Annotated in this window: 50 protein-coding genes, 2 tRNA genes and 6 pseudogenes (1 of these 58 only partly in view); 31 read left to right on the top strand and 27 right to left on the bottom strand. The window is 66.4% G+C overall.

Annotated elements, in window-relative coordinates; genetic code table 11:
• Positions 1-43 precede the first annotated feature (43 nt).
• Positions 44-117: transfer RNA gene (locus ROSELON_RS00595), tRNA-Cys, on the bottom strand.
• Between the two features lie 203 nt (positions 118-320).
• Here ROSELON_RS00595 and ROSELON_RS00590 point away from each other — a divergent pair.
• From ROSELON_RS00590 to ROSELON_RS00570, 5 genes are all read left to right on the top strand, one after another.
• Positions 321-977 carry a protein-L-isoaspartate O-methyltransferase family protein gene (locus ROSELON_RS00590; RefSeq protein WP_025310526.1) on the top strand — a complete coding sequence of 219 codons (657 nt, stop codon included), beginning with the start codon at positions 321-323 and terminating at the stop codon, positions 975-977.
• A gap of 110 nt (positions 978-1,087) precedes the next feature.
• The gene (locus ROSELON_RS00585; protein WP_038650008.1) at positions 1,088-2,506 is read left to right on the top strand and encodes a TolC family outer membrane protein; all 1,419 of its coding nucleotides are present in this window, start codon (positions 1,088-1,090) and stop codon (positions 2,504-2,506) included.
• A gap of 187 nt (positions 2,507-2,693) precedes the next feature.
• Positions 2,694-3,086, top strand: coding sequence for a hypothetical protein (locus ROSELON_RS00580; protein WP_025310524.1), 393 nt, complete (start codon positions 2,694-2,696; stop codon positions 3,084-3,086).
• Positions 3,058-3,888: a hypothetical protein gene (locus ROSELON_RS00575; RefSeq protein ID WP_025310523.1), complete on the top strand. Its 831-nt coding sequence runs from the start codon at positions 3,058-3,060 to the stop codon at positions 3,886-3,888. Before ROSELON_RS00580 ends, ROSELON_RS00575 begins: the two co-directional genes overlap by 29 nt.
• 63 nt (positions 3,889-3,951) lie before the next feature.
• Positions 3,952-4,809 carry a rhomboid family intramembrane serine protease gene (locus ROSELON_RS00570; protein ID WP_025310522.1) on the top strand — a complete coding sequence of 286 codons (858 nt, stop codon included), beginning with the start codon at positions 3,952-3,954 and terminating at the stop codon, positions 4,807-4,809.
• A 62-nt stretch (positions 4,810-4,871) separates the two neighbouring features.
• On the opposite strand, the gene efp is transcribed toward ROSELON_RS00570, so the two are convergent.
• Entirely contained in the window at positions 4,872-5,435 is a 564-nt protein-coding gene (gene efp, locus ROSELON_RS00565) for an elongation factor P (protein WP_025310521.1), read from the bottom strand.
• 216 nt (positions 5,436-5,651) lie between these two features.
• Between efp and ROSELON_RS00560 the strand changes: the two genes are divergently transcribed.
• Both ROSELON_RS00560 and ROSELON_RS17670 read left to right on the top strand, forming a co-directional pair.
• Complete coding sequence (locus tag ROSELON_RS00560; RefSeq protein WP_025310520.1) at positions 5,652-5,963, top strand: DUF6280 family protein; 312 nt, start codon at positions 5,652-5,654, stop codon at positions 5,961-5,963.
• Between the two features lie 157 nt (positions 5,964-6,120).
• A pseudogene (locus ROSELON_RS17670) lies at positions 6,121-6,747 on the top strand (MipA/OmpV family protein); the annotation flags it as partial.
• Positions 6,748-6,923: 176 nt separating this feature from the next.
• Here the strand turns inward: ROSELON_RS17670 and ROSELON_RS00550 are convergent.
• Positions 6,924-7,010 (bottom strand) — tRNA-Leu (locus tag ROSELON_RS00550).
• Positions 7,011-7,313: 303 nt separating this feature from the next.
• On the opposite strand from ROSELON_RS00550, the gene ROSELON_RS17990 reads away from it, so the two are divergent.
• Together ROSELON_RS17990 and ROSELON_RS17985 are read left to right on the top strand one after the other, a co-directional pair.
• Positions 7,314-7,820, top strand: coding sequence for a hypothetical protein (locus ROSELON_RS17990; protein ID WP_025310518.1), 507 nt, complete (start codon positions 7,314-7,316; stop codon positions 7,818-7,820).
• A 14-nt stretch (positions 7,821-7,834) separates the two neighbouring features.
• A complete protein-coding gene (locus tag ROSELON_RS17985; RefSeq protein WP_156945645.1) occupies positions 7,835-8,071 on the top strand; it encodes a hypothetical protein in 237 nt (78 codons plus the stop codon).
• Here ROSELON_RS17985 and ROSELON_RS00535 read toward each other — a convergent pair.
• From ROSELON_RS00535 to ROSELON_RS00520, 4 genes are all read right to left on the bottom strand, one after another.
• Complete coding sequence (locus tag ROSELON_RS00535) at positions 8,068-8,607, bottom strand: adenine phosphoribosyltransferase (RefSeq protein ID WP_025310516.1); 540 nt, start codon at positions 8,605-8,607, stop codon at positions 8,068-8,070. The genes ROSELON_RS17985 and ROSELON_RS00535 overlap by 4 nt on opposite strands.
• A gap of 26 nt (positions 8,608-8,633) precedes the next feature.
• A complete protein-coding gene (locus ROSELON_RS00530; RefSeq protein ID WP_025310515.1) occupies positions 8,634-9,305 on the bottom strand; it encodes a DUF2927 domain-containing protein in 672 nt (223 codons plus the stop codon).
• 89 nt (positions 9,306-9,394) lie between these two features.
• Entirely contained in the window at positions 9,395-10,018 is a 624-nt protein-coding gene (locus ROSELON_RS00525) for a LysE family translocator (protein WP_025310514.1), read from the bottom strand.
• A 9-nt stretch (positions 10,019-10,027) separates the two neighbouring features.
• Positions 10,028-10,900 carry an S-methyl-5'-thioadenosine phosphorylase gene (locus ROSELON_RS00520; RefSeq protein WP_025310513.1) on the bottom strand — a complete coding sequence of 291 codons (873 nt, stop codon included), beginning with the start codon at positions 10,898-10,900 and terminating at the stop codon, positions 10,028-10,030.
• A 158-nt stretch (positions 10,901-11,058) separates the two neighbouring features.
• Between ROSELON_RS00520 and ROSELON_RS17190 the strand changes: the two genes are divergently transcribed.
• From ROSELON_RS17190 to ROSELON_RS19140, 3 genes and pseudogenes are all read left to right on the top strand, one after another.
• A complete protein-coding gene (locus ROSELON_RS17190; protein ID WP_025310512.1) occupies positions 11,059-11,589 on the top strand; it encodes a flavodoxin family protein in 531 nt (176 codons plus the stop codon).
• 33 nt (positions 11,590-11,622) lie between these two features.
• Positions 11,623-12,518 (top strand): annotated as a pseudogene (locus ROSELON_RS19145) (GMC family oxidoreductase); the annotation flags it as partial.
• A 123-nt stretch (positions 12,519-12,641) separates the two neighbouring features.
• Positions 12,642-13,298, top strand: a complete 657-nt coding sequence (locus ROSELON_RS19140) for a GMC family oxidoreductase (RefSeq protein WP_407059676.1) — start codon at positions 12,642-12,644, stop codon at positions 13,296-13,298.
• A gap of 6 nt (positions 13,299-13,304) precedes the next feature.
• Here the strand turns inward: ROSELON_RS19140 and ROSELON_RS00505 are convergent, their stop codons facing one another.
• Complete coding sequence (locus ROSELON_RS00505; RefSeq protein WP_025310511.1) at positions 13,305-13,793, bottom strand: GNAT family N-acetyltransferase; 489 nt, start codon at positions 13,791-13,793, stop codon at positions 13,305-13,307.
• Positions 13,794-13,879: 86 nt separating this feature from the next.
• Here ROSELON_RS00505 and ROSELON_RS00500 point away from each other — a divergent pair, with 86 nt between their 5' ends.
• Complete coding sequence (locus tag ROSELON_RS00500) at positions 13,880-14,485, top strand: flavin reductase family protein (protein ID WP_025310510.1); 606 nt, start codon at positions 13,880-13,882, stop codon at positions 14,483-14,485.
• 129 nt (positions 14,486-14,614) lie between these two features.
• On the opposite strand, the gene ptsP is transcribed toward ROSELON_RS00500, so the two are convergent.
• From ptsP to ROSELON_RS00480, 4 genes are all read right to left on the bottom strand, one after another.
• A complete protein-coding gene (gene ptsP / locus ROSELON_RS00495; protein WP_025310509.1) occupies positions 14,615-16,855 on the bottom strand; it encodes a phosphoenolpyruvate--protein phosphotransferase in 2,241 nt (746 codons plus the stop codon).
• 108 nt (positions 16,856-16,963) lie between these two features.
• Entirely contained in the window at positions 16,964-18,124 is a 1,161-nt protein-coding gene (locus ROSELON_RS00490; RefSeq protein ID WP_025310508.1) for a mandelate racemase/muconate lactonizing enzyme family protein, read from the bottom strand.
• Positions 18,125-18,235: 111 nt separating this feature from the next.
• The gene (locus ROSELON_RS00485) at positions 18,236-19,474 is read right to left on the bottom strand and encodes an aspartate kinase (protein ID WP_025310507.1); all 1,239 of its coding nucleotides are present in this window, start codon (positions 19,472-19,474) and stop codon (positions 18,236-18,238) included.
• Positions 19,475-19,644: 170 nt separating this feature from the next.
• On the bottom strand, positions 19,645-20,289 hold the full coding sequence (locus ROSELON_RS00480) for an SDR family oxidoreductase (RefSeq protein ID WP_025310506.1): 645 nt from the start codon (positions 20,287-20,289) through the stop codon (positions 19,645-19,647).
• 113 nt (positions 20,290-20,402) lie between these two features.
• On the opposite strand from ROSELON_RS00480, the gene ROSELON_RS00475 reads away from it, so the two are divergent.
• Positions 20,403-21,374, top strand: coding sequence for a threonine dehydratase (locus ROSELON_RS00475; protein WP_025310505.1), 972 nt, complete (start codon positions 20,403-20,405; stop codon positions 21,372-21,374).
• 54 nt (positions 21,375-21,428) lie between these two features.
• Here the strand turns inward: ROSELON_RS00475 and ROSELON_RS18975 are convergent, their stop codons facing one another.
• The 5 genes and pseudogenes from ROSELON_RS18975 to glmU form a co-directional block, all read right to left on the bottom strand.
• Positions 21,429-21,815, bottom strand: coding sequence for a DNA alkylation repair protein (locus ROSELON_RS18975; protein ID WP_342665310.1), 387 nt, complete (start codon positions 21,813-21,815; stop codon positions 21,429-21,431).
• Positions 21,816-21,846: 31 nt separating this feature from the next.
• A complete protein-coding gene (locus ROSELON_RS18970; protein ID WP_342665309.1) occupies positions 21,847-22,131 on the bottom strand; it encodes a DNA alkylation repair protein in 285 nt (94 codons plus the stop codon).
• The gene (locus tag ROSELON_RS00465; protein WP_025310504.1) at positions 22,107-22,703 is read right to left on the bottom strand and encodes a GNAT family N-acetyltransferase; all 597 of its coding nucleotides are present in this window, start codon (positions 22,701-22,703) and stop codon (positions 22,107-22,109) included. The genes ROSELON_RS18970 and ROSELON_RS00465 overlap by 25 nt, the downstream gene beginning before the upstream one ends.
• Positions 22,700-24,512 (bottom strand): annotated as a pseudogene (glmS, locus tag ROSELON_RS00460) (glutamine--fructose-6-phosphate transaminase (isomerizing)). The gene ROSELON_RS00465 and the pseudogene glmS overlap by 4 nt, the downstream one beginning before the upstream one ends.
• Positions 24,513-24,541: 29 nt before the next feature.
• Positions 24,542-25,909: a bifunctional UDP-N-acetylglucosamine diphosphorylase/glucosamine-1-phosphate N-acetyltransferase GlmU gene (glmU, locus tag ROSELON_RS00455; protein WP_038650002.1), complete on the bottom strand. Its 1,368-nt coding sequence runs from the start codon at positions 25,907-25,909 to the stop codon at positions 24,542-24,544.
• A gap of 97 nt (positions 25,910-26,006) precedes the next feature.
• Here glmU and ROSELON_RS00450 point away from each other — a divergent pair, with 97 nt between their 5' ends.
• Together ROSELON_RS00450 and ROSELON_RS00445 are read left to right on the top strand one after the other, a co-directional pair.
• Entirely contained in the window at positions 26,007-26,714 is a 708-nt protein-coding gene (locus ROSELON_RS00450; RefSeq protein WP_245605385.1) for an HAD-IA family hydrolase, read from the top strand.
• 48 nt (positions 26,715-26,762) lie between these two features.
• Positions 26,763-27,971: a DegT/DnrJ/EryC1/StrS family aminotransferase gene (locus ROSELON_RS00445; RefSeq protein ID WP_025310501.1), complete on the top strand. Its 1,209-nt coding sequence runs from the start codon at positions 26,763-26,765 to the stop codon at positions 27,969-27,971.
• 102 nt (positions 27,972-28,073) lie between these two features.
• Here the strand turns inward: ROSELON_RS00445 and ROSELON_RS00440 are convergent, their stop codons facing one another.
• Both ROSELON_RS00440 and secG read right to left on the bottom strand, forming a co-directional pair.
• Complete coding sequence (locus ROSELON_RS00440; RefSeq protein WP_025310500.1) at positions 28,074-29,717, bottom strand: CTP synthase; 1,644 nt, start codon at positions 29,715-29,717, stop codon at positions 28,074-28,076.
• Between the two features lie 184 nt (positions 29,718-29,901).
• Complete coding sequence (gene secG, locus ROSELON_RS00435) at positions 29,902-30,270, bottom strand: preprotein translocase subunit SecG (RefSeq protein WP_025310499.1); 369 nt, start codon at positions 30,268-30,270, stop codon at positions 29,902-29,904.
• A gap of 304 nt (positions 30,271-30,574) precedes the next feature.
• On the opposite strand from secG, the pseudogene ROSELON_RS00430 reads away from it, so the two are divergent.
• Together ROSELON_RS00430 and ROSELON_RS00425 are read left to right on the top strand one after the other, a co-directional pair.
• Positions 30,575-31,872, top strand: a pseudogene (locus ROSELON_RS00430) (adenylosuccinate synthase).
• A 51-nt stretch (positions 31,873-31,923) separates the two neighbouring features.
• A complete protein-coding gene (locus ROSELON_RS00425; protein ID WP_025310498.1) occupies positions 31,924-32,181 on the top strand; it encodes a DUF2842 domain-containing protein in 258 nt (85 codons plus the stop codon).
• 50 nt (positions 32,182-32,231) lie between these two features.
• Here the strand turns inward: ROSELON_RS00425 and ROSELON_RS00420 are convergent, their stop codons facing one another.
• Positions 32,232-34,901, bottom strand: coding sequence for a hypothetical protein (locus ROSELON_RS00420; protein ID WP_156945642.1), 2,670 nt, complete (start codon positions 34,899-34,901; stop codon positions 32,232-32,234).
• Positions 34,902-35,005: 104 nt separating this feature from the next.
• On the opposite strand from ROSELON_RS00420, the gene ROSELON_RS00415 reads away from it, so the two are divergent.
• The 7 genes and pseudogenes from ROSELON_RS00415 (at position 35,006) to ROSELON_RS00385 (ending at position 42,267) form a co-directional block, all read left to right on the top strand.
• Positions 35,006-35,707, top strand: coding sequence for a thiamine diphosphokinase (locus tag ROSELON_RS00415; protein ID WP_025310496.1), 702 nt, complete (start codon positions 35,006-35,008; stop codon positions 35,705-35,707).
• A gap of 73 nt (positions 35,708-35,780) precedes the next feature.
• Entirely contained in the window at positions 35,781-36,569 is a 789-nt protein-coding gene (gene rpiA, locus ROSELON_RS00410) for a ribose-5-phosphate isomerase RpiA (RefSeq protein WP_025310495.1), read from the top strand.
• Between the two features lie 91 nt (positions 36,570-36,660).
• Positions 36,661-38,127, top strand: a complete 1,467-nt coding sequence (locus ROSELON_RS00405; RefSeq protein WP_025310494.1) for an FAD-dependent oxidoreductase — start codon at positions 36,661-36,663, stop codon at positions 38,125-38,127.
• A 106-nt stretch (positions 38,128-38,233) separates the two neighbouring features.
• Positions 38,234-39,399 (top strand): annotated as a pseudogene (gene hflK, locus ROSELON_RS00400) (FtsH protease activity modulator HflK).
• Positions 39,399-40,289, top strand: coding sequence for a protease modulator HflC (gene hflC, locus ROSELON_RS00395; protein ID WP_025310493.1), 891 nt, complete (start codon positions 39,399-39,401; stop codon positions 40,287-40,289). Before hflK ends, hflC begins: the two are co-directional and overlap by 1 nt.
• Before the next feature lie 60 nt (positions 40,290-40,349).
• Positions 40,350-40,553, top strand: a complete 204-nt coding sequence (locus tag ROSELON_RS00390) for a DUF2065 domain-containing protein (RefSeq protein ID WP_038649998.1) — start codon at positions 40,350-40,352, stop codon at positions 40,551-40,553.
• Between the two features lie 244 nt (positions 40,554-40,797).
• On the top strand, positions 40,798-42,267 hold the full coding sequence (locus tag ROSELON_RS00385) for a Do family serine endopeptidase (protein ID WP_051508440.1): 1,470 nt from the start codon (positions 40,798-40,800) through the stop codon (positions 42,265-42,267).
• 68 nt (positions 42,268-42,335) lie between these two features.
• Here the strand turns inward: ROSELON_RS00385 and ROSELON_RS00380 are convergent, their stop codons facing one another.
• Positions 42,336-42,896 carry a peptidoglycan-binding domain-containing protein gene (locus ROSELON_RS00380; RefSeq protein ID WP_025310490.1) on the bottom strand — a complete coding sequence of 187 codons (561 nt, stop codon included), beginning with the start codon at positions 42,894-42,896 and terminating at the stop codon, positions 42,336-42,338.
• A gap of 77 nt (positions 42,897-42,973) precedes the next feature.
• The gene (locus tag ROSELON_RS00375; protein ID WP_051508326.1) at positions 42,974-43,354 is read right to left on the bottom strand and encodes an OB-fold nucleic acid binding domain-containing protein; all 381 of its coding nucleotides are present in this window, start codon (positions 43,352-43,354) and stop codon (positions 42,974-42,976) included.
• A 120-nt stretch (positions 43,355-43,474) separates the two neighbouring features.
• Here ROSELON_RS00375 and ROSELON_RS00370 point away from each other — a divergent pair, with 120 nt between their 5' ends.
• The 3 genes from ROSELON_RS00370 (at position 43,475) to aspS (ending at position 46,536) form a co-directional block, all read left to right on the top strand.
• Positions 43,475-43,798, top strand: coding sequence for a 2Fe-2S iron-sulfur cluster-binding protein (locus ROSELON_RS00370; protein WP_025310488.1), 324 nt, complete (start codon positions 43,475-43,477; stop codon positions 43,796-43,798).
• Positions 43,799-43,869: 71 nt separating this feature from the next.
• A complete protein-coding gene (locus tag ROSELON_RS00365; RefSeq protein ID WP_245605384.1) occupies positions 43,870-44,655 on the top strand; it encodes a VCBS repeat-containing protein in 786 nt (261 codons plus the stop codon).
• Positions 44,656-44,757: 102 nt separating this feature from the next.
• Positions 44,758-46,536, top strand: a complete 1,779-nt coding sequence (aspS, locus tag ROSELON_RS00360; RefSeq protein ID WP_025310486.1) for an aspartate--tRNA ligase — start codon at positions 44,758-44,760, stop codon at positions 46,534-46,536.
• Positions 46,537-46,637: 101 nt separating this feature from the next.
• Here aspS and ROSELON_RS00355 read toward each other — a convergent pair whose 3' ends face one another.
• On the bottom strand, positions 46,638-47,354 hold the full coding sequence (locus ROSELON_RS00355; protein WP_025310485.1) for a response regulator: 717 nt from the start codon (positions 47,352-47,354) through the stop codon (positions 46,638-46,640).
• Positions 47,355-47,539: 185 nt separating this feature from the next.
• Between ROSELON_RS00355 and mce the strand changes: the two genes are divergently transcribed.
• Positions 47,540-47,944, top strand: a complete 405-nt coding sequence (gene mce / locus ROSELON_RS00350; RefSeq protein WP_025310484.1) for a methylmalonyl-CoA epimerase — start codon at positions 47,540-47,542, stop codon at positions 47,942-47,944.
• The gene (locus ROSELON_RS00345) at positions 47,944-48,228 is read left to right on the top strand and encodes a DUF1467 family protein (RefSeq protein WP_025310483.1); all 285 of its coding nucleotides are present in this window, start codon (positions 47,944-47,946) and stop codon (positions 48,226-48,228) included. The genes mce and ROSELON_RS00345 overlap by 1 nt, the downstream gene beginning before the upstream one ends.
• On the opposite strand, the gene ROSELON_RS00340 is transcribed toward ROSELON_RS00345, so the two are convergent.
• Together ROSELON_RS00340 and ROSELON_RS00335 are read right to left on the bottom strand one after the other, a co-directional pair.
• Positions 48,194-48,904: an EI24 domain-containing protein gene (locus ROSELON_RS00340; RefSeq protein WP_025310482.1), complete on the bottom strand. Its 711-nt coding sequence runs from the start codon at positions 48,902-48,904 to the stop codon at positions 48,194-48,196. The genes ROSELON_RS00345 and ROSELON_RS00340 overlap by 35 nt on opposite strands.
• A complete protein-coding gene (locus ROSELON_RS00335) occupies positions 48,901-49,503 on the bottom strand; it encodes a nitroreductase family protein (RefSeq protein WP_025310481.1) in 603 nt (200 codons plus the stop codon). The genes ROSELON_RS00340 and ROSELON_RS00335 overlap by 4 nt, the downstream gene beginning before the upstream one ends.
• A 206-nt stretch (positions 49,504-49,709) precedes the next feature.
• Here ROSELON_RS00335 and ROSELON_RS00330 point away from each other — a divergent pair, with 206 nt between their 5' ends.
• Positions 49,710-51,455: a phospholipase D-like domain-containing protein gene (locus tag ROSELON_RS00330; RefSeq protein WP_025310480.1), complete on the top strand. Its 1,746-nt coding sequence runs from the start codon at positions 49,710-49,712 to the stop codon at positions 51,453-51,455.
• A gap of 10 nt (positions 51,456-51,465) precedes the next feature.
• On the opposite strand, the gene topA is transcribed toward ROSELON_RS00330, so the two are convergent.
• A complete protein-coding gene (topA, locus tag ROSELON_RS00325; protein ID WP_038649991.1) occupies positions 51,466-54,129 on the bottom strand; it encodes a type I DNA topoisomerase in 2,664 nt (887 codons plus the stop codon).
• Between the two features lie 160 nt (positions 54,130-54,289).
• Positions 54,290-54,958, bottom strand: a pseudogene (dprA, locus tag ROSELON_RS18915) (DNA-processing protein DprA) (it continues 532 nt past the right edge of the window).

Raw genomic sequence — 54,958 nt, 5'->3', positions numbered from 1 at the left:
CGGGACCTGAAAAGACACTGCGTCAGGCCTGTCTGCGTGAGATTGGAGGCGAGTACCGGAATCGAACCGGTGTACACGGATTTGCAATCCGCTGCGTCACCACTCCGCCAACTCGCCCCGGTGGTGTAGAGACGGAGGTATCCGATCGTTTCGCCCTGTGCAAGGTGGCTTGGTTGGCTCCATGCCGTGCATTGGGCACGGTGTCGGTGCTCTGTGGCACAGGTGCGTCAAACCCGACCCAACGGGCATCGGCACAGTTGCGCGCATCGGCGCACTGTGCGAGAAACCATCAACGCAACTAGACGACCTGGTTCAGTTACATGGCGGATTTCGCTTCCCGTCGCGTCACGATGGTGGACACGCAGGTGCGCCCCTCGGACGTGACCAAGTTCACCATCATCGACGCGATGCTCTCCATCCCGCGAGAAGAGTTCGTGCCCGACGCCAAGCGCGATCTGGCCTATGTCGGCGGGCCGATCGAACTGGCGCCGCACCGGCAATTGCTGGATGCGCGCACGACGGCCAAGATGCTCGATGCGCTCGATCTCGACCCGACCGATGTCGTGCTCGAGATCGGTTCGGGGCTGGGCTACATCACGGCGCTGCTGTCGCGCATGGTCGAGGCCGTCGTCGCCGTCGAGGAAGATGGCGAACTGGCCGAGGAGGCCGAGGCCAACCTCGCGACACAGGGCGTCTTGAACGCCGCGGTGGTCACCGGCCCCCTGGCCGAAGGCGCGGCCAAACATGGCCCCTTCGATGCGATCGTGATTTCGGGCGGGATCGAGGAAATGCCGGCCGGGATTATCGAGCAGTTGAAACCGGGCGGCCAGATCATCGCGATCTTCATGAAAGGCGCCTTGGGCGAGGTGTGCATCGGGTTCAAATCGCCCGAGGGGCGCGTCAGCTGGCGCATGGAATTCAACGCAACGGCCGAGGTTCTGCCCGGCTTTGCCAAGGCGCAGAGCTTCGTGTTCTGATCCGCGTGCGGGCGACGGATCGGCGCGCCTGCCGCGTGCAAGGGTAAACGGAAATCGGGCGCGGGCCCTTCGTGGGGTCGGCACCGCGCGACACAGGGTGGGACGATCGGATGCAATACCGGGCAGGGCTCAGCTTTGGGCGACTCAAGCAGGGTTTGCGGATGACGCTGGCCGCGGGGGCCGTGGCCCTGGCCGCAGTGCCGACCCCGGCGGCCGCGGATTCGTTGCGGCAGGCGATGGCCGACGCCTATGCCAATTCCTTCCTGCTGGAACAGAACCGCTATCTGCTGCGGATCGATGACGAGAACGTTGCACAGGCCATGGCGGCGCTGCGGCCCGTGTTGAACTTCGTCGCCTCGGCCGAGCGCGATCTGGTGAACGAGACCACCACCGCAACGGCGGCGCTTGTCGCCGAATGGGTGATCTATCAGGGCGGCGGCCGGCGCGCCGCGATCCAGGGGGCGCGGGAAACGCTCCAGGCCACACGGTACGAGCTGATCGCGCTTGAACAGCAGGTCCTGCGCGACGCGGTAACGGCATATATGAATGTCTGGCGCGACATCCAGGTCGTGAATGTCCGGCAGGGCAACGTGCGTGTCATCACCCAGCAACTGCGCGCCGCGCGCGATCGGTTCGAGGTGGGCGAGGATACCCGCACCGACGTCGCACAGGCCGAGGCCGCGCTGGCCGAGGCGCGTTCGCAACTGGCTGCCGCGCAGGGCACGCTCGAGATCAGCCGCGAACTCTTCAACCTTGCCATTGGGCGCTATCCCAACGGCTTGTCCGGCCCGGGCCACATTCCCGGCCTGCCGCGCAGCGAGGCCGAGGCCGAAGCACTGGCCCGCCAGAGCCATCCGTCCATCCTGGCGTTGCAGCACGAGGTGACGGCCGCCGAACTGGCCGTGGCCGAGGCGCGCAGTGCCTACTTGCCGAGTGTGACTCTGGACGGTCGCTATTCCTACACCGAGGTCGATCCAGAACCGTTTACCGGAAACCCGGGCGAGGGGGCATCGATCGGCATTACCCTGACCCAGCCGATCTATCGGGGAGGGCAACTGGCCTCGTTCGAACGCCAGGCCCTGGCCCAGGCCGCCGTTGTGCGGGCGGGGTTGAACCAGCAGGTTCTGGTCAATGTGCAGGCTGTCGGGAATGCCTGGGCGCAGATGCGCATCGCCAATGCGCAGATCCAGGCCGCCGATCAGCAGATCGCCGCCTCGGAACTGGCCTTTGAGGGCGTGCGCGAAGAGGCGTCGCTGGGCGCGCGCACGACACTCGACGTGCTGGATGCGGAACAGGATGTGCTCAACGCGCGGATCGCGCGCATTCAGGCGCAGACGGATCTTTATATCGCGTCCTATGCCTTGCTGGCGGCCTCCGGTCTCTTGACGGTCGAGCATCTGGATCTGCCGGTGCCCGAATATGACCCCGAGGCCTATGCCGACCTGTTCGGGCGCGCACCGGCGCGGTTTGCCTCGCCGCAGGGCGCGCAACTGGACAGCGTGCTGCAGCGCGTCGGCCGCAGCGAGTGATCCGGCAACTTGAAGGGTGGCGCGCAAGCCACTCAATAGGTTGTGTTTTAGCAATGCGTTGTGTGAACGGCGCCTTGCCTGTATCCTCACGACCCAAGGCCCGCTGAAACGGCCCCCGGGACGAGGGGTCGACCGCGCGGGATGGGCGCTGCGCCGGTCGGCGTCCGATCATTGAGGAGAGAGCGTGATGTCCGATACCGCAAAAAGCTCGGAAGAGATCGAGGACGTTTTGTCCTCCATCCGCCGGTTGGTGTCCGATCACCACGCGCCGGAGCGGTCCGTGGATCAACCCGATACACCCCCGCCGCCCTCGGAAGGCGCCGACAAGTTGGTCCTGACGCCCGCGCTGCGCGTCACCGATCCCGATGATCCCTGGGCGCCGGTCCCGTTGAAATCGGATGCCGACGACAGCCCCGAGCCTGACGACGCCTGGCAGCCAGACGATCGTCTGGCCGTATTCGATGTGGTGGGGGCGGCATCCGAGGATGCCCCCTCGATGCCCGCGACAGAGGCACCAGATGCCGCGCTGGGCGAGGCCCCCGAGGACGCGCATGGTCGCCGGACGCGTGGGGGGCGATGACATGGCCGCGCCTGTGCCGGCTGAGCACCATGACCAGGACGACGCGCCAATCGACCGTGACGTCATCGCCGCAGAAGAGGCTGTGGCCGACATCCTGGGCGAGCAATCGGCCGCAGCGCCCGACGATTTCGAGCCCGAGACCGGCGATGTGGATTGGCCCGGCAGCAATGCCGAGCGCGCCCTGCGCGATCTTGCCGCCGCGCGGGGGGCGGGACAGCCCGATATGCCCGTCGATTTGGAACCCCAGCCCCCCGAGGCCACGGACACGGCAGCCGAAGAAGACAAGCCCGAATTCACCCCGATCTTTTCGCGCCGCCGGTCGGATGAGTTGGCGCGACCGAAGCAGGACATGCAGGTGTCCGAGCCCGAGGGTGAGCCCCAGAGTGAGACCGAGACAGTCGCCGACCAGGATACCGCGCCTGTCACGGCACCGCCGCACGCGCAGGAGCCGACCCCCGAGGATGCAAAGCCTGAGACGGCCCTGCCGGATCACGAAGCGGAGGCGCGCGTCGCCGCATCGGGCCCGACGCTGCAAGAGGTGCCGCGGCCCGAGCGCGACCCGTCCCCTGTCGAGGACGACACGGGCCATGACGCGATCGAGGACCTGGGCGACGAAGCCTCTCCCTTCACCTTCCCCGAAGACGAAGCCGGAATCCTCGACGAAGAGACGCTGCGTGAGATCGTGGCCGAGGTCGTCCGCGAAGAGCTGCAAGGCCCATTGGGGCAACGCATTACGCGGAATGTGCGCAAGATGGTGCGACGCGAGATTCGGCTGATGCTGGCCGCCGACGAGTTGGACTGAATGCGGTTCCGGGCACAGGCCCCGCTTGACCTCGGCCCTTGGCCACCCAACTGTTGACGGGTCATGTTTCCGATCCGCGATCACAACCCGTCAAACCGGACGCCCTTTGTCACCTGGGCCCTGATCGCGATGAATGTGGTCGTGTTTCTGGCTTATTTCCCGTCGCTTTCGGGAAGCGAGGCGATGCTGTCGGCCTTTTTCGATCAATGGGCGCTGGTGCCGCGCGAGGTGCTGGCCGGGACCGATCAGCATACGATTGTGACCTCGATGTTTCTGCATGGCGGCTGGATGCACCTGATCGGCAACATGCTGTTTCTGTACATCTTTGGCGACAACCTCGAGGATCTGCTGGGGCATGTCGGGTTCTTGCTGTTCTACCTCGCCTCGGGGGTTGCGGCGGCCGGGGGGCAGATCCTGGCAGACCCCTATTCCCCCATTCCCATGGTCGGGGCCTCTGGCGCTATTGCCGGGGTCATGGGCGGATATCTGTTGCTGTTTCCGCGTGCGCGGATCGACGTGCTGGTCATCATCTTCTTTCTGATCAAGGTGTTCACCATTCCCGCATGGCTGATGCTGGGGATCTGGTTTGCCTTGCAGTTGTTCAACGGCCTGTCGATGGATGTGGCCGGTGGCGGCGTCGCCTACTGGGCGCATGCGGGCGGTTTTGCGGCAGGTCTGATCCTCATCCTGCCGGCCTGGCTCAGGCGTGGCGGGCCGGCTTGGTGGGGGCGCACCCATGGCAAGCCGCCCCATGACGAGGTCAATTACGTCGTCGAGCGCGGACGCCGCAGCCCGATCCCGGTTGTGCGCCGCGTGCCCATGCCACGCGATGCCGACCGTCCCTTGTCCGATCTGTCGCGCATTCCGCGCGCTGGGTCCCGCCGCACGCCACGCTCGCCCTGGTCTGGCGGCCGGGACTGAGGTGCATGAAAAAAAAGGCGCCGGGCGGGACCGGCGCCTGTGTGGCTGTCGCGATGCGCGGATCAGGCGCGTTCCGAATACTCCATCGTCTCGGTGTTGACGACGATATCTTCGTCCTGACCGACGAACGGGGGGACCATCACCTTGACCCCATTGTCGAGGATCGCGGGTTTGAAGCTGTTGGCCGCGGTCTGGCCTTTGACGACCGGCTCCGTCTCGGCGATTTTGCAGACGACCTTTTGCGGCAGGGTCGCGTTCAGCGCCTCCGATTCGTGGAATTCCACCACGATGGTCATGCCATCCTGCAGGAACGGCCGCCGGTCGCCGAGGATGTCGGCGGGCAATTCGATCTGCTCGTAGGTTTCGGTATCCATGAAGACCAGCATGCTGTCCTGCTCGTACAGGAACTGCTGGTCCTTTTGTTCCAGGCGCACGCGCTCGACCTTGTCGGCCGAGCGAAAGCGTTCATTCAGCTTGCTGCCGTTGCGCAGGTTGCGCAATTCGACCTGTGCAAAGGCCCCGCCCTTGCCGGGTTTGACGTGATCGACCTTCACCGCGGCCCACAGGCCACCATTGTGTTCGAGGACGTTGCCGGGGCGGATTTCATTCCCGTTGATCTTGGGCATAGAGGCAAAACCTTGGCAAAAACTTGAGAAAGCGTTGCGGCTTCCTATATCTGGCGCTTGGGACGCTGACAATACACCGGAACCTGTAGCCATCTGCTGCAAGCCATGATCTTGCAGAATACCACATATGCAATATTTGCATCCCTGTGCTGCATAGAATCTGGGCATAAGAGGCGTCACGCCGAAATTGCAAGAGCAAAAACAAAGGACGACGAAATGCGAGATTTCGTTGATGGCACCGCCTTCAACTTCGAACAGGGTCAACGCGCGCGGAAACTCTTCGCCGCGGTCGTTCTCGCGGCACTTGATGACGCGATTGCCGATGACAAGAAATATGGCAATGGTCCTGAGCAAATCGCCCGCTGGGCGCGCTCGCGCGATGGTCGCGAGGTGCTGAGCTGCGCCGGCATCGACCCGAATGAGCGTGTCGTCGAAGGGCTGATGAAGTTCGTCGCCAGCGGCGTGCGGACCTCGGTCGCGCTCAGCCGCGAGGAAAGCGAGCGCCGCAGCCAGGCCGAAGCCGCCTGACGCCGACCGCCCCCAGTCATGTGCCGGGCATGAAAGCGCGCCACTGCGGCGCGCTTTTTCACGTATGAATGACACGGCACCACTATGCTGTGCCCCGCGTCGTGCTATGTATCAACCGAAAGTCGCTGCGGCTCATGGATGAACGCGGATAACCGGAATGGGGGATCGAATGAAACGCATGGCATGTGCCGCCTTGTTGGCGATCGGCCCCTGCATGGCTACCGCGCAGACGGACTTCTCCTTGTCCTTCTGGGCCGGGTTGGGCGGACGGGTCGCGCCCGAATATTTCGGCTCGGATGACTATGCCATCGGTCCCAGCGGGGGCTTTGCCTTCGATCACCTGCGGATCGGCGACCTTGAATTCGGCGATCCCGATCCCGATGCCGTAACCTATGGGTGGCGTCCCCGCGGGTCGTTCCGCCTTGTCGGGGCGCGCAACGCGGATGATTTCGACGAACTTGCCGGACTGGACGATATAGACCTCAGCGTCGAGTTGGGCGGCGGTGTCGGCTATCAGGCCGAGTCCTTCATGGCCTTTGCCGACATACGCTATGGCGTCATCGGGCACGAAAGCTGGGTGGGCGAACTGGGGATCGACGCGATCCTGCGCCCCACGCAGGATCTGACCGTGACCGCGGGGCCGCGCATGCTGTGGGGGTCCGAGGATTATGCCGCCACCTATTTTGGCGTGACGGGGGCCGAGGCACTGACCTCGGGCATCGCAGCCTATGCCCCGGGCGAGGGGGTGGTCAGCTATGGGCTGGAACTTGGGGCGCGGTACACCCTGTCCGAGGATTGGAGCCTCGACGGCACGGTCAGTTGGACGCGCCTGACCGGCGATGCCGGCCGACTCGCCCCTGGTGCAGTCCGAAGACGCCTTTGGGGTCTCGCTGGTGCTGATGCGCCGCTTCTCGTTAGGGCGATAGCCCCATCGGGCCTTGTGCCCGTTGCAGGAAAACGTGGTGCGGGCGGGGGGACTCGAACCCCCACGGCACGATGGCCCACGGATTTTAAGTCCGATATGTCTACCAATTCCATCACGCCCGCACGGGCCATGGGCTAGCCGCTCGCGCGCCGGAAGACAATCGTATCGAACCGTCTTTTGGAGTGGCGGCTGCGCGCATTGACTGGGACAGCGCGCGCAGCCTTGGGACGTGACAAACAGCCAGTCACATGCCGGCTGTTGGGGCCGGCACGTGCCGCAACCATGCCGTTTAACGGTGAACAAATCGTTAAGATCTTCAATTTTCCAGTTTGCGGCAGATCAAGGCGCGCGCCATTCAAGTGCGGCAATTTGGCAAAGAACGCGCAACCCTATGTTGTTTACGGGAGCTCGCCATGCCGCGAGGGGTGAAAGATCTGGTGACCGTGTCGCCACCGACCTTTGATCGCTGTTCCTTTCAGCGGATCGACCGCATGCTGGCCGCCCCCCATGCGCCCTATGATCGCGCCTGGCTGATGGCGCGGTTTTCCGAAGGTCTCGAAATCCGAATGTTGCGCGAACCGCTCAACGGGTTCGTCATGTTCCAACCGGGGCGTCTGTCGTGGCGTCCGATCGACGGGGCCGCGCGCGCCGTGGTTGTCCATGATCTGCGCGTCGCACCGGGGCCCGAGGCCGTCGCCGGGGCCCGCAGTCTTTGGGCGGCGGTCGAACGGTTCGCGACCTACTACGGGTATGCCGCCGTGCTGGCCATGACCGGTCGCGACGAGGGGCTGGTCGCGCCCGAGCTTGCCCCCGGCCGCGGGTGGCTGACGCTCGATACCGGGCCGGACGAGGTGCGCCTGTGGGGTCGGGTTCTGCACGGGCGCTGTCGCTGCCGTCGTTGCCGCGCGACTGGCGGGCGCGGGCCGCGTTGATCGGGCCGGGCGCCGTGATCCAGACCAGTGGCGAAAGCGCCGGCCTCGAGCGGCGCACGGACCGTCTGATCGCCGAAGGGGCCGCGCGCGGGTTGCACATCCGGCATCAGCGCCTGTCCGACCCCGAAGAGGCGCGCCACCGCGCGGTCTGGCCCTCTGCGATGTTCTCGGTCGTGCGGGACGGGTGCCGTTTGGGCGGCGCGGAAATGCCGGATGTGGCGATCCTGGCCGCCCTTGGGGCAAGGGCCTAGGCGCCGGCGTAGTGGCACAGGGCATGTACGGCCATGCCCATATCCTCCAGCCTTTTGCGGCCGCCGATCTCGGGCAGATCGACGACAAAGGCGCAGCCGACGACCTCGGCCCCCAGCCGTTCGATCAGTTTGATCCCCGCTTCGGCCGTGCCGCCCGTTGCCAGCAGGTCGTCCACCAGCAGCACCTTGTCGCCCGGTTTCAGCGCATCGTCATGGATTTCGACCGTGGCGCTTCCGTATTCCAGTTCATACTCCTGTTCGATGGTCGCCGCGGGCAGCTTGCCCTTCTTGCGGATCGGGACAAACCCTTTCGACAGTTGGTGGGCCACCGCGCCCCCTAGGATGAAACCCCGCGCCTCGAGGCCGGCCACCATGTCGATGCGTTGTCCGACGAACGGGGCCAGCAACTGATCGACCGCAAGGCGAAACCCGCGCGGGTCCTGAAACAGGGTGGTCACGTCGCGAAACATGATCCCTTCGTGCGGGAAATCGGGGATGGTGCGGATGTAATCCTGCAGCACCTTGGTATCGAGCATGTTGCCAAACCTTTTGCTGGGTGCGGTCAGAGCCGCGGATAGTGCCGGCGTAGCGCGGCGGCATCCTGGCCGCGCAGCCGAACGGTGGAATTGCCATTCTCGGCAAAGATCGAATCCTCGTAAGCGGGCGAGGCGATATCGGTAATGAGTCCGAGCGCCTGGACGACCTCTTCCAGGACGACCGAGGCGATTTCGCGTCGCCGGATGTCAGCCGAGATCGCGATCGCGGCGGCCGTGATCTCCTCTCCGCGCGAGCGCAGGGCGACCCGCCCGATATAGAGGTCGGTGCCATCCAGTTCGGGAACCCCCGTGCCCGAAATGCGCCCACCCTGCGGCGTTGCCACGAGGTAGATCGGCACGTCGAAGGGCGGCTCGTAGGCGCGTTCGAGAAACAGATGTGCGCCGGCGCCGTTGATCTCGGCGATGGCGTCGTCCAGTGCCGCATCGACGAGGTCAAACCGATAATCGACAAACGCGGCGCTGATCTGCGCGAGGCCGACCCGCAACGACAAGCGCCGGTGCGCAGGCCAGCGGATGAACGGTTTGGCGCAGTCCCCGCCGGGCGGCGCGGCGCAGGCGACAAGGCGATAAAAGGCTTCGTCCGACAGGGGGCCGCGCACGCTGAGGTATTCCTGTGCCGCCACCGGGCGCGGGACAAGCGCGGCAAAGCCGAGCAGGATCAGGAACAACCGCCACATGACCCCTGTGATGGCAAGTGGTCGGGGCGGGATCAAGGCGACGGGTGGGCGCAAGTCGCCCGGGTGTGGCGATCGGGTGTCGGTCGCGCTCAGGCACGGCGGAGCGTGGCGGTCAGCAGGCCCATACCGATCAGGGTGGCGCCGCCCGCCCGCGTCAGCCAGGCGATCGCCGCGGGGCGCACGAGGTGGCGCCGCAGCGTGTCCGCCAACAGCGCATAGGCCAGCGCGTTCAGGGTGGCCAGTGTCACGAAACTGGCGATCAGGATGCCGAATTGCGGCAGAAGCGGTGCCGCCGGGTCGATGAATTGCGGCACGAAGGCGATGAAGAAGGCGATGGATTTGGGGTTGAGTGCCGTGACGGCTGCCGCGTGGCCAAAGGTCTGTCGCGCCGTCGCCAGGCCGGTTTCGGGCAGATGAACCGCGCCCGCGCGGGCGGAACGGATCAGCTTGACCCCCAGCCAGACCAGATAGATCGCGCCGATCCATTTCAGAATGGTGAACACCGTTGCCGAGGCCAGCACCAACGCCCCCAGCCCGGCCAGCGACGCGGTCATGGCGACAAGATCGCCAAGCGCCACCCCAGCCGCGGTCGAGACGGCGACCCGCCGCCCCTGGCTCAGCGCGTAGGACAGCACAAGCAAGATGGTCGGCCCCGGAATGATCAGCAGGACAAAGGACGCGGCAAGGAAGGTCAGCCATGTTTCCAGCGGCATGGGCCGGTCCTAGCCCAGAACGCGGCCGGCCACGGCCGACAGCTTTTCGATCATCGCGGGATCGCGTTTTTCGGGCGCGGTCAGGATCGCATGCTCCAGCGCGCGGTCGCATCCATGGGGGCAGGGCGCGCGCTCGGGCCCCAGCAGGGCGGGCAGGCGGGCGACCAGCGCGCGGGCCTTGTCGGCGTTGCCGGTCAGGGTGGCGATGATGTCCGAGATATCCACCGCCCCGTGATCGGGGTGCCAGCTGTCGTAATCGGTGATCATCGCGACCGAGGCGTAACACAGCTCGGCCTCGCGGGCGAGTTTGGCCTCGGGCATGTTGGTCATGCCGATCACGTCGCAGCCCCAGGCGTCGCGATACAGTTTCGATTCCGCCATCGACGAGAATTGCGGCCCTTCCATCGCCAGATAGGTGCCGCCGTCATGCACCTTGATGCCTTCGGCGCGGGCGGCCTCGAGACAGGCTTGCGACAGGCGCGGGCAGGTCGGGTGGGCGACCGAGACATGGGCCACGAGGCCGGTTCCGAAAAAGCTCTTCTCGCGGGCAAAGGTGCGGTCGATGAACTGATCCACGATGACGAAATCGCCAGGCGCCATCTCCTCGCGGAACGATCCGCAGGCCGATACACTGATGACATCCGTGACGCCAAGGCGTTTGAGCGCGTCGATATTGGCGCGGTAGGGCACGGTCGAGGGCGAATGCACATGGCCGCGCCCATGCCGCGGCAGAAACGCCATTTCGACCCCGCCCAGTCGGCCGGTCAGGATCTGGTCCGAAGGGGCGCCGAACGGGCTGTCGATATCGACCCAAGCCGCGTCTTGCAGACCGTCAATCTCGTAAACGCCCGATCCGCCGATCACCCCGATCTTGGTGCCCATGCCATCCGTCTCCTGTGCTGGATTGTCGATGCAAGCAGAACCACCAGATGCCGTCACATGCAAGACCGCTCAAGTTGACAGTCCGCGTGTCAGTTTCTTCTGGCAATCCGAAATCATTTCATGCGAAATGATGAGATATCCGGTGAAAGGGAAACGCGATGCAGGCCCGGATCGTCATGTATTCAAGCAGTGGTCACACGCGCGCGCTTGCGCGCCTTCTGGCAAAGGCGACCGGGGCGGAGATCTCGGAGGTGATTTGCCCCCGTTACGACGGCCCCTTCGGGTGGCTGCGCGCCCAAAGCGATGCGGTGCGCGGCATCTTGCCCGACATCTCGGTGCGTCCGGCAATCGGCGCTGCCGATCTGCTGATCGTGGGCGGGCCGATCTGGCGGGGCTGTCTTGCGCCGCCACTTCGCCGATTGCTCTCGGCGCCCGATCGTCTGCCGCCGGTGGCGGGTGTCTTCATGACATGTCGGCGGTTGGGCGCCATGGCGTGCCTCGAGACCGATCTGGCGCGTCTGGACGGCGCGCTGACCCCCGCGGTCCTGTGCCTGGGCGCGGGCGATATCCCCTCGGCATCGCCAGATGCCGCCGGCGGCAGCCGGATTTCCGGCTTTCTGGACAGGCTTGCCCCGCTGCTGAAGCGGCCGGCCGTACGGCCCATCATTCCGGCCGACATCACCCTGTAGGGGCCGCCCCGCGCCGCGATCCGGCTGGACCCGATGCCGCGGATGGCCTACGCCCTTTTGCACCAGGGCAGAGGGGGGGACGCGATGCGGGACAGTGTGACGCGCAGCTTCGGAGAGTGGGACGTGATCGTGGTCGGGGCGGGCTCGGCCGGGTGCGTTCTGGCCAATCGGGTGTCAGCCGATCCGCGCTTGCGTGTGCTCTTGCTCGAGGCCGGGGGGCATGACAACCACCCTTGGGTGCATGTGCCGGTCGGATACCTCTATGCGATGGGCGATCCGCGCCTGGATTGGTGCCTGAAAACCGAGGCCGAGCCGGGCCTGAACGGGCGGGCGCTGGCCTATCCGCGCGGCAAGGTGCTGGGCGGATGTTCGTCGATCAACGGCATGATCTACATGCGGGACAGGCGCGAGATTATGACCTGTGGCGTCAGATGGGCAATGTCGGATGGGGCTGGGACGACGTTCTGCCCTATTTCAAACGCTCCGAGGGGCATCACGGCGGCGGGGATGCGGCCCATGGCGTCACGGGCGAACTGCGCGTCGAAAAACAGCGGTTGAGTTGGCCCGTTCTGGACGCGGTCATCGACGCCGCGCAGGAACTGGGCATCCCCCGGACCGACGATTTCAATCGCGGCGACAACGAGGGGGCCGGCTATTTCGAGGTCAACCAGCGTCGGGGATGGCGGTGGAACGCGCGCAAGGCATTTCTCGATCCCGCGCGGCATCGCGACAATCTGCGCATCGTGACCGGGGCCGAGGTGGACAGCCTGACGCTCGCATCGGGGCGGGTGACCGGCGTGGCCTTTCGCCAGGAAGGGCAGGTCTTCCATGCACGGGCGCGGGGCGAGGTCGTCCTGTCGGCCGGCGCCATCGGGACACCCAAGATCCTCGAATTGTCGGGGATCGGGCGGGGGGACCTGCTGCAATCGCTGGGGATCGATGTGGCGCTTGATGCGCCCGGTGTCGGAGAAAACCTGGCCGATCACCTGCAGATCCGCACGATCTATCGGATCGAGGGCGCGCAGACCCTCAACGATCACTACGCGACGGTAATGGGCAAGCTGAAAATCGGGCTGGATTACGCGCTGCGCCGACGCGGGCCGCTGGCCATGGCGCCGTCGCAATTCGGCATCTTCACGCGCTCCTCGCCCGAGCATGACACCCCGAATATCGAGTATCACGTCCAACCGCTGTCGCTCGAGGCGTTCGGCCAGCCGCTGCATTCGTTTCCGGCCCTGACCGTGTCGGTCTGCAATCTGCGCCCCGACAGCCGGGGCAGCGTGCATGTCACCGGCCCGGACCCGGCCAAGGCACCGGCGATCCGGCCAAATTACCTGTCGGCCGCCACCGATCAGCGGGTGGCGGTGGACTCGATCCGCCATGCCCGGCGGCTGATGGCAACCGCGGCCATGGCGCGGTTCCACCCCGTCGAGATCAAGCCCGGGCCCGAGATCGATGGCGAAGAGATGCTGTTGACGGCGGCGGGCGATATCTCGACGACGATCTTCCACCCGGTCTCGACGGCGCGCATGGGCGTGGACGACGCCGCGGTGGTGGGGCCAGACCTGCGGCTGAAGGGCATGGACGGCCTGTCGATCGCGGATGCCTCGGTGATGCCGACGATTACCAGCGGCAACACCCATGCGCCGGTGACGATGATCGCGGAAAAGGCCAGCGACATGATCCTGGACCGTCTGCGCGAGCGGTGACGGGGGTCAGTGCCCTTCCTCGGCGCCCCAGCGCGTGACCCGGCCGGTGATGCCCGCCCAGTTCCCCGTGCCCAGCACGCGCGCCGGGTTGGTGGGCGGCGGCATCTCGACCCCGTCCAACTGCCGGAACCCGAACCGGGAATAGTACGGCGCATCGCCCACCAAGAGGATGCGGGGCCATGACAGGTCCGTGGCCCGTTCGACCCCCTCGCGGATCAGCAAGCCGCCCAGCCCCTCGCCCTGTCGCGTCGGGTGTACGGCCACCGGCCCCAGCAACAGCGCCTCGGCGCGCCCGACGCGCACCGGCCAGAACCGGATCGCGCCGCCGAGAATGCCATCGGGATCGCGCGCCACGAGGCAGAGCGCATGGACAGGCGCGATGCCGTCGCGCAGGCGGTAGCTCGACAAGGCCTCGCGACCGGGGGCGAAACACAGGTCATAGAGCGCTTCGACCTCCCACCGGTCATCGGCGGTTTCGCGGGACAACGCATACATCTGTCGGAAAAAGCCCTCTTGCCTCTGGCCCCGGCCCTAGCACGGCGCTACCCCTTTGCCAAACATGCGAAGGGAGACGCAGCAAGATGTTCTATCGCCCCGAGGACGGCCACGGCCTGCCACACAACCCGTTCAATGCGATCGTCACGCCTCGGCCCATCGGCTGGATTTCCACACGCGGCGCGGACGGGTCGGAAAACCTGGCGCCCTATTCGTTCTTCAATGCCGTAGCCTATGTGCCGCCGCAGGTGATGTTCGCCTCGACCTCGGCCAAGGATGATCGCGGCGACACCAAGGACAGCGTCGCCAATATCCGCGATACGGGGGTGTTCTGCGTCAATGTGGTGGAATACGCGATGCGCGACGTGATGAACCAGACCTCGGGGCCCTGGCCCAGGGAAACCGACGAGTTCGATCTGGCCGGGATAACGCGGGAGGCGTGCGAAACCATCCCCTGTTCGCGGGTGGCCGCGGCGCCGGCCAATCTGGAATGCCGGCTGACGCAGATCGTGAAACTGGAAGGCGCGGCCAATTTTGCCGTCTTCGGCGAGGTGGTTGGCGTGCATCTGCGCGACGATTGCCTGAAAGACGGGATGTTCGATGTTTTGTCGTTCAATCCACTGACGCGCCTGGGGTATCGCGATTACTCGGTCGTGCGCGAGGTGTTCAGCCTCAAGCGTCCGGGCGAGTAAGGGGCGGGGCCCATAAAGGCGGGGGGCATTCCGCCAGTGACCCCGCGCAGGCAGGCCTGCGCGGGGTCACACGCCGGACCCGGCAGGCTGCGCCTGCGGCCGGGCCATCCACACCCGGCTGCCAGGGCGTCACTGACGGCGCAGCCAGGCCATCACGGCAGGCCGTACCGATTGGCAGCCTTCGGCGCGGGCCTCGTTGATGATGCTGCGCGCCTCGCGCAGATCGACGCGGCGCAGCAGGGATTTGACCGGCCCGATCGACGCCGGGCGCATCGATAGCGTGCGCAGACCCATGGCGGCAAAGCAGACCGCCTCGAGCGGGCGGCCCGCATCCTCGCCGCAGAAACTGAGCGAGGTGCCGGTCTCCGAGCAGCGATGCACGATCTGCTCCAGAAAGGTCAGGAAGGAGACGTTCAGCGTGTCGTAGCGCTTGCGCACGCGCTCGTTTTCGCGGTCGGCGGCGAAGAAGAACTGCTTGAGATCATTGCCGCCGATCGAGATGAAATCGGCCATCTCGAAGAACTGGCGCGGCGCGAAGGCAAGGCTGGGGGTTTCCAGCATCGCGCCGATTTCCAGCGTTTCCGGCAGGGCACGGCCCAGGGCCGCCTCGCGGTCGATTTCGCGCAACAGGTGATCGCGGGCGGCGGTAAACTCCTCGAGCTGGGCGATGAAGGGAAACATCACCGACAGCGGGCGGCCGTTCGCGGCCCGGATCAGCGCCTGCAGTTGCATCCGCATGACGCCCGGTTTGTCCAACCCCACCCGGATCGCGCGCCAGCCCAGGGCGGGGTTCGGCTCTTCGGTGGGTTTCATGTAGGGCAGCACCTTGTCCGACCCGATATCGAGGGTGCGGAACACCACGCGCTTGCCCTGGGCTGCATCCATGACACGCGCATAGAGCGCCGCCAGTTCGCCCCGGCGCGGCACCTTGTTTCGGGTCAGAAACTGCAATTCCGTGCGGAACAGGCCGACACCATCGGCCCCCGACGAGGGCAGCGAGGGCAGATCGGCCATCAGCCCGGCATTCATCTGAAGCGACACGACCGTACCACACAGGCTTTCGGCGGGCTTGTCGCGGATCGAGGCATAGCGCTCCTGCGCTTCGGCCTGCATTGCCAGCTTGTCGCGGAACGCCTCGGCCACGGCCTCTTCGGGGCGCAGATGGACGATGCCCTGATCGCCGTCCAGCATGATCGGGTCGCCGTTCAGCGCCTCGGTGGTGATGCGGCTGGCGTGGATGACCAGCGGGATCGCCAGCGCCCGCGCCACGATGGCGGCGTGGCTGCCGACCGAGCCCTCCTCGAGCACGACGCCCTTGAGGCGCCGGCCGTAGTCGAGCAATTCCGCAGGCCCGATATTGCGCGCCACGAGGATCGGATCGGGCGGCAATTCGGCGCCGGTATCCTTGCCCTGCCCGGTCAGCAGGCGCAGCAGCCGGTTCGACAGGTCGTCGAGGTCATGCAAGCGCTCGCGCAGATAGGCGTCGGGCAGGGTCTCCATCCGCGCGCGGGCGGTCGATTGCTCCTTTTCGACGGCGGCCTCGGCCGACAGGCCACGCTGGATGTCCTCTTCCATGCGGCGCATCCAGCCGCGCGAGCGGGCGAACATGCGGTAGGCTTCCAGCACCTCGCGCTGCTCGGTATCCGATCCGGGCGCGCGGGTCAGCATCTCGTCCACGTCGAGGCGCAACTGCGCCACGGCGGCGCGCAGGCGCTCGGACTCGGTATCGGGGTCGTCGGCGACGGGGCGGGTGACGACGACGCGCGGCTCGTGCAGCCAGACATGGCCCATCGCGGTGCCTTCCTGCGCCACCGAGCCCCGCAACAGGACCTGTTGCTGATGGCGCGCGCGCATCGCGGCGCCTTCGCCGATAAAGGCGCCCAGTTCGGTCATCTCGGCGATCACCATGGCGACCACTTCGAGGGCATAGACCTCGTCGCCCGAAAACTCGCGCGCTTCCTTCGACTGCACCACCAGAACGCCCAGGCGCTCGCCCAACCGCTGGATCGGCACGCCAAGGAACGAGGAATAGGCCTCTTCCCCGGTTTCCGGCATGTAGCGAAAGCCACGTTCGGCCGGGGCGTTGGCGGTGTTGACCGGCCGGGCCTGTCGGGCAACCCGGCCAACCAGCCCTTCGCCGATGCGCATGCGGGTGACATGTACCGCCTCGGGCGCGAGGCCCTGGGTGGCGCAAAGCTCCAGCGTGTCGGAATCGCGCAACAGGTAGATCGAGCACACCTCGGACCCCATCGAATCCGCGATCAGGTGCGTGATGCGATCCAGCCGTTCCTGTCCGGCGGCCGCGTCGGCCATCACGGCCTGCAGCCGTGACAGCAGCTTGCGACTTTCACTTTCGGATTGCTCGACCATCGCCCTCATGCCCTCTGGCGCCGTGTTTCCGGCTGCCACAGATCAAAGTCCTACCTTGCGAGGACAGGGGCGCGCAACGAAAGATGGGTTAACGCCGGGTCCGGCCTGTCACTCGGCCAAGGCCCGCATTTCCGCGATCAGGTCGGATTTCCCCTCGAACCCGATGCCGGGCAGGTCGGGCATGGTGATATGGCCGTCGATCACCTGCACCCCGTCGGGGAACCCGCCATAGGGCTGGAACAGATCGGGGTAGCTTTCATTGCCGCCAAGGCCCAGACCGGCGGCAATGTTCAGCGACATCTGATGCCCGCCATGGGGGATGCAGCGCCGCCGCGACCAGCCCAGTTGATCCAGCACCGCCAGCGTGCGGCGGTATTCGACCAGCCCGTAAGACAGGGCGCAGTCGAATTGCAGCCAGTCGCGATCGGGTCGCATGCCGCCATAGCGCAGCAGGTTGCGCGCATCCTGGTGGCTGAACAGGTTCTCGCCCGTGGCCATCGGGCCGGGGTAGAATTCGGACAGCGCGGCCTGAAGCTGGTAGTCCAGCGGGTCACCGACCTCTTCGTACCAGAACAGCGGATAGTCGCGCAGCATCTTGGCATAGGCGATGCCGGTTTCCAGATCGAAGCGGCCATTGGCATCTACGGCCAGTTGCGCGTCAGGGCCGATCTCGTCCAGCACGGCCTCGATCCGGCGACGATCCTCGTCGATGGGGGCGCCGCCGATCTTCATCTTGACGACGGTATAGCCACGTTCGAGGTAGCTGCGCATCTCGGTGCGCAACTGCGTGTCGTCCTTGCCGGGGTAGTAGTAGCCGCCCGCCGCATAGACGAACACGCGCGGTTCTGGCGCGCGGCCTTCGCTGTCGGCCAACAGGTGAAACAACGGTTTTTCCGCGATCTTGGCCACCGCATCCCAGACCGCCATGTCGATCGTGCCCACCGCGACCGAGCGTTCGCCATGCCCGCCCGGTTTCTCGTTCGTCATCATCGCAGCCCAGACCTTTTCGGGGTCGATCAGGCCGGCCTCGTCCAGCAGGCTATCGGGATCGGCGGACAGCACCCGGTCGCGGAACCGCTCGCGGATCAGCCCCCCTTGCCCGTAGCGCCCGTTCGAGTTGAACCCATAGCCAACGACCCGCCGCCCGTCGCGGACCTGATCGGTCACCACGGCCACCAGGCTGGCCGTCATCTTGGAAAAGTCGATATAGGCGTTGCGAATGGGCGAGGCGATCGGTTTCGTCACCTCGCAGATATCGATGATGCGCATGGGTGCGCCCCCCTGTCCCCGTCCCCTGGTCGCAGCCGTCAGGGTGGGCTTTGCGGCTGTGGTGTCAAGGCCCGCAAACCATTGGACCGTCGGGCGTGGCCATGTGCCCTGTCAGGCGGCCTTGTCCAGTTCGAACGCATCATGGAGCGCCTGAACGGCCAGTTCCATGTATTTGCGATCGATCAGCACCGAGACCTTGATCTCGGATGTGGTGATGACCTTGATGTTGATGCCCTCGTCGCGCAGCGTCTTGAACATCTTGGCGGCGACACCCGCATGGCTGCGCATGCCGATGCCCACGATCGAGACCTTGGCGACTTCGGTATCGGCGATCAGCTCGGCAAAGCCGATCTCGTTGGCCTCACGTGCCGCGGCAAGGGCCTTTTCGGCACGCTTCACCTCGTTGACCGGGCAGGAAAAGGTCATGTCGGTCGTGCCCGCATCCGAGATGTTCTGCACGATCATGTCCACGTTCACGCCGGCATCGGCCAGCGGGCCAAAGATCGCGGCGGCGATGCCGGGCCGGTCCTCGACATGGGTCAGCGTCAGCTTGGCTTCCTCGCGGGAATAGGCGACCCCGGCCACGACATTGCTTTCCACGATATCCTCCTCGGCACAGACCAGCGTGCCCGCTTCATCGCTGGGTTCCTCGAAACTCGACAGAACCCGCAGTTTGACATTGTAGCGCATGGCCAGTTCGACCGACCGTGTCTGCAGCACCTTGGCCCCGAGCGAAGCCAGTTCGAGCATCTCCTCGAACGCGATGCGGTCCAGCTTGCGCGCCTTGGCCGTGATGCGCGGATCGGTGGTGTAGACGCCGTCCACGTCGGTGTAGATATCGCAGCGCTCGGCCTCAAAGGCGGCGGCAAAGGCCACGGCCGTGGTATCGGACCCGCCGCGCCCCAACGTGGTGATGCGGCCCTCGGGGCTGATGCCCTGAAAGCCCGCCACGACGGCGACACGCATGCCCTCCGAGAACTTGGCCAGAATGTTGTCGCTGGGGATCTCTTCGATCCGGGCGCTGGCATGGGCGCTGGTTGTGCGCACCGGCACTTGCCAGCCCTGCCAACTGCGCGCCGGAACATCCATTTCCTGCAGGGTCAGCGCCATCAACCCGGCGGTCACGTTCTCGCCCGAGGACACGACGGCGTCATACTCGCGCGCATCGAACAGCGGCGAGGTTTCCTCGACATAGCCGACCAGCTTGTTCGTCTCGCCCGACATGGCGCTGACGATGACGATCACGTCATAGCCATTGGCCACCTCGCGGCCGATCCGCTTGGCGGCGCGATGGATGCGGTCGAGCGAACCCACGCTTGTGCCGCCGAACTTCATGACCAGAATGGGCATATGCGCGCCCCGTCCCTCTTTGTTACCGGGCGCCTCTTAGGCCGCTGGCCCCTTTGCCGCAAGGTGTTTGATGCCTTCGGCCCCGTCTTCTTGGCGGAAATACGTCCGGGGGGTCCGGGGGCAGCGCCCCCGACGGGTCGCCCCGTGCGGCACGCCGGGGCGATGCGTCCTCAATAGGGATGCGCCCTCCCGTCCCATGTCTCGAAACAGCCGGTCGTCTCCAGCGACAGTGCGTCGAACCGGTCGATCAGGCCCGTCACGCTGTCCTCCGGGCCGATCTCGGCGGCGTCCGTGCCCATGTCGGTCCGGACCCAGCCGGGGTGGTAGATGCCGACGGCGATGCCCCGCGGGCGCAGGTCTGTCGCCAGGTTCCGCCCGAGGTTCAGCGCCGCCGCCTTCGACGCGCGGTAGATGTAGCTGCCCCCCGGCGCCCGCGTATCCGATCCCATCTGGCTTGAGATGATGGCGATTTTCGGCGCGGCGGCCATGGACAGGTTGGGCAGGAGCGCCTGCACCGTCAGAAAGACCCCGGTGACGTTCACGGCAAAGACCTCGGCCCACATATCGGGCGGGTAGCCATGGTCGAGCGACTGGCCCTTGTCGGGGTAGATCCCGGCATTGCAGATCAGCGTATCGATGGCTTGGCCCTGCAGCCGCTCGGCCAGCGCCGCGACCGAGGCCGGGTCGCTCACATCGAGGGGCAGGCACCCATCGGCGGCGCGCGCCGTCGCGATGACGGTCTCGCCGCGCGCCACATAGCCATCGGTCAGCCCTTTGCCGATGCCCCGATTTGCGCCGGTGATCAGGATGGTCATGGCCGGTGTCTCCCTCTGGCTGTGCCGCGACCCTAGGCCCCGCCATCGGTGCCTTGCAAGCAGGGGGTGGCTCGATAGGGTGAGCGGGCAGAACACACTCCCCCGAGGCCCGCATGCAGTTTTCCCACTCCGACCTTCAGGCCGCCCACGCCCTTGTCACCACGCAGATGCAGCCGACCCCGCAATATGCGTGGCCGCAACTGGCCGCACGCTTCGGGGCCGAGGTCTGGATCAAGCACGAGAACCACACGCCGACCGGCTCGTTCAAGGTGCGCGGCGCGATCACCTTCATCGACTGGCTGCGGCGGACGCACCCGGATGTGCCGGGCATCTGCACCGCGACGCGCGGCAATCACGGTCAGGGGCAGGCGCGCGCCGCCGTCGCTGCCGGGCTGACCGCCAAGGTCTATGTCCCGCGCGGCAATTCGGTGGAAAAGAACGCGGCGATGCGGGCCTTCGGGGCCGAGGTGATCGAGTTCGGCGAAGATTTCGACACCGCCCGTGAAGAGGCCATCCACGTCGCCGAGGCCGAGGGCCTGTTCCTCGTGCCGCCCTTTCACCCCGAACTGGTGCGGGGGGTGGCGACCTACGGGTATGAGCTGTTCTCGGCCGTGCCCGACCTCGACACGATCTATGTGCCCATCGGCTGCGGCTCGGGCATCTGCGGCACGATCCTTGCGCGCGACGCGCTGGGTGCCAAGGCCGAGATCGTGGGCGTCGTCAGTGAAAACGCCCAGACCGCAAAATTGTCGGCCGAGGCGGGCGAATTGATCGCCACCGACAGCGCGCGCACCTTTGCCGATGGCATGGCGGTGCGCGTCCCCGTCGCCGAGGCGTTGGAGATCTACGGCCAAAAGGCCGCGCGCATCCTCACCGTGTCGGATGCCGAGGTGGCCGAGGCGATCCGCATCTATTATCGCGATACCCACAACCTTGCCGAAGGCGCAGGGGCGGCCCCACTGGTCGGATTGATGCAGGAACGCGCGGCGATGGCGGGCAAGAAGGTCGGCGTGATCCTGTGTGGTGGCAATATCGACACCGACTGGTTCCTGACCGTGATGCAAGGCGGGGTGCCCGAGGCCTGAGGGCGCCGGAAAAGCCGGCTTTTCCGACCGGTTTTCGCCGGCGAAAACGGCGCCTCAGGACAGATGGCGCGCGGCTTCTTTCGCGGCCCAGGGTTTCAGGCGCTCGCCATGAGCGTCCAGAAAGGCGCGGGCGCGCGCGGCGTCTTTTTTCGACAGCTCGCGCACCCACCATGCCACCGCTTTCTGGATGGACCACGCGGGGTCATCGGCATAGCCCGCGCACCATCCCAGGATGCGGTCACGGGCGGCCCGCTCCATCGGGGTCGGGTGGCGCAACTTGGTGAAGGGCAGGGTGAAGATCAGCGCGGCACGGCGCGTCCACAGGTCATCCGCGCGCGTCCAGCCCTCGATCTCGTCCAGCCGCGACGGGTCCGCCACGACGCGCTTGGCCCCGGCCTGCGCCACGGCATCGGCAATGGCCCAACTGTCGAACGCGGGCACGAAACCGGCAAGGCAGGCCCAGGCGGCGCTGTCATCGGGGCGAATGCGGGCCCTGCAGGAACAGCTTGGCCGCCGCGATCCGCGCCTCGTGGATGTTGCTGGCCCATAGTCCTTGGGCCAAGGCCACGCGCGCGGGCAGGGTGGTCGCCTTGCGCCACGCGATTGCCAGTTCGGCCACCCGTCCGTTTGACAGGCCCAGATAGGGGCGGTCGATCTTGTGATAGGCGTGCATCTGCGCGGCGCGCGCGGGGTTGGCTTCGGCCCTCAGCGTCGCCAATGCGGCCTCGGGCGTCACCTCGGGCGCTCCAACTGCCAATCGAGATGGCTGCGTATGGCGGGCCATTCGGGCGCGGTAATGGAATAGACGGCCGTGTCGCGCAGGGTGCCGTTCGGCATCCGCATATGCGCGCGCAAGATACCGTCGAGTTGCGCGCCAAGCCGTTCGATGGCGCGCCGCGACTGGGTGTTCAGGCGATGGGTGCGAAACTCGACCGCCGTGCATCTCCAGACCTCGAAGGCATGGGCCAGCATCAGACGCTTCGCCTCGGTGTTCAGCGGGCCGCGCTGCGCCGCGGGGGTGATCCAGGTCGAGCCGATTTCGACCCGTGGCAGGCCGGCGTCGATGTTCATGTAGGTGGTCATGCCAACGGGCCGCCCGGTGGCATCGAGCGTGGCAAAGGGCAGCATGCTGCCCGCAGCTTTCAGGGCCAGCCGACGGTCGATCTCGGCCGGCATCCCGTCGGGCGTCGGCACGCTGGTGTACCACAGCCGGTCCAGCCGACCTTCGGCCGAGGCGGCACCCAAGGCATCGGCATGGTCGCGGGAGAGCGGCACAAGCCGGACATGCCGGCCCGTCAGCGCCAGCGTGGCCGCGCCCGGCAAGCTCATTCCACCGTCACCGACTTGGCCAGGTTGCGGGGCTGGTCCACATCGGTGCCTTTGTGCAGGGCTGTATGATAGGCGATCAACTGTGCCGGCACGGCATAAAGCATGGGCGCAAAGATCGGGCTCGATCCGCGGTATGATCAGCGTTTGCCAGACGCCGTCCCCCGCGATCTCGGCCCCTTCGGCATCGGTGATCAGCCAGACGCGCCCATCACGGGCCAAGACCTCCTGCATGTTCGACACGGTCTTGTCGAACAGGGCGTCGCGCGGGGCCATGACGATCACCGGGACGGTCTTGTCCACAAGGGCGATGGGCCCGTGCTTGAGTTCGCCACTGGCATAGCCTTCGGCGTGTATGTAGCTGATTTCCTTCAGTTTCAGTGCACCCTCAAGCGCCAGCGGGAACATCGCGCCGCGCCCCAGGAACAGGACCGAGCGCGCCTCGGCCAGCTTGCCGGTCTGTTTCTGGATGCGCTCTTCGAGGGCGAGGGCCTGGTTCACCAGGCCGGGCACGGCGCGCAGGGTTGCCAACAGTTCGGTCTCGCGCGCGGCGTCGATGTGGCCGCGCTGTCGCGCCGCGAGGATGGCGAGATTGGCCAGAACGCCCAACTGGTTCATGAACGCCTTGGTCGACGCGACGCCAACCTCGACCCCGGCAAGGATCGGCAGCGCCAGGTCGCTTTCGCGTGCGATCGAGCTTTGCGGCACGTTGACGACGGATATGATCCGCGCGGCCTTGTCGCTGGCATAGCGCAACGCGGCGAGGGTATCGGCCGTTTCGCCCGACTGGCTGACGAACAGAGCCGTGGCGGCCTCGGACACCGGCGGCGCGCGGTAGCGGAACTCGCTTGCGATATCGACCTCGCAGGGCAGGCCGGCCAGTTGCTCGAACCAGTATTTCGCGACGAGGCAGGCATAGTTCGCCGTGCCGCAGGCCACCAGGATCAGGCGATCGGTCTGTGCGAAATCAAGGGCGTCCTCGGGCAGGGCCACACGGTCGCCCGGGGCGTAATGCGTCAGGCATTCGGCCAGGACCGTGGGTTGTTCGAAGATCTCCTTGGACATGAAATGTTTGTGCCCGGCCTTGTCGATCTGTGTCGCCTGAGCCGAGATGGTTTGTGCTTCGCGGTTGGCCAGGCGTCCCGCGGCATCGCGAATCTCGACCCCGGCGCGCGTGATGAACGCATAATCCCCCTCGTCGAGATAGGTGATCATATTGGTCAGGGGGGCCAGCGCGATGGCATCCGAGCCGACGAACATCTCGCCGTCGCCATGGCCGATGCACAAGGGGCTGCCCTTGCGCGCGGCGACGATCAGGTCATCCTCGCCATCGAAGAGAAAGGCCAGCGCGAAGGCGCCTTCGAGATGCTTGAGGGTCTCGGCCGCGGCGTCGCGGGGGGGCAGGCCCGCCTCCAGAAACGACTCGCAGAGCTGCGCTACCGTTTCGGTGTCGGTTTCGGATTCGAACACGCGATCCTTCAACCGCATGCGCAGATCGCGGTAATTCTCGATGATCCCGTTATGGACCACCGCCACGCGGCCGGCGCGATGCGGGTGGGCATTGGCCACGGTCGGCGTTCCATGCGTGGCCCAGCGTGTGTGCCCGATACCCGCCTTGCCGGCCAGCGCATCGTGTACCAGCAAATCCGAAAGATTGTTCAGTTTCCCCACCGCGCGCCGCCGATCCAGGGTGCCGTTCTGCACCGTGGCGATGCCGGCGCTGTCGTAGCCCCGGTATTCAAGACGCTTCAACGCCTCGACGAGGATCGGCGCGACCTCGTGATCGCCCAGTACACCTATGATGCCGCACATGCGAAGTCCGTCCTTTTCTGCTCTGGCCGCTAGTCCTTGGCCCGTGCTGCCTTTGCCTCGCGCAAGCGTGTCATCAGGCGTATGGCCAGCCCGGGCTTGTCGACCTGTTTCGCCCGCGCCAGGGCCATGGCCCCGTCGGGCACATCCCGCGTGATCACCGACCCCGAGGCCGTCATCGCCTTGTCCCCCACGCGCACCGGCGCCACCAGCATGGTGTCCGATCCGATGAACGTGTCCTTTCCGATGACAGTACGGTGCTTGAAGACACCGTCGTAATTGCAGGTGACCGTGCCGGCCCCGACATTCGTTCGGTCGCCGATCTCGGCATCGCCGATATAGGTGAGGTGATTGACCTTGGCACCTTCGCCGATCCGCGCGGCCTTCACCTCGACGAAATTTCCGATATGGGCGTCGTTTCCGATCTCTGCGCCGGGCCGTAGCCGGGCATAGGGGCCGACGATGGCGCCGGCGCTGACATGGGCCGCTTCGAGATGCGAAAACGCGCGGATCGTGGCTCCGGATTCCACCGTCACGCTAGGGCCGAAGACGACATAGGGCTCGACCGTGGCGTCGCGCCCCACCCATGTGTCGGCCGACAGGATGACCGTCTCGGGCGCGGTCATGGTGACGCCATTGTCCAGCAACTCGGCGCGTTTCAGGCGTTGAAACTGCGCTTCGGCGGCGGCCAGTTCCGCGCGCGAGTTGATGCCCAGCGTCTCGGCCTCGGAACACAGGATCGCCGTGGCCGACAGGCCCTGCGACGCGGCGATCTCGGCCAGATCGGTCAGGTAGTATTCGCCCGCCGCGTTATCGGTTTCGACCTGTGCCAGCAGGCTCATCAACTGGCCGGCATCCGCCGCCAGCAGCCCCGAGTTGCACAAGTCGATGCCAAGCTGTTCGGGCGTGGCGTCCTTGGCCTCGACGATGCGGACCAGGCGCTCGCCCTCCATCAGCAGGCGGCCGTAGCGGCCTGGATCAGCGGCGCGAAACCCAAGCACCACGATGTCATGGTCGGCGCGCGCAGCCTGCATGCTGCGCAAGGTGGCCGCGCTGACAAAGGGGGTGTCGGCATAGAGGACCACCGCGTCGCCCTCGAACCCCTCCAGCGCCGGGGCCGCCTGCAAGACGGCATGGCCCGTGCCCAGTTGCCGGTCCTGGCGGACGCAGACGACCTCGGGCGCGATCTCGTCCAGGGCGGTTTCCACGGCCTCGGCCCCGTGGCCTGTGACAACGACGATCCGCGCCGGCTCCAATGCACGCCCGGCCGCAAGCGCATGGGCGATCATCGGCGCCCCACCGATCGGGTGCAGCGGTTTCGGAAGGTCCGATTTCATGCGCGTCCCGGCACCGGCGGCCAGCACGATCAGGGCGATGGGTCGAGGAGAGTTCTGCGCCATTTATCCGGGTTTCCCTTTGCTTGGCCGCGTTCTATCCAAGCGGGGTCGGGGTGCCAAGCAAGTGCCCGGTCACTTTGCCCGTCAGCCTGTTTCAAGCATGGGCAATTATCTGCCGACGGTCGCAATGGGGGCCTTGATGACACGCACGGTGATTTTCGATCTCGACGGAACGCTGGCCGATACCAGCGGGGACCTGATCGCGGCCGCCAATGCTGCGCTGGTCGAAATGGGGCATGCGCCGCATCTGACACGGGGGGCCGATGATGCCACGGCCTTTCGGGGCGGTCGCGCGATGCTGCACCTGGCCTGCACACGGATGGGCCTTGAGGCGTCAGACGACGTGATCGAGCGGGGCTATCCCTTGTTGCTGGCCGCCTATGGTCGGGCGATCGACGAGCACACCACGCTCTATCCCGGGGCCGTCGCGGCCGTTGAACGTCTGCACGCCGCCGGTGTCGGCGTGGGCATCTGCACCAACAAGCCCGAGGCGCTGGCCGTGCAATTGCTCGAGCGGCTGGGCATCCTGGGGCTGTTCACCTCGCTTGTCGGGGCCGATACGCTGCCGGTGCGCAAGCCCGACCCCGCCCCCTATCGCGCCGCCGTCACCGGGGCGGGCGGGGATGTGGCGCGCTCGATCCTGATCGGCGATACCGTCACCGATCGCGCGACGGCGCGCGCCGCGGGCGTGCCCTGTGCCCTCGTCACCTTTGGCCCGACGGGGCGGGCCGTGGCCGACCTGTCACCCGAGGCGCTGCTCGATCATTTCGACGATCTCGATCGCGTCCTCGACACTCTTATCCCCTGACGGCGGCGTCGGATTGACGCCCGCCCCCGCGGCAGTGATGGTCTGAGCATGGAAAAACGCGTTTTCACAGGCAGTTTCACCCAGCAAGAGTCCTTGCCGGAGGCCGCGATCGAGGCCGCGATCGCCGTCATGCGTACCGGGCGGCTGCATCGCTACAATCTGGCCGAGGGCGAGGTCGGCGAGGTCGCGCATCTCGAAGAGGAATTCGCCGCCTTTACCGGCGCCAAATACGCGCTTGCCGTCGCCTCAGGCGGGTATGCCATGTCCTGCGCCCTGCGTGCGCTGGGGGTCGGGCCGGGCGACAAGGTGCTGTCGAACGGTTTCACGCTCGCTCCCGTGCCGGGGGCGATCGCCAGCGTCGGGGCCGAGCCGGTCTTTGTCGAGACGACCGAGGCGTTGACCATCGATCTCGACGACCTTTCCCGACGCGTGGTGGACAGTGGCGCAAAGGTCCTGCTGCTCAGCCACATGCGCGGACATATCTGCGACATGGATCGGCTGATGCGCATCTGCGACGCGGCCGGTGTCGCGGTGATCGAGGATTGCGCGCACACCATGGGCGCGGCGTGGAACGGTGTCCCGTCGGGGCGGCACGGGCTGATCGGCTGCTATTCGACACAGACCTACAAACACATCAATTCCGGCGAGGGCGGGCTGGTGATCTCGGACGATCCCGAGGTCATGGCGCGCGCTGTATTGTTATCGGGAAGCTATATGCTTTACCCCCGTCACACGGCCAGTCCGCCTGTGGAAACGTTCGAAAAGGTAAAGTGGGCGACCCCCAATGTGTCCGGCCGCATGGATCATCTGCGTGCGGCGATCCTGCGGGTTCAACTGGCCGACCTGCCACGTCAGGTGGCCCGGTGGAACGACCTTTACACGACGGTCGAAGACGGCCTGCGCAACACCCCCGGACTGGCCGTGATCAAGCGCGACGCGCGCGAGTCGATCGTCGGATCCTCCATCCAGTTTCGCCTGCCGGGTGCCGCGCCCACGACGATTGCAACGGTCCTGCGGGGCTGCGCCGCGCGGGGTGTCGAGTTGAAATGGTTCGGTGCTGAGGAGCCTGTGGCCTTCACATCCCGCTATGACAGCTGGCGTTATGCACCGCCGCAATCGCTGCCGCGCACCGATGCGATCCTTGCCGGCCTCATCGACATGCGCCTGCCGCTGACATTTTCCGTCGCCGACGCGGGCCTGATCGCCGAGATCATCCGCGACGAGGTGATGGCCGCCATGCCGCGCGTCGCCGAGTAAAGGCCCCGACATCCGGCTTGCCGGGCGCGAAAATCTCGAGATTTTCGTTTGGAAAACCCGTGGTTTTCCGTTCGGTTTTCTTGAGAAAACCGGCCCTGTCTCTCAGACGAGGCGGGAGTTTTCCTTGGCGGCGCGAATGAAATCCGCGAACAGCGGGTGTGGCGCAAAGGGTTTCGACTTCAGTTCGGGGTGAAACTGCACCCCGATGAACCACGGGTGATCGGCGACTTCGACAATCTCGGGCAGGCGGCCGTCCGGCGACATGCCGGAAAAGACAAGCCCTTTGTCCTCCAGCGCGTCGCGGTACTTGATATCGACCTCGTAGCGGTGGCGGTGGCGTTCCTCGATCTGTGTCGCGCCATAGACCTCGGCCACCCGCGACCCGTCCTTGAGCACCGCATCATAGGCGCCCAGCCGCATCGTGCCGCCCTTGTCGTCATCGGCCTTGCGCGTGACCTTGTAATTGCCCTGCACCCATTCCTTCAGGTGGTAGACCACCGGCGTGAAACGCTTTTTCCCGGCCTCGTGATCGAACTCCTCCGACCCCGCATCGCCCAGGTCGGCCAGGTTGCGGGCCGCTTCGATCACCGCCATCTGCATGCCCAGACAGATACCGAGATAGGGCACCTTGCGGGTGCGGGCGAACTCGGCCGCCTTGATCTTGCCTTCGGTGCCGCGCTCGCCAAAGCCGCCCGGCACCAGGATCGCGTCGAAGTCCTCGAGATAGGGTGTCGGGTCTTCGCGTTCGAAGATTTCCGCGTCGATCCAGTCGGCCGTTACCCGCACCCGGTTGGCCATGCCGCCATGCGTCAGGGCCTCGGCGATGGATTTGTAGGCATCTTCAAGCTGCGTGTATTTGCCCACGATGGCCACGCGCACCTCGCCCTCGGGGTTGTGGATGCGGTCGGCCACGTCCTCCCACCGGCTGAGATCGGGTTTCGGGGCCGGGCTGATCTGGAATGCATCCAGCACGGCCTGATCCAGGCCCTCGCGGTGATAGGCCAGAGGCGCTTCGTAGATCGACTTCAGATCCTGCGCGGCGATGACGGCGTCGGGGCGCACATTGCAGAACAGGGCCAGTTTCTCGCGCTCTTTCTGGGGAATCGGGCCTTCCGACCGGCACACGAGGATATCGGGCGCCAGCCCGATCGAGCGCAGTTCCTTGACCGAATGCTGCGTGGGCTTTGTCTTCAGCTCGCCCGAGGCCTTGATGTAGGGCAGCAGCGTGAGATGCATGAACAGGCACTGCCCGCGCGGCTTTTCCTGGCTGAACTGGCGGATTGCCTCGAAGAACGGCAGGCCCTCGATGTCGCCCACCGTGCCGCCGATCTCGCACAGCATGAAATCCACCTCGTCCTCGTCGATCGAGATGAAATCCTTGATTTCGTTCGTGACGTGCGGAATCACCTGGATCGTCTTGCCCAGGTAGTCACCACGGCGCTCTTTCTCGAGCACGTTGGAATAGATCCGCCCCGAGGATACGCTGTCGGTCTTGCGCGCGGCGACCCCGGTAAAGCGTTCGTAATGGCCAAGGTCCAGGTCCGTCTCGGCACCGTCATCGGTGACGAACACCTCGCCATGCTCGAAGGGCGACATCGTGCCGGGATCGACGTTCAGGTAGGGGTCCAGCTTGCGCAGCCGGACGGTGAAGCCACGCGCCTGCAACAAAGCCCCAAGCGCCGCCGATGCCAACCCCTTGCCAAGCGAGGACACCACACCGCCGGTGATGAAAATGAAGCGCGCCATGTTCGAAGTCTCTCCCGTGTCGGGGGCGTCGGAGGCAAACCGAATCCAAAGCCCCAATCCCTAGGCCACGGGATTTGAGCATAACAGGTTTTCGCTGCGCTCTTCAAGCGCTCCCGCTAGATCATGTGAGGGTTTGGGGTGTTGGCCCAAAATATGCGGCGGGCCAGCCCGCCGCGCTCAGGTCTCAGTCCGCGCGCGGCGGCAGGGCCGGGGCGTCGCCCGAGATGGGCGGCAACAGGTCATCCACCGGCGGCAGGACCACATCGTCATCCACATCGGCATCGGTGGGGGTGCTGACGCCGATCCGGTCGAGGACCGAGTCGCTGGCCGAGTTTTGCGCGGCGATGATCGTCAGCGTGATCGAGGTCGCCAAGAATGCGATGGCAAAGGCCCAGGTCAGCTTGCCGAGCGCGGTCGCCGCCTGACGGCCCGTCATGGCACCACCGCCCCCGCCGCCCATGCCCAGGCCGCCCCCTTCGGAACGCTGCAGCAACACGACGCCGATCAGGCAGATCGCGAGGATAAGGTGGACGACAAGAATGACGTTTTCCATTGGCGGGTCCTTGCGGCCGAGCTTGGATTTGCGCCTACTTATGAGATGCGACAGGCCGCCGCAAGACCTGCACGACACAACTTTAAGGCGATCTGGGCGCTGGTTGGCAAGGAAAATATCGGACGGCTGAAAAGATCGGGCCTTTTTCGTCGCAGGCCGACGCCCGGCGGGCCCGTCGACACCGCGTTTCGGTCCTGTCGCCCTGTCGCAAGACCGAGAAACCGGTTTTCCCCGCGCTCTGGCACGGCTATAGCTGCCGCGGTTTTCGCCCGGGCGGGCCAGCAAGGATAGAGGATCAGCGAAAATGGCGAACGTTGTCGTGGTCGGGGCCCAGTGGGGCGACGAGGGCAAGGGAAAGATCGTTGACTGGCTGAGCGAGCGCGCCGACGTGATCGCGCGCTTTCAGGGCGGGCACAACGCCGGTCACACGCTGGTCATCGACGGGGCGGTCTACAAGCTGCACGCACTACCGTCTGGTGTCGTACGCGGCGGCAAGTTGAGCGTGATCGGCAATGGCGTCGTGCTGGACCCGTGGCACCTGTTGACCGAGATCGAAACGATCCGCGCGCAGGGGGTCGAGATCACGCCCGAGACGCTGATGATCGCCGAGAACACGCCGCTGATCCTGCCGATTCATGGCGAACTGGACCGCGCCCGCGAAGAGGCCGCCAGCAAGGGTGCCAAGATCGGGACCACCGGGCGCGGCATCGGCCCGGCCTACGAGGACAAGGTCGGCCGCCGCTCGGTCCGGGTGGCGGATCTGGCCGACGATGCCACGCTGGAGGCGCGGGTGGACCGGGCGGCTGACCCATCACAATGCCCTGCGCACGGGGCTGGGGAGTCGACCCGGTCGACCGCAGCGCCCTCATCGCGCAACTCAAGGCAATCGCGCCGCAGATCCTGGCGTATGCCGGCCCAGTCTGGAAGGTGATGACCGAAAAGCGCAAGGCCGGCAAACGGATCCTCTTCGAAGGGGCGCAGGGCGCGCTTCTGGATATCGATTTCGGCACCTATCCTTTCGTGACCTCGTCCAACGTGATCGCGGGGCAGGCCGCCACGGGCGTGGGCATCGGGCCGGGGGCCATCGACTACGTGCTGGGTATCGTCAAGGCCTACACCACACGTGTCGGCGAAGGGCCGTTTCCGACCGAACTGGACGATGCCGACGGGCTGCGCCTTGGTGAACGCGGGCATGAATTCGGCACGACAACCGGGCGCAAGCGGCGCTGCGGCTGGTTTGACGCGGCCCTTGTCCGTCAGACCTGCGCGACCTCGGGTGTGTCGGGCATCTCTCTGACCAAGCTCGACGTGCTGGACGGGTTCGAAACCCTGAAAATCTGCGTCGCCTACGAGTTGGACGGTGAGCGGCTGGATTACCTGCCGACGGCGGCCGACCAGCAGGCGCGCTGCGTGCCGATCTACGAAGAGATGCCGGGCTGGTCCGAATCGACCGAAGGCGCGCGCAGCTGGGCCGACCTGCCGGGCGAGGCCGTGAAATACGTGCGCCGGATCGAAGAGTTGATCGAATGCCCGGTCGCCCTACTCTCCACCTCGCCGGAACGCGATGATACCATCCTCGTCACCGATCCGTTCGCCGATTGACAAGGGGCGCGGCCCTGTGGGCACGCGCCACAACCCGGAAAAGGGATACCCATGGCCCTCAGCTACAAGGCCAGAAAGCGCTGGTCGATCTTCATCCTGCTTTTCGGTCTGCCGGCCTATATCGCAGCGGCGTGGTTCATCATCAGCCTGTTCGAACGCCCCTCGATCTGGGTCGAGCTGGCGGTTTACGTGATCCTGGGGTTCGTATGGGCGATCCCGTTCAAGTCGGTTTTCCTGGGCGTGGGCCAAGCCGACCCGGACGCACCCCCCGACACCAATCGCGACACCGATCGCGACGGGGATCGCTAAGCCGGCCCGCCGGCACCGAAGATCGCAGCGTCAGCCTGGCCGCCGTGGCGTCAGGCCTGGCTGCGGGTGCCATCCTCGGGCGCAAGCGCAAGCTGGCCGGGTTGATCCTCGACAAGAACACCGCTGCGCCGCAGCTTCGCGATCGCTTCGACCGCCTCGTCGCGATGGATGCTGTCTTCGGTGGCGATCCGGACAAGGCGGATCAGTTGGCGGTAGCGGAATGTCGTCTCGCCCAGATCGTGGGTGATGTAGCGCGCGCCCATCTCGACAACCTCTTCGATCTCGGTCACGTCGCTGGCTTCGAGTTTCTGGATGAAGCGGACGACATGATCGGGCACATCGGCCTGCGGGGCCGGGGTTTCGGGCGGCGTGGCGACGGCCTCGGGCGCGGGTGAGCCGGGGGCGGGCTGCTCTGCGGGCGCGGGTGTCTGCGGGGCAGGCTGCATCACGGGTGCCGGGTTGGCCTCAGCGGCGGCGGGCTGCTCCGCGCGCGGCGCGATGCGGCGTGTCACGCCGCTCATCGCCAGTCCGGCCCGCTCGGCCAGAAAGGCCAGCGAGTTCGACATCTTGCGCGGCGGCGGCGGGGTGTCGTCCTGCGCCGGCGGCAGCGCTGTGGCGTCGGTGCCGGTCGCGGCCGCATCGAGGCTTTGCGCAACACTTTCGACCGGCGGCATGGTGTCGATCGCGCGGCTTGGCTGCGGCTCGGCCTCCGCGTGCTGCGGACCCGGTATGGGCGTGGCATCGACGGCCGAGGGGCGCGGCGCGCGGGCATCGGCGGCGCTGACGCGACGCGGGCGCACGGGGTGTGTCGGCGTCTCGGCAGGGTCGGCATCGACGCGCTGTTCCGAGACGAGGACCAGCGGCGCCGGGCGCGCGGCCTTGCGGCGTTTGACATTTACCCGGACGCGGCTGGGGCGCATCACCCGTGCCAGATCCTCGCGGTATTCGCTCGTCTGGTCCTCGGGTTCCGTCGCGGTGCCCTGCACCTGCGCCAGTTTGCGGTCGGCATCCTGAGCGGCCACGGCGGCCTTGAGATGCTGGATATTGGCGCGGCGCCGGCTGGTTTCGGCGTTGGACAGGCGGCTGTCGGTGGCATTGAACAGCCGATCCATGTCGGTGTCGCGGCCTTGCGGCAATTCCGCGGTCCCCGACTGGGCGGCTTTCTGCTCGGCCCGGGGGGATGCTTCATCCGCGTCCGCATCCGCATCCGCATCCGCGTCTTGCTCTTCATCCTCATCCTCTTCGCGGCCGGTCGTGCCGACCTCGTCCGGGCGGCTTGCCGCCGCGATCGCGGCCAGTTCGGCCTGAAGTGCGGCCTCAGCCTCGGGGTCGAGGCCTGCGTCCGTGCCGGATGGGTCCGCTTCTGCGGTCTCGGCGGTCTCCTCCGGCTCGGGCTGGGGGACCGGGCGGGTGTCGGTCGCCTCGTCGTCGGTGCCTTGCGTGACGGCTGGCAGCGCCTCGTCCTGCAACAGGGCCGAGACGGCGGCGATCGTGTCCTCGGCCTGGGCGCTGTCTGCGGCCTCGCCGCGCCAGTCCTCATCCGCTGCGGCAGCGGGGGTATCTATACCCTCGGCGGGGGTCACGGCATCGCGCTGCACCGGATCGGCGGCGCTGTCATCCTCTTCGGCGCTCTCGGCCATGGCGGCGGCGCGGATGCGCGCCAGCCGCGCCGCGACCGAGTCGCCCTCGACCGCGCGCGCCTCACCCAAAAGGGCCTCGGTGTCCTCGGCCGTCCATGCGGCAAGGGTGTCGGTCGCGTCGGCGAAGAAATCGTCGGCGCCGTCCTCCTCGTATGCGGTGTCAGCCAGGTCGGAACCGGCCACGGGCATGTCCATGTCATCCGCGGCGATGGGCGCATCTGCAATGTCATCCTCGGCGACGGGGTCGGCGTCGTCTGACGCGGCAAACTCGCTTGCGGCATTCGCAGCTGCCATGGCGGCGGCCATCGCGATCAGCGTGTCCGCGCCTTCGGGGATCGACGCATCCGATGGGTCCGAGGTATGCTCAGCGTCGCGGCCGGCCTGTCCGTCCGGGGTGTCGTCCTCTGCGACTGCCGCCTCGGCGCTGTCCTCGGGTTCCGCCTCGGCCTGATCGTGGTCGGGCGCTGACGCCTCGGTGGTGGCGTCGTCCAGCTCGGGCAGGTCTTCCAACTCGGGCAGGGATGCGACGATCCCTTCCTCGTCGGAACCGGGCTCGGCGACGGGGGCCGCGAGGACGGTCGGCGCGGGGGGCTCGGCCTCGGTCTGCTCGGGCGTGTCGCTAGGCTCGGGCGCGGCAGCGTCCTGCGGGTCCTCGGGCGGCAGATCTTCCGCGCCCTCCGTCGCGTCAACCTCGACCTCGGGCGCGGTATCTTCCGTGGCCACAGTCGGATCGACCTCGGGCGTATCCTCGGCGGTCGGTGCAAGCGTCTCGGAGCCGCGCAAACCCGTCTCGGGCATGTCGGTCACCGCGTCCGGCGCGACACTGTCGTCCGGGCGCATGATCAGGCTGTTCTCGGTGAACCGGGCTTCGATGCGGCGATGGATGGCCGCCTCGGTGATGCGATGCAGGGCCTCGGCGTCGGGGGTGGGGGGCTCGGCCCCGAAATAGCGGTCCTCCGCCGCGAGGTCGCGGAAGTATTCCGCGATCGCCTTCATTGCCGAGAAGGGTTCGTCGAATCCCTCCAACGTGCACGAGAACGTACCGTAGGAAACCGTCAGGATCTTGTTTGCATCACCCATTTCGACCATCACTCATTTCGCCCGGGGGCACCCGGAATTTACCATCTTGAATTGCCTTGACACAAATTGATTGCAAAACATCGTGCCCGGATTAGGGCAGTCCGATGGAGATTGCCGGCCCCGGAGGACAGATTTTGCCCGCAGAAGCGCCATTGTTGAACCTCGGCGAGGCGGTCACTCTTCTGGGGGGCGGCGTCGTGGCGCCGGGCGATCTGGACCTTGCCCTTGCGCGGGCGCCCGCGCTGGTGGCCGCCGATGGTGGGGCGGGGGCCGCCCTGGCCGCCGGCCACATGCCCGAGGCGGTGATCGGCGACATGGATTCACTGGACCCGCGCGATCGGGCCCGTCTGGAGGGGCGTCTCGTTCCCATAACCGAACAGGACAGCACCGATTTCGACAAGGCGCTGCGGTCGGTCACGGCGCGGCTGGTCATCGCCGTGGGCTTTGCCGGCGCGCGGATCGACCATGAACTTGCGGCCTATCACACGCTGGTCGCGCGGCCCGAACGGGCCTGCGTCATCCTGGGGGCCTGCGACATCGTTTTTCACGTGCAGGGCGAGGTTGCTCTGGACCTGCCTGTGGGCACACGCCTGTCACTGTTTCCGCTGGCCGGCGTGCGTGGACGGGCCACGGGGCTGCGGTGGCCGGTCGACGATCTTGCCTTTCATCCCGCGTCGCGGATCGGCACATCGAACGAAACCGTCGCCCCGCGTGTTCGGCTGCGATTCGACGCGGCGGGGATGCTGGCGATTTTGCCACGCACGCATCTCGACGCGGTCCTGTCGGCCCTGGCGGCGCGCGTTTAGCACTCGCACAGGGCGTCGGCTTTGGCTAAAGACGGGGAACCGAGCGCCCCCTTTTAGCAAACGGAGACCGCCCATGCCGGCCGAGCTGTCGCCCATCGACAAGGCAAAATACGTGTCCGCCCGCCGGGCGGTTGATTTCGTCGAGGACGGGATGCGCGTGGGCTTGGGCACCGGGTCGACCGCGGCCTGGATGGTACGCTGTCTGGGCGAGCTGGTGCGCGAGGACGGCATGATGATCACCGGCGTCGCCACCTCGACACGCACCGCCGATCTGGCGCGCGAGGTGGGCATCACCGTCAAGACGCTGGACGAGGTGCGCTGGCTGGACCTGACCATCGACGGCGCGGACGAGTTCGACCCCAACCTGAACCTGATCAAGGGCGGTGGCGGCGCGCTGCTGCACGAAAAGATCGTGGCCACCGCCAGCGATCAGATGATCGTGATCGCCGATCTGTCCAAAGAGGTGGACCGCCTGGGCACCTTTCCGCTGCCGGTCGAGGTCATTCCCTTTGGCTGGCAGACGACCAAGGCGTTGATCGAAGAGATGCTGTCGAATGTCGAGGTTCTGGGCCGCGCGGCAAGCCTGCGCCTGAACGGATCCGAGCCGTTCCGCACCGACGAGGGCAATTTCATTCTCGATCTGCACCTGCGCCGCATCTCGAACCCGGCGCAGCTCAGCCTGGTGCTCAACCAGATCCCCGGCGTGGTCGAGAATGGGTTGTTCCTCGATATCTGCGACATCCTCGTGATCGGAAATGCCGATGGCACCGTCGAGGTGCGCGACATCAACAACGGCACGGTCGAGCACGAGCGCGTCGATCTGGTGGGCGGCGAGAACCTGTTTGCCGATAACGGCGACTGAGCATCCGCGCCGCGCCACCGCACTGGCACGTCGCGCGCGACTGTGAGATACCGGCGCCGACCTGAAGCCAGGAACAAGGGGATCGGCAGCCATGGCGACTTTCGACTACGACCTATTCGTGATCGGCGGCGGCTCGGGCGGGGTGCGCGCGGCGCGTGTCGCGGCGGCCGAGGGGGCCCGCGTCGCCCTGGCCGAGGAAAGCCGCCTGGGCGGCACCTGCGTCATCCGCGGCTGCGTGCCCAAGAAGCTGATGGTCTTCGCCTCGAGCTACCGCGAAAGCTTTGCCGATGCGCGCGCCTATGGCTGGGATGTCGCGGATGGCGCGTTCCACTGGGATGCGTTCCAGCCCCATCTCCACAAGGAGTTGGAGCGTCTTGAAGGCGTCTATCGCAGCCTGTTGGACACTTCCGGCGTCGAGGTATTCGACAGCCGCGCGGTTCTGGACGATCCACACACGATCCGCTTTGCAAATGGCGTGACCAAGACCGCCAAGCATATCCTGATCGCCACGGGCGGTCGGCCCGTGCGGCCGGATTTTCCCTGCGCCGATCTGGGGATCGTGTCGGACGACATTTTCGACCTGCCCGAATTGCCCAAATCCATCCTGATCGTCGGCGGCGGCTACATCGCCTGCGAGTTTGCCTGCATCCTGTCGGGCATGGGCGTGCAGGTGACCCAGTTCTATCGTGGCGCGCAGATCCTGCGCGGATTTGACGAAGAGGCGCGTGGCCTGATCGCAGAGATGATGCGCGAACACGGCATCGACCTGCATGTCGGCACCAACATCGTGGACATGGCGCCGGCCTCCGAGCGTCCCGCCCCGGACGAGGAAAACCAGGCCGGCATGGGCGCCGATGTGCACCAGATGGCGGCCTTGCAGACCGACGCGCGCGGCGGCGACGCCGCGGCTCGGGGCGGCCCGATCTGGGTCAAGTCCACCAATGGACACGAAGGTGTGTTCGATCACGTCCTGTTCGCCACCGGCCGCCGCCCCAACACCGACAAGATGGGACTGGAAGAGGCGGGCGTGAAACTGGCGCGCGGCGGCGCGGTCGAGGTCGATGAATACTCTCAGACTTCCGTCCCGTCGATCTACGCGATCGGCGATGCGACCGACCGCGTGAACCTGACGCCGGTGGCCATCCGCGAGGGGATGGCCTTTGTCGAAACCGTGTTCAAGGGCAACCCGACCCCGGTCGATCACGACCTGATCCCCTCGGCCGTGTTCACCCAGCCCGAGTTCGGCACCGTCGGCTTGACCGAGGAACAGGCGCGCGAGGATCACGAGATCGAGGTCTACTGCACCTCGTTCCGCCCGATGCAGACGGCCTTTGCCGGCAAGCCGGGGCGGGTGCTGATGAAGCTGATCGTCGACCGCGACAGCCGCAAGGTTCTGGGCTGTCATATCGTCGCGCCGCAGGCGGGCGAGATGATCCAGCTGGCCGGGATCGCGGTCAAGATGGGCGCAACGAAAGAGGATTTCGACCGCACCGTGGCCGTGCATCCGACCATGGCTGAAGAGCTTGTGACGATGAAAACACCCGTCCGCACGGCCTGAGTGCGCTTGATTTCGAGGTGAAAACGCACAGGTTCCGATGCAATGACGGGCCGAGTGCCCATATTGGAATGAATTGAACTCTACATGTGTGAGGGAACGACGATCTATGGCTGGCAATAGTGGCGGCCCCTGGGGCGGCGGAGGCGGCTCTGGCGGGGGTAATCGCGGAAACAACAATGGGGGGCGCGACGACGGGCCCCGGCGCCCGGGCGGCGGCGGAGATCAGCAGATCCCCGAGATCGACGAAATCGTCCGCAAGGGCCAAGAACAGCTGCGCGTCCTGATGGGTGGACGCGGCGGCGGCGGTCGCGGCCCGATGGGCGGCGGCGGTGGGCCGTCGGCGCGCAGCATCTGGATTGTCGGCGTCATCGTCGCGCTGGGTGTCTGGGCGTTCAACTCGTTCTACACGGTCCGCCCCGAAGAGCAGTCGGTCGAGTTGTTCTCGGCGAGTTCAGCTCGGTCGGCGGCCCCGGCCTCAACTTCGCGCCCTGGCCGGTCGTCACCGCCGAAGTTCTGGCCGTGACGCGGGAAAACACCGTCACTATCGGGGCCAACCGCCCCGGCGCCTCGGATGACGGTCTGATGCTGACCACCGATGAAAACATCGTCGATATCGACTTCGAAGTGGTCTGGAACATCAACGATCCCGCGCTTTACCTCTTCAACCTGCGCGACCCCGAGGCAACGATCCGCGCCGTGTCCGAGGCCGCAATGCGCGAGGTCATCTCGCAATCGCAGCTCGCGCCGATCCTCAACCGAGATCGCGGCATCATCGCCGACCGGGTGCAGCAGTTGATCCAGCAGACACTGGACAGCTACGATTCGGGCGTGAACATCGTGCGGCTCAACCTCGACCGCGCCGACCCGCCCGCCGAGGTGATCGACGCCTTCCGCGAGGTGCAGGCCGCCGAACAGGAGCGCGACCGTCTGGAACGTCAGGCCGACGCCTACGCCAACCGCGTCCTCGCCGGTGCGCGCGGTGAAGCCGCGCAGCTTCTGGAAGAGGCCGAGGGCTACCGCGCCCAGGTCGTGAACGAGGCTCAGGGTGAGGCCAGCCGTTTCCTCGCCGTTTTGCAGGAATACAGCGACGCCCCCGACGTGACACGCCGCCGTCTCTATCTCGAGACGATGGAACGTGTGCTGGGCGACACCGATCTGGTCATTCTTGACGAGAACGGTGAGGGCGGCGGCTCTGGCGTTGTGCCCTACCTGCCGTTGAACGAACTGCGTCGCACGCCCGATGCGGCCACCACGACGGGGAGAACCAACTGATGAAACGCATTACCTATCTCGTACCCGTCCTGATCCTTGCGATCGCGCTGCTGCTCAGCTCGATCTTCGTGGTCGACGAACGCCAGCGCGCGCTGGTGCTGCAATTCGGTCAGATCCGTCAGGTGATCGAAGAACCGGGGCTGAACTTCAAGGTGCCGTTCATTCAGGACGTGGTCTATTACGACGACCGCATCCTGTCGCTCGACACCGCCGAGATCGAGGTGACGCCGTCAGATGACCGCCGCCTCGTGATTGACGCCTTCGCGCGCTACCGGATCAATGACGTCGTGCAATTCCGCCAGGCTGTCGGCGTCGGCGGCCTGCGGGCTGGCGAGGATCGCCTCGAAGGCATCATCAACCCGACCATCCGTGCCGTTCTGGGTTCGGACGGGGTGACCTCGAACACGATCCTGTCGACGGAACGCGCCACGCTGATGGACCAGATCACCGAGCAGGCCCGCGCACGGGCGGCGGTGCTGGGCCTGGAAGTGCTGGATGTGCGTCTGAAGCAGACCAACCTGCCGGCGCAGAACCTCGAGGCGACCTTTGCCCGGATGCGCGCCGAACGTGAGCGCGAGGCGACTGATGAAATCGCCCGCGGGAACGAGGCGGCGCAACGTGTCCGCGCCCAGGCCGACCGGACAGTGGTCGAGCTGACCTCCGAGGCGCAGCGCGATGCCGAGATCACCCGCGGTGAGGCCGATGCCGAACGCAACCGGATCTTTGCCGAAGCCTTTGGTCAGGATGCCGAGTTCTTCGAGTTCTACCGCTCGATGACCGCCTATGAGCGGGCCTTGCGCAACAATACGACCATGGTGCTTACGCCTGACAGCGAGTTTTTCGAGTATCTCGGAAACTCGGGCCTGGGCGCGACACCGGCACGTCAGTAATCGGTTCTTGAAACGGGCGGCCTTGGGTCGCCCGTTTCGGTTTTGACGGCGACCACGGACATGAGCATCGGGTATATCCTGCTTCTGGGGATCGGCACGGCCCTCGTGATCGAGGGGCTGCTCTTTGCGCTGGCGCCCTCGCGCCTTGACCAGATCTTGCGCATGATGGCCGAAATCCCGGTCGAGGCGCGGCGCCTGATCGGCTTTCTGGCGATCACGATGGGGGCGATCCTGATCTCTTGGGCGGTCGGTGTCGGCCTGTGACGGGCCGTCATGTTTCGCTCACGTCACGGCCATGTGACGGGTCGGGACGGGCGCGGGTGGCGCGAAAAGGTTGATCCGACCGGCCCGTGCGCAAATATTCTAACCAGACAAAGCGGCGGGATTGCGCCGCAACCCCGGCGTGACAGGAGGCAAGTCCGTGACGATCCAACAGGACCCGGCAGATTTTCGACCGACAGCTGAGCAAATCCGCACCCCTGCGGCCCGCCCCGCGCGCGTGGCGCTGATGCGTCTGGGCGTCCAAGGCGCGGCGGCCTATCGGGCGACGACGACGACCCTGATCGCAGGCTTGACGGTTCTGGCGCTGCTGATCGCCAGCAGCGACGCCCGCGCCCAATCGGCCCCGCCATCCTTTGCCGATCTTGTCGATCAGGTGGGCGATGCGGTGGTCAACATCACGACCTCGGCCATCGTGGCCGGTCGTCAGGGCCCCGGCCCGATGATGCCCGACGGCAGCCCGCTGGAAGATTTCTTCAACGACTTCCTCGATCGCCGGCAGAATCCCGAACAGCAGCGGCGGCGCAGCCAGGCGTTGGGGTCTGGGTTCGTGATCTCCGAAGACGGCTTCATCATCACCAACAATCACGTCATTGAAGGGGCCGACGAGATCCTGATCGAGTTCCGCTCGGGGCAGGAGTTGGAGGCCACCATCATCGGCACCGACCCCAACACCGATATCGCGCTGCTCAAGGTCGAGGCGGACGATCCGCTGCCTTTCGTCAGCCTTGGCGACAGCGAGTCGATGCGCGTCGGCGACTGGGTCATGGCCATGGGCAACCCGCTGGGGCAGGGCTTTTCGGTTTCGGTCGGCGTCGTGTCGGCCCGTGGGCGCGAATTGTCGGGCACCTATGACGATTACATTCAGACCGACGCGGCCATCAACCGCGGCAACTCGGGCGGGCCGCTGTTCAACATGGATGGCGACGTGATCGGCGTGAACACGGCCATCCTGTCGCCGACCGGTGGCTCGATCGGGATCGGCTTTGCCATGTCGTCCGAGGTCGTGTCGAATGTCGTGGCGCAATTGCGCGAATTCGGCGAGACGCGCCGCGGCTGGCTGGGCGTGCGCATTCAGGATGTGACGGGCGATATCGCCGATGGGCTGGGCCTCGACGAGGCGCGCGGCGCCTTGGTGACCGACGTGCCCGAGGGGCCCGCGCGCGACGGCGGCATCGAAGTGGGCGATGTCATTCTGTCCTTCGCCGGCGAAGAGGTCGACGATACCCGCGAACTGGTGCGGATCGTGGGCGACTCGGGGGTGAATGAAACGGTGCGCGTCGTGGTCTTCCGCGACGGGGCGACCCAGACCTTGCGGGTGACGCTTGGCCGGCGCGAAACCGCCGAAGGCCTGGCCTCGTCGACGGGTGAAGGGGGGGGCATGCTGCCCGAACCGTCCTCGGGCGAGGTGCTGGGCCTGACCGTCACGCCGCTGACCGATGCGTTGCGCGATCAGTTGGACGCGCAGGGCGTGTCGGGCGGGTTGGTCATCGAACAGGTCGATCCCGCCTCGGACGCCGCGGAAAAAGGGTTGCAGGTGGGCGATATCATCACCGAGGTCGCGCAGCAGCCCGTCCGCAGCCCCGAGGATTTCCGCGACCGGATCGAAACCGCGCAAGAGGCCGGGCAGAAATCCATCCTGCTTCTGATCCGCCGCGCCGGCAACCCGCGCTTCGTCGCGCTGAGCCTCGAGGATTGATCGCCGCAACATCGACCAAAGCGCCCCCCGACGCCTTCGGTGCCGGGGGGCTTTTTCTGCGCGGACGGTCAGCCGCCGTCGCCACCGCCGGCGGCCAGGGCCGGGTCCCAGATCGCAAGGCCCAATTGGCGCGCGGCCGCGAGGGACAGGATCGCACTGTCGAGGCCCTGCGGTGCCTGATAGGCGCGGATGGCCCGACGTGTGCGCGTGTCCATCACGCCGTTGATCGGGCCGCGATACTGGCCCCGCGCCGCCAGCGCGCGTTGCAGCGAGGCGATGAATTCGGGGTCGCTATCGGCCTGACAGGGGGTTTCGAACCACAATTCGCGGCGATCCTGAACGATGCGCTGCTGGGTTTCGGTCACGAAAACGCCCGGTTCGCGCACCGCGCCCATGGCGGAGATTTGTGGCGGCTGGATCATCACCTGTTCGGTCACGGTTTCGATCACCGCCGGCGTGATCTCGCGCCCGTAGCAGGCATCGGGGTCGGCGTCGGGCGGCCCCATGCCGCGGGTGACCTCGACCTCGGTCTCGACGGGCGAGATCACGGCGCTGAAGGCCGCATCGGTGGTGGGCGTGCAGGCCGACAGCCCGCCCCAAAGGACGGCAAGAAGGATCGGGTATCGCATGGGCCTGCTCTGACCTGCCTGTTTGTCGTTAACCTACCATAGCGCGTTTCGCCCCTTGACGAAAGAAGGTCGCGGCATCACGGCTGATCGGCGGCGCGGGCCCCGTCGTGCAGATGAACCAGATCGTCCAGCATGTCCGAGATGTCGTCGACATGATCGGCCACCACATGTGACACGCCAGACTGGCGCTGGACCCGCCCGGTCACCCGCAACAGCCGCCCCGCGATCACGGCCCGGCGAAAGCGCTGATAGATCTTTTGCCAGACGATCACGTTGGCGACCCCGAACTCGTCCTCCAGCGTGAGAAAGATCACCCCCTTGGCCGTGCCGGGACGCTGCCGCACCAGAACCAGCCCCGCCACCGCGACGCGCGCGCCCTCGGGGGGCAGGTGCAGCAGGTGATGCGGCAGGCAATCGGGCGGGCGTGGCCAATCGGGGGGGTGCGTATCGGGCTCCATGAGAACGAAAATAGAACATGTGCCGACGCAGGCAAAGCCGCGTTTTGGTCTGGAAAGCACGTGGCGGGCATACTACCTACGCTGCAAGATGCAGCACCGAGCAAAAGGGCAAGGCGGGACATGGCCAAGATCACCTATATCGAACACAATGGCACCGAACATGTGGTGGACGTGCCCAACGGCCTGACCGTGATGGAAGGCGCGCGCGACAACGGCATTCCCGGGATCGAGGCCGATTGCGGCGGGGCCTGCGCCTGTTCGACCTGCCATGTCTATGTCCACCCCGACTGGGTCTCGAAGCTGCCGGCGGTCGACCCGATGGAAGAGGACATGCTGGAGTTCGCCTTCCAGCCAGATACCGAACGCTCGCGCCTGACCTGCCAGCTGAAAGTGACCGACGCGCTGGACGGTCTGGTCGTGCAGATGCCCGAAAAGCAGATCTGAGGGTGCCCTTGGTGGCGCCGCGCCCGCCGCTGCGCATGTGGCCGCGGTTCGCCCGCGGCGCCGGTCTGGCCGTGAGCCTTTGGCTGGCGGCCTCGGGGGGCGTTCTGGCCTGCGACCGCGCGCCCTGGGTCGACCGGGCGATGGCCGGGTCGCTGACGCGGGTCACCGCCCCCCAGGGCGAGGTGGCGGCCTGGTTCGAGGCGCCGACCACGCGCTATGCCCATGCTGTCCTGGGCGATGCCATCGAGGCGGGCACGCTGGCCCTGCATCGGCACGGCCTGCCAGACTGTGGGGTCTTGCGGATCGTCTTGCCCGACGTCGAAGTGTTCGAGGATCTCGCACCCCGCCTTGCCGAACTGACCGGCGACGGATGGCCCGAGGCGATCACCGTCCAGAGCCATGCCCGCCAAGGGGCGCGCCTGGTCGTTTACGGGCTGTCCGAGGACCGAACGCGGCTGGTGCCTTATGCCGCGACGCCCAATATCGGCCGCGCGAACCGCTGGCTGGCCCCCGTGGGCGTGGCCGATTTCGATGGCGACGGCACACAGGATATCGCCTATGTCGATCGCCCCCACCTGGCCCGTACGATGCGCATCTGGCGCTTCGCGCCTGACGGTCCCACCGGCGGCACCCTGTCCGAGATCGCCAGCCTGCCCGGCCTGTCGAACCACCGCATCGGCGAGGCATTCATCACCGGGGGGATCCGCGATTGCGGCGATGGCCCCGAGATCATCACCGCCGATGCCGCCTGGTCGCGGGTGATGGCCACCCGTCTCGAGACTGGCGCCCTTGTCGCGCAGGCGCTTGCGCCGTTTCATCCGGACGCGATCACGCGCGCCCTTTCCTGCACGCTCTGACACCTTGGCGGGGTTGACTTCGCCGGCCCCGCGCGGTGTATCGGCGCGACGTCGAAACCGCGCCTGACCGCGCCTGAAACCCAAAGCCCAAAGGGACCGCAGATGCACGCCTATCGCAGCCAAACCTGTGCCGAGCTCAGCAAGGAGAACGTGGGCGAGACCGTCCGCCTGTCGGGCTGGGTCCATCGCATCCGCGACCACGGCGGCGTTCTGTTCATCGACCTGCGGGATCACTACGGGATGACGCAGCTGCTCTGCGACCCCGACAGCCCGGTTTTCGACGCAGTCGAAAAGCTGCGCGCGGAATACTGCATTCGCATCGATGGCAGCGTGAAGGCCCGTGACGAGAACCTGATCAACCCCAAGATCCCGACGGGCGAGATCGAGGTGTTCATCCGCGACATGGAGGTGCTGGGCCAGGTGCAGGGCGATCTGCCCCTGCAGGTGTTCGGCGATCAGGAATACCCCGAGGAAACGCGCCTGCGCTATCGGTATCTCGACCTGCGGCGCGAGGCGATGCAGCACAACATGACGCTGCGTTCGGACGTCGTGGCCAGCATCCGCCGCCGCATGTGGGATATCGGGTTCCGCGAATACCAGACGCCGATCATCACGGCCTCCAGCCCCGAGGGGGCGCGCGACTTCCTCGTGCCGTCGCGCCTGCATCCGGGCAAGTTCTATGCGCTGCCCCAGGCCCCACAGCAGTTCAAGCAGCTCTTGATGGTCTCGGGCTTTGACAAGTATTTCCAGATCGCGCCCTGTTTCCGCGACGAAGACCCGCGTGCCGACCGGTCGCCCACCGACTTCTACCAGCTCGACATGGAGATGTCCTTTGTCGAGCAGGAAGACGTGTTCGGCACGCTCGAGCCGGTTCTCAAGGGCCTGTTCGAGGAATTCGGCGGCGGCAAGAAGGTGGACCAGGACTGGCCCCGCATCCCCTATGCCGAGGCCGCGTTGAAATACGGCACCGACAAGCCCGACCTGCGCAACCCGATCGAGATGCAGATCGTGAGCGAGCATTTCGCGGGCTCGGGCTTTGCCATCTTCGCCAGAATCCTCGAGCAGGACGGCACGCAGGTGCGCGCCATCCCCGCGCCGACGGGCGGGTCGCGCAAGTTCTGCGACCGGATGAATAGCTGGGCGCAGGGGCAGGGCCTGCCGGGTATGGGCTACATCTTCTGGCGCGAGGCCGAGGGCGCGCTGGAAGGGGCGGGGCCGCTGGCCAAGAATATCGGCCCCGAACGGACCGAGGTGATCCGCCAGCAACTGGGCCTTGGCGCGGGCGACGCGGCGTTTTTCCTGGCGGGCAAGCCGTCGGAATTCGAGGCCATCGCCGGCCGCGCGCGGACCGAGGTGGGCGAACAGCTGGGCCTGATCGATCAGGATCGCTACGCCTTTGCCTGGGTCGTCGATTTCCCGATGTACGAGGCCGACGAGGACACCGGCAAGATCGATTTCAGCCATAACCCGTTTTCCATGCCGCAAGGCGGGATCGCGGCGCTGGAGGGCGACCCGCTGGATGTCCTGGGCTACCAATATGATCTGGCCTGCAACGGCTACGAGATCGTGTCGGGCGCGATCCGAAACCACAAGCCCGAGATCATGTTCAAGGCCTTCGCCCTGGCCGGGTATGGCGAGGACGAGGTGCGCAAGCGCTTTGGCGGGATGGTCAACGCGTTCCAATACGGGGCCCCGCCGCACGGGGGCTGCGCGGCCGGCATCGACCGGATCGTGATGATCTTGGCGGACACCGCGAATATCCGCGAGGTCATCCTGTTCCCGATGAACCAACGGGCCGAGGATCTGATGATGAACGCCCCGTCCGAGCCGACGGCAGAGCAATTGATGGAACTGGGGCTGCGCGTCATTCCGCAGGAGTGAGTTTTCCACAGGCTGTGGAGGAACCGCAGAGATCGTGTGGTTTCTTTCGGGTTGGGGGCGGAAGTTCTCGGTCCTCGATTGAAGAACTGACAGCACGTGGCTCAGATCGCCATTGGCATGGCTTGCAGGCGCTGCGAAATGAGGGCCCGCAGCTTGGCCTGATCGCTGGCGTGCGTGCCGATCCCCTGGCTGCCCATGGCCAGGGCCTGCCCCTCCAGCGCGTCGTCATCGACCGACCTGGCGAGGCCGATCAGAAAGCGGCGCAGATAGCCGATCGGCGGACGTTCCAACGCCAGCAGATGCATTGCATGGGTCAGATCCTCGCGCAGGGCGAGGGCGTCGGGTTGGACGGCATTGGTTTCGACCTCGCGCGGGACGCTGGGGTGAAACTCGGGCGGCAGATGCCGCAGCAATTCGGCCTGAAAGGCGGCGAGGGAGTCGAGCGGTTTGGGCAGGAACCCGTCCGCCCCGGCGGCGCGGGCCTGTTGCGCGGCCGCCTCCCGTTCCGAGCCCGACGTGCCGATGATGATGGGCACGCGCGGTGTTATCGTGGCCATCAGGCCGATCAGGTCGAGCCCCGACCCGTCGGGCAGGCCCAGATCGACGATGGCCACCGTGGGGCGATAGACGTTGAGGTGCCGTTTGGCCGATGCGATGCAATCCGCGCGCCTGAGCCGCGCGCCCGAGCGCTGGCACATCAGGCGCAACGCCTCTGACGAAAACACGCTATCTTCGACCGCCAGAACCGTCAGGCCCAAAAGGGGCCGGTCGGCGGATGGGCGCGGGTGATAGGTCAGGTCGGTTAACGCGTCGTCCATGGGTGTCCCCCGAAACTGAGCTGCGAATCACGTGAAGCAGGTGTCAGTTCACAACGGTCGGGTTGAAAAGCCGTTAAGGCCACACGCGAGGGGGAGCGTCACCGCCCGCGTCCCTTCGCCCCTTGGCAAAGCGGGGTATGGGGGGCCATATCTGCGCCAGCCGCCAGAAAAAAGGGAGTGACCCAATGATCGGACGCCTGAACCATGTCGCCATCGCCGTGCCCGACCTCGAGGCCGCAAGCGCGCAGTATCGCGACACGCTGGGGGCCACGGTCGGCGCCCCGCAGGACGAACCCGATCACGGTGTCACCGTCGTGTTCATCGAATTGCCGAACACGAAGATCGAGCTGCTGTATCCGCTGGGTGAGGACTCGCCCATCAAGGGCTTTCTCGACAAGAACCCCTCGGGCGGCATTCACCACGTCTGCTACGAGGTCGATGACATCCTGGCCGCGCGCGACAAGCTCAAGGAAAACGGCGCCCGCGTCCTTGGCAGCGGCGAGCCGAAGATCGGCGCGCATGGCAAGCCCGTCCTGTTCCTGCATCCCAAGGATTTCAACGGCACGCTGGTCGAGCTGGAGCAGGTGTGATGAATGTCGTCACGGGGATCGTGCTCTATGCGATCATCTGGTTCCTGACGTTGTTGATCGTTTTGCAGACGGGCATCACCAGTCAGGACGAGGCCGGCGAGCGGGTGCGGGGCACGCATGGGTCCGCCCCCGCCGATCCGCAACTGGGGCGGCGGTTCCTGATCACCAGCATTGCCGCCTTCTGCGTCTGGGCCGTTGTGGCGGGCATCATCCTGTCGGGGGCGGTCACGATCGCCGATTTCGACATGTTCACGCGCTTCGGGCTGGGATCGACCCCGAATTGAGCCGATGAAAAAGATGCGTGAAGGTCGCCGCGCCCAGGATCGGGACGAGGATGTTCACGACCGGGATCGTCAGCGGCACCGTCATCAACACCCCGGCGGCGAAGATCGTGGGCCGGTGGCGGCGGCGAAAGGCGGCCGCGCCGGCGGCATCCAGACGGCGTAGCGCCACAAGCTGCGCGTATTCCCGGCCCAGAAGAATGCCGTTGACCACCCAGAACACGAACGGCGCCAGCGGGGCCACCAGCAGGTAGACCACCAGCGCCACGAGGTTGACGGCGATCAGCACCCCGAGGAATTTCAGGGCGTCGAGCAGTCCCTCGAGAATACCGACCGACCTGGCCTTGGGCAGGGACGGGTAGTGTCGTTTCTCGACCGCATCGGCGATGGTTTCCAGGAAAATGCCCATGAAGGCCGAAGCGACGGGCACCATCAGGAATATCGACAGCACCAGCATCAAGGGCACGCCGGCCCAGGTCAGGGCATTGTCCACCCAGGTGATCTCGCCGATCCAGGGCAGGCTGAAACTGTCGGGCAGCAGCCAGCCGATCAACAGGACGAAGCCCGCGTAAAACCCCGCCAGCAAGGCCAAGGTCAGGCCGATCCCGGCCATCAGAACGCCGAGGAAACGGCGATCGGTCAACTGGCCGAGCGCCTTGAGAAAACTGTCGAAAATCATTCGTCCATCCAACTGGTCACTGCGTCGAGATCAGGGCGCGGCCGGTCGGGCGGCACGCGCAACTCATTCCCGATATGGATGAAACCGGCCACGATTTCACCGGGGAAAAGGCCCAATCCCTGCGTCAGGAAGGCCGGGTCCGTCGCGCGCCAGCCGGTCAGCCAGCACGCCCCCCAACCCGAGGCGAGGGCTGCGTTGACCAGCGACAGGCAGACGGCGGCGGCGGACATCAACTGTTCGTCGCGGGGAATGCGGTCGGTCGGTCTGGGGCTGTAGACGACCGCCACGATCAGGCGGGCCTCGTTGAACCCGCTGATGTCCTTGGCCAGTTTTTCCGGACCAAGGCCGCGCGCGGCGCCGAGGCTTTCGGTCAGCGCAGCAAGCCGGGTGCAGGCCTTGGGCCCCAGAACGACAAAGCGCCATGGCTCGAGCTTGCCATGGTCGGGCACGCGGGACGCCGCGCTCAGCATGGCGCGCAGCTTGTCGCGATCGGGCGTTTCGGTTCCCAGCATCCGCGGCGGTCGCGACCGGCGCGTGCGCAGGAACGCCAGGGCCTCGGGGCGCGGGCGAAGGGGGGACGTGTCGTGATCGTTGGGCATGGTGTGCTGTCCTGAGGCGCGGTGTTCAGGCTCATGTCGGAGCAGGCCCCCATGAGGTCAAGGGCCGCAGGGCCCGGTGGCTTGCTCAGGGGCGATGGGGGCCGCTAGTCTGCCCCCACCGGAAAACGTCATCGTCGGAGTGGGCCGTGCGGGGGATTCGAGCCGCCTTTTGGGGGAGCATCGTCTTTGTGTTGGCCGGCTGCGGCATGTCGGGGACCGCACCGTCTGTCGGACGTCTGGCCGAAGCCGCGCTGCCGCTGACGACCGACGGGCCGGCTTTGGCCGATGCGCGCTTTGCCCTGCCCGATCCCGGCGCGCGCGAGGTGCGGCTGGACTTCGTGCCGCAATGGTCCGGGCCACGCCTTGTGCGCCTGCAATGCGAGGGGCGGGGCATGTTCATCGCCGGCGACCGGCAGGTGCCGCTGTCGGCCAACCGGGCCCGCGCGGCGCTGGTCACGGCGGATGCGCCCGCGGCCCTGCATTGGCGCCCCGAAACGGGCGCGTGCACCGTGCAGGTGGGCCATGCCGCGCCCATTCATCTGAGCCCGGAAACCGAGGTCGCCCCGCAGCTTTCGCGTCTGGCCCTGCGGGCCGATGACTGCCCGGCAGGTCCGGTCGCCGCGGGCGACCCGCTGGCCGCGCTGCTGCAGGCCGATCATGGCATGGTCGGCAGTTGCGTCTTGCCCGCGGGCGAAACGCGGCTGTTGCTGGACGGGATCGAGGCGTTGCAGGCGCGACTGGCGGCCTTGCTGGGATACACGGTGCCGCGGGCGGCCCTGTTGCAGGGCAATCCCGACATGGCGCTGGATTTCTCTCGCGCGCCCGATCTCGACCTGATCGCGATTTCGTCGCTGTTCCTGCGGGCCGATGTGCAAGGCAGCCTGATCGGGCGGGCGCTGGAGCATCATGCGCGGCAGGGGGCCGAGATCCGCATTGCCGTGAACGAGGCGCTGTCGCGCGGGCTCGACCGCGCGTTTCTGGACCGCTTGGCGGCGCGGTTTCCGCGCGTGCAGGTGCAGTATTTCACATGGCCGGCCCCGCGGCTGGGCGACACGACCGAAACGCTCCACCGGGTACATCATGCGAAGGTGTTCCTGACGCTCGGGGCGGATCCGGCGGCGTCGCGGGCCATCATCGGTGGGCGCAATCTGCACGATGGCTATTTCTACAATGAACCCTTTGATCTGTCGGCCTGGCCCGACCTGCAGGATTACACGGATCTCAACTGGTTTCGGGAACATTTCTTCGTCATTTTCGAGGATCTCGACGTGGAATTGCGCGACCCCGCGATGGTGCAGAGCATTGCGGCACAGACCCTCGCGTTCTGGCACCGCGACGCCCGAACGCTGGCGGAAATGGCGCCTGCCACGGTGGCCCCACCGCGCCCGCCACACGTGGGCGAGCCGATGATGCGCCATTTCATTTCGCGCCCCTGGGCCGATGGCGGTGCGCTCGAGCGGGCCTATGTCAACATGATCGACGCCGCGCGCGACGACATCCTGATTTTCTCGGAGTTCTTCTATCCGCCGCCGTCGATCGAGGCTGCGCTGGTCCGTGCCGCGGCGCGCGGCGTGCGGGTGCGCGTCGTCGTGATGCTGACCTCGCCCGAGATCAGCGAGCGGTTCGTGACCGCGCTGACAGGGGCCTCGGTGGCCCGGCACGCCGGCCGGTTCGAATTCTATGCCTATCAGGGGTCGGCACAGCTGATGCATGTGAAGATGCTGGTGATCGACCACCGGCTGTCAGTCACCGGCAGCGTCAATTTCAATCGCCGCACCTATTACCATGACACCGAAAACCTGCTGGTCGCGCTGGACCCGGGATTCGCCGCGCGGCTGGAACGACTGGCCGACGGGCTGATCGCGCAGGGCGAACCCCAGGCACCGGGCCAGCCGGTGCCATGGCTGGCCCCTGTGCTGCAAAGCTGGACCGCGATGTTCAACCGCCTCTAGCGCGCGGTGCTCAGGCCTTTTTCCTGGCGCGGGTCGTGGTCTTTTTCTTCTTGCCGCCCTTGGCCTGTTTCTCGGCGATCAGTTCGACGGCGCGTTCCATCGTGATGTCCTGCGGGTCGAGATCCTTGGGCAGGGTCGCATTGACCTTTTCCCATTTCACGTAAGGCCCGTAGCGCCCGTTCATCACGTTGACCGGCCCGCCCTCGGTCGGGTGGTCGCCCAACTCTTTCAGGGGGGCGGCGGTGGCCCCGCGCCCGCCGCGCTTGGCGGCTTTCTCGGCGATCAGTTCCACGGCGCGGTTCATGCCGACGGTGAATACCTCCTCCTCGTCGGGAAGGTTGGCGTAGATGCGCCCGTGCTTCACGTAAGGGCCGTAGCGGCCGAAATTCGCTTCGATCGGCTCGCCGTCATCGGGGTGCTGGCCCACGATCCGGGGCAGGTGCAGCAGGCGCAGGGCTTTTTCGATATCCATCACCTCGGGCGCCCACATCTTGGGCAACGAGGCGCGCGGCGGTTTCTTTTTTTCCTCCGTCACCTCGCCCAGCTGGACATACCAGCCGAACCGCCCATTGCGCAGATAGACAGGTTCCGAGCTGTCGGGATCGACGCCCAGCATCTTGTCATCCAGATCGGCGGTGCCGTCCTCGGCCTCGTCGCTGGGCGGGCCGAAGGGGCGGGTGTAGCGGCATTCGGGGTAGTTCGAGCAGCCGATGAACGCCCCGCCCGAGCGCGCAGTGCGCATCGACAGCCGGCCCGCCCCGCATTTGGGGCAAAGGCGTGGGTCGGACCCGTCGGGTTTCGGCGGGAACAGGTGCGGCTCCAGCACCTCGTTGATCTTTTCCAGAACGTCGGTGATGCGCAGTTCCGAGGTTTCGGCCACGGCGGCCGAGAAATCGCGCCAGAAGCGGTCCAGCACGTCCTGGTAATGCTGTTCGCCCGCGCTGACCTCGTCGAGCTCGGTTTCGAGCTTGGCGGTATAGTCGTATTCCAGGTAGCGGCGGAAATAGTTGACGAGGAAGGCGATCACCAGGCGACCCTTGTCCTCGGGGATAAGGCGGCCCTTGTCCTTGGTCACGTAGCCGCGCGCCTGAATCGTGTCGAGGATCGAGGCATAGGTCGAGGGACGCCCGATACCCAGCTCCTCCATGCGCTTGACGAGGCTGGCCTCGGTGTAGCGGGGGGGCGGCTGGGTGAAATGCTGCTGGCCCATAACGGCCCCGTCCTGCGACAGAAGCGCCGCGTCGGCGCGTTTCATGGCACCCTGCGCGCTGTCATCCTCGATCACCGCGTCGCCCTCGCCGGCGGCCTTGGCGAAATCGGTGGCCAGCGCGCCCTTGGCGGGTTTCAGCGTCTCGCCCTCGGCGATCTGCGGCAGGCGCTTGCCGTCCTCGTCCTCGGCGGCATCGTCGCGGCCTTCCTCGTAGACCTTGAGGAACCCGTCGAAGAGCACGACCTGACCCGTGGCGCGCAACTCGACCTGGGCGTCGTCGCTGGCGATGGTCACGGTTGTGCGCTCCATCCGGGCGGCTTCCATCTGGCTGGCGATGGTGCGCTTCCAGATCAGGTCATAGAGCTTGCGCTGATCTTCCTCGGACAGGCGGATATCCTCGGCCGATTTCGACATATCGGTCGGGCGGATGCATTCGTGGGCTTCCTGCGCGTTCTTGGCCTTGTTCTTGTAGATGCGCGGCTTTCCAGGGGTGTAGTCGGCGCCGAAGCGATCGGTGATTGCGGCGCGCGCGGCCTGCACGGCCTCGGGCGCCATGTCGATGCCGTCGGTCCGCATGTATGTGATGTGCCCCGCCTCGTAGAGGCGCTGTGCGGCGGCCATGGTCTGTTTCGCGCCGAAGCCGTATTTGCGGCTGGCCTCTTGCTGCAGGGTCGAGGTCATGAAGGGCGGCGCGGGATTGCGCGAGGTCGGCTTGGCTTCGACGCCCGCGACCGACAGGGCACGCGAGGCGACGGCCTGCACGGCCAGCCCGGCCTCGGCCTGGTTGGGCAGGTCATAGCGGTCGAGCTTCTTGCCGCCGAGGCTGACGAGGCGCGCCTCAAGGGTTTGGCCGCGGGGCGTGTCGAGGATGGCCTTGACCGACCAGTATTCGCGGGGGCGAAACGCCTCGATCTCCATCTCGCGCTCGACCACGAGGCGCAGGCAGACCGACTGCACCCGGCCCGCGGATTTCGCGCCGGGCAGCTTTCGCCACAGCACGGGCGACAGGGTGAACCCCACCAGGTAATCCAGTGCGCGGCGGGCGAGATAGGCCTCGACCAGTTCCATGTCGACATCGCGCGGCTCGGCCATGGCGCGGGTGACGGCATCCTTGGTGATGGCGTTGAAGGTGACGCGGCGCACCTTGCTGTCCTTTTTCAGCGCGCGGCGCTTTTGAAGGGCCTCCTGCAGGTGCCAGCTGATCGCCTCGCCCTCGCGGTCGGGGTCGGTGGCAAGGATCAGGTCGGGGTCGTCTTTCAGCGCGTCTGCGATGGCCTTGAGGTGTTTCTTGCTGTCGCTGGCGACCTCCCACTCCATCGCGAAGCCTTGGTCGGGGTCGACCGAGCCATCCTTGGACGGCAGGTCGCGGACATGCCCGTAGGAGGCCAGAACCGTGTAGTCGTCGCCGAGATATTTGTTGATTGTCTTGGCCTTGGCCGGGGATTCGACAACGACGACGGGCATGGAGGGCGTACCTTTGGCATGGGATCGCGAACAACGCAGCAGCCTCCCTCGGACGGGATGGCTGCTTGGCGGCGGAACATGTGGGGCCTGGGGGGCGGTTGTCAATGCGGCATCCGGGGTGCCGCACCTGCCGGGCGATGCTTTGACGCTTTCGCGCGGCTCAAGGGGTGCGGCTGACCATGCCACCGGCGGCGCGGGTGATGCGGCCGGCCATTTCGAGGATGGCGAGGGCCTGCGCCACTTCGCGCGGGGGGCGGCCCAGATCGCGGATCAGGTGATCCTCGGCCAGGGGCGAGGGGCCCAGCCGGTCGAGGATCAGCGCCTCGACCCCGCCGGACGCCACCGCCGGATCGGGGCGGGTTTCGCCCTGGGCTGCGCGTCGGGCCTGCTGGCGGGCGGCCATCTGTGTCGCGGTTGGCGCGGCACGCTCGACATCGGATGCAGGGGCGGGCTGCCCCAAAGCCTCGATCACATCCTCGGCAGAGCGGACCAGAAGGGCGCCATCGCGGATCAGGATATTCGTGCCCGAGGCCCGTGTGTCGAGCGGATGCCCCGGCACGGCCATGACCTCGCGCCCCTGGTCGAGCGCATAGCGCGCGGTGATCAACGACCCCGAGCGCGCCGCGGCCTCGACCACGATCACGGCGCGCGACAGGCCCGAGACGATCCGGTTGCGGCGCGGGAAATGCCGGGCCTGCGGGCTGAGGCCGAAGGGCATTTCCGACAGGCGGAGCCCCTGGCGTGCGATGTCATGGGCCAGGTCCGCGTTTTCGGGCGGGTAGAGGGCATCAAGCCCGCCGGCCTGCACGGCGATGGTGCCGGTGCCGAG

Source organism: Roseibacterium elongatum DSM 19469 (assembly GCF_000590925.1).
Taxonomy (GTDB): Bacteria; Pseudomonadota; Alphaproteobacteria; order Rhodobacterales; family Rhodobacteraceae; genus Roseibacterium; species Roseibacterium elongatum.
This window is presented reverse-complemented; position numbering and strand designations above follow the sequence as displayed.

What these genes read in the sequence shown, in the direction of transcription:
- ROSELON_RS00340 (WP_025310482.1), bottom strand. Translation starts at nt 48,904, where the DNA reads ATGATTTTCGACAGTTTTCTCAAGGCGCTCGGCCAGTTGACCGATCGC.
- topA (WP_038649991.1), bottom strand. Translation starts at nt 54,129, where the DNA reads ATGCCCGTCGTCGTTGTCGAATCCCCGGCCAAGGCCAAGACAATCAAC.
- ROSELON_RS00520 (WP_025310513.1), bottom strand. Translation starts at nt 10,900, where the DNA reads ATGGGCACCAAGATCGGGGTGATCGGCGGATCGGGCGTTTACGAGATT.
- glmU (WP_038650002.1), bottom strand. Translation starts at nt 25,909, where the DNA reads ATGGCGCAGAACTCTCCTCGACCCATCGCCCTGATCGTGCTGGCCGCC.
- ROSELON_RS00485 (WP_025310507.1), bottom strand. Translation starts at nt 19,474, where the DNA reads ATGCCCATTCTGGTCATGAAGTTCGGCGGCACAAGCGTGGGTTCGCTC.
- ROSELON_RS19140 (WP_407059676.1), top strand. Translation starts at nt 12,642, where the DNA reads ATGGGCAAGCTGAAAATCGGGCTGGATTACGCGCTGCGCCGACGCGGG.
- ROSELON_RS00415 (WP_025310496.1), top strand. Translation starts at nt 35,006, where the DNA reads ATGGAGATTGCCGGCCCCGGAGGACAGATTTTGCCCGCAGAAGCGCCA.
- efp (WP_025310521.1), bottom strand. Translation starts at nt 5,435, where the DNA reads ATGCCCAAGATCAACGGGAATGAAATCCGCCCCGGCAACGTCCTCGAA.
- ROSELON_RS00345 (WP_025310483.1), top strand. Translation starts at nt 47,944, where the DNA reads ATGAATGTCGTCACGGGGATCGTGCTCTATGCGATCATCTGGTTCCTG.
- ROSELON_RS00535 (WP_025310516.1), bottom strand. Translation starts at nt 8,607, where the DNA reads ATGCTCGATACCAAGGTGCTGCAGGATTACATCCGCACCATCCCCGAT.
- ROSELON_RS00380 (WP_025310490.1), bottom strand. Translation starts at nt 42,896, where the DNA reads ATGCGATACCCGATCCTTCTTGCCGTCCTTTGGGGCGGGCTGTCGGCC.
- ROSELON_RS00475 (WP_025310505.1), top strand. Translation starts at nt 20,403, where the DNA reads ATGCAGTTTTCCCACTCCGACCTTCAGGCCGCCCACGCCCTTGTCACC.
- ROSELON_RS00580 (WP_025310524.1), top strand. Translation starts at nt 2,694, where the DNA reads ATGTCCGATACCGCAAAAAGCTCGGAAGAGATCGAGGACGTTTTGTCC.
- ROSELON_RS00420 (WP_156945642.1), bottom strand. Translation starts at nt 34,901, where the DNA reads ATGGGTGATGCAAACAAGATCCTGACGGTTTCCTACGGTACGTTCTCG.
- mce (WP_025310484.1), top strand. Translation starts at nt 47,540, where the DNA reads ATGATCGGACGCCTGAACCATGTCGCCATCGCCGTGCCCGACCTCGAG.
- ROSELON_RS00450 (WP_245605385.1), top strand. Translation starts at nt 26,007, where the DNA reads ATGGGCAATTATCTGCCGACGGTCGCAATGGGGGCCTTGATGACACGC.
- ROSELON_RS00425 (WP_025310498.1), top strand. Translation starts at nt 31,924, where the DNA reads ATGGCCCTCAGCTACAAGGCCAGAAAGCGCTGGTCGATCTTCATCCTG.
- ROSELON_RS00490 (WP_025310508.1), bottom strand. Translation starts at nt 18,124, where the DNA reads ATGCGCATCATCGATATCTGCGAGGTGACGAAACCGATCGCCTCGCCC.
- ROSELON_RS00330 (WP_025310480.1), top strand. Translation starts at nt 49,710, where the DNA reads ATGTCGGGGACCGCACCGTCTGTCGGACGTCTGGCCGAAGCCGCGCTG.
- secG (WP_025310499.1), bottom strand. Translation starts at nt 30,270, where the DNA reads ATGGAAAACGTCATTCTTGTCGTCCACCTTATCCTCGCGATCTGCCTG.
- ROSELON_RS00570 (WP_025310522.1), top strand. Translation starts at nt 3,952, where the DNA reads ATGTTTCCGATCCGCGATCACAACCCGTCAAACCGGACGCCCTTTGTC.
- ROSELON_RS00335 (WP_025310481.1), bottom strand. Translation starts at nt 49,503, where the DNA reads ATGCCCAACGATCACGACACGTCCCCCCTTCGCCCGCGCCCCGAGGCC.
- ROSELON_RS00385 (WP_051508440.1), top strand. Translation starts at nt 40,798, where the DNA reads ATGCGTCTGGGCGTCCAAGGCGCGGCGGCCTATCGGGCGACGACGACG.
- ROSELON_RS00370 (WP_025310488.1), top strand. Translation starts at nt 43,475, where the DNA reads ATGGCCAAGATCACCTATATCGAACACAATGGCACCGAACATGTGGTG.
- ROSELON_RS00390 (WP_038649998.1), top strand. Translation starts at nt 40,350, where the DNA reads ATGAGCATCGGGTATATCCTGCTTCTGGGGATCGGCACGGCCCTCGTG.
- ROSELON_RS00500 (WP_025310510.1), top strand. Translation starts at nt 13,880, where the DNA reads ATGTTCTATCGCCCCGAGGACGGCCACGGCCTGCCACACAACCCGTTC.
- ROSELON_RS00505 (WP_025310511.1), bottom strand. Translation starts at nt 13,793, where the DNA reads ATGTATGCGTTGTCCCGCGAAACCGCCGATGACCGGTGGGAGGTCGAA.
- aspS (WP_025310486.1), top strand. Translation starts at nt 44,758, where the DNA reads ATGCACGCCTATCGCAGCCAAACCTGTGCCGAGCTCAGCAAGGAGAAC.
- rpiA (WP_025310495.1), top strand. Translation starts at nt 35,781, where the DNA reads ATGCCGGCCGAGCTGTCGCCCATCGACAAGGCAAAATACGTGTCCGCC.
- ROSELON_RS00375 (WP_051508326.1), bottom strand. Translation starts at nt 43,354, where the DNA reads ATGGAGCCCGATACGCACCCCCCCGATTGGCCACGCCCGCCCGATTGC.
- ROSELON_RS00530 (WP_025310515.1), bottom strand. Translation starts at nt 9,305, where the DNA reads ATGTGGCGGTTGTTCCTGATCCTGCTCGGCTTTGCCGCGCTTGTCCCG.
- ROSELON_RS00585 (WP_038650008.1), top strand. Translation starts at nt 1,088, where the DNA reads ATGCAATACCGGGCAGGGCTCAGCTTTGGGCGACTCAAGCAGGGTTTG.
- ROSELON_RS00405 (WP_025310494.1), top strand. Translation starts at nt 36,661, where the DNA reads ATGGCGACTTTCGACTACGACCTATTCGTGATCGGCGGCGGCTCGGGC.
- ROSELON_RS00525 (WP_025310514.1), bottom strand. Translation starts at nt 10,018, where the DNA reads ATGCCGCTGGAAACATGGCTGACCTTCCTTGCCGCGTCCTTTGTCCTG.
- ROSELON_RS00355 (WP_025310485.1), bottom strand. Translation starts at nt 47,354, where the DNA reads ATGGACGACGCGTTAACCGACCTGACCTATCACCCGCGCCCATCCGCC.
- ROSELON_RS00445 (WP_025310501.1), top strand. Translation starts at nt 26,763, where the DNA reads ATGGAAAAACGCGTTTTCACAGGCAGTTTCACCCAGCAAGAGTCCTTG.
- ROSELON_RS00560 (WP_025310520.1), top strand. Translation starts at nt 5,652, where the DNA reads ATGCGAGATTTCGTTGATGGCACCGCCTTCAACTTCGAACAGGGTCAA.
- ROSELON_RS00575 (WP_025310523.1), top strand. Translation starts at nt 3,058, where the DNA reads ATGGTCGCCGGACGCGTGGGGGGCGATGACATGGCCGCGCCTGTGCCG.
- ROSELON_RS00440 (WP_025310500.1), bottom strand. Translation starts at nt 29,717, where the DNA reads ATGGCGCGCTTCATTTTCATCACCGGCGGTGTGGTGTCCTCGCTTGGC.
- ROSELON_RS00590 (WP_025310526.1), top strand. Translation starts at nt 321, where the DNA reads ATGGCGGATTTCGCTTCCCGTCGCGTCACGATGGTGGACACGCAGGTG.
- ptsP (WP_025310509.1), bottom strand. Translation starts at nt 16,855, where the DNA reads ATGGTCGAGCAATCCGAAAGTGAAAGTCGCAAGCTGCTGTCACGGCTG.
- hflC (WP_025310493.1), top strand. Translation starts at nt 39,399, where the DNA reads ATGAAACGCATTACCTATCTCGTACCCGTCCTGATCCTTGCGATCGCG.
- ROSELON_RS00480 (WP_025310506.1), bottom strand. Translation starts at nt 20,289, where the DNA reads ATGACCATCCTGATCACCGGCGCAAATCGGGGCATCGGCAAAGGGCTG.
- ROSELON_RS00465 (WP_025310504.1), bottom strand. Translation starts at nt 22,703, where the DNA reads ATGAGCTTGCCGGGCGCGGCCACGCTGGCGCTGACGGGCCGGCATGTC.
- ROSELON_RS17190 (WP_025310512.1), top strand. Translation starts at nt 11,059, where the DNA reads ATGCAGGCCCGGATCGTCATGTATTCAAGCAGTGGTCACACGCGCGCG.